This is a genomic window from Neobacillus dielmonensis (assembly GCF_000612665.1).
In the GTDB taxonomy this organism is placed as follows: domain Bacteria; phylum Bacillota; class Bacilli; order Bacillales; family Cytobacillaceae; genus Neobacillus; species Neobacillus dielmonensis.
Genome location: NZ_HG942050.1, coordinates 1 through 40797, shown reverse-complemented (window position 1 = coordinate 40797; position 40797 = coordinate 1). Strand labels below are relative to the sequence as shown.

37 protein-coding genes are annotated in these 40797 nt (G+C 39.5%); 8 read left to right on the top strand and 29 right to left on the bottom strand.

The window, feature by feature from the left end; genetic code table 11:
• Positions 1–136: 136 nt before the first annotated feature.
• Together BN2425_RS08045 and BN2425_RS08040 are read right to left on the bottom strand one after the other, a co-directional pair.
• Positions 137–2431: a thiamine pyrophosphate-dependent enzyme gene (locus BN2425_RS08045; protein ID WP_042457384.1), complete on the bottom strand. Its 2295-nt coding sequence runs from the start codon at positions 2429–2431 to the stop codon at positions 137–139.
• Positions 2431–3444, bottom strand: a complete 1014-nt coding sequence (locus BN2425_RS08040; protein WP_042457381.1) for a 2-oxoacid:acceptor oxidoreductase family protein — start codon at positions 3442–3444, stop codon at positions 2431–2433. The genes BN2425_RS08045 and BN2425_RS08040 overlap by 1 nt, the downstream gene beginning before the upstream one ends.
• Before the next feature lie 339 nt (positions 3445–3783).
• On the opposite strand from BN2425_RS08040, the gene BN2425_RS08035 reads away from it, so the two are divergent.
• Positions 3784–5529 (top strand): B12-binding domain-containing radical SAM protein, encoded by a 1746-nt coding sequence (locus tag BN2425_RS08035; protein ID WP_042457378.1) that lies wholly within the window; start codon positions 3784–3786, stop codon positions 5527–5529.
• A 248-nt stretch (positions 5530–5777) separates the two neighbouring features.
• On the opposite strand, the gene BN2425_RS22710 is transcribed toward BN2425_RS08035, so the two are convergent.
• Complete coding sequence (locus BN2425_RS22710) at positions 5778–5939, bottom strand: hypothetical protein (protein WP_195891913.1); 162 nt, start codon at positions 5937–5939, stop codon at positions 5778–5780.
• Positions 5940–6113: 174 nt separating this feature from the next.
• Between BN2425_RS22710 and BN2425_RS08030 the strand changes: the two genes are divergently transcribed.
• Both BN2425_RS08030 and BN2425_RS08025 read left to right on the top strand, forming a co-directional pair.
• Positions 6114–6425: a DUF3905 domain-containing protein gene (locus tag BN2425_RS08030; RefSeq protein ID WP_042457401.1), complete on the top strand. Its 312-nt coding sequence runs from the start codon at positions 6114–6116 to the stop codon at positions 6423–6425.
• Between the two features lie 97 nt (positions 6426–6522).
• Positions 6523–6723: an alpha/beta-type small acid-soluble spore protein gene (locus tag BN2425_RS08025; protein WP_042457375.1), complete on the top strand. Its 201-nt coding sequence runs from the start codon at positions 6523–6525 to the stop codon at positions 6721–6723.
• 60 nt (positions 6724–6783) lie between these two features.
• Here BN2425_RS08025 and BN2425_RS08020 read toward each other — a convergent pair whose 3' ends face one another.
• The 3 genes from BN2425_RS08020 to BN2425_RS08010 form a co-directional block, all read right to left on the bottom strand.
• Positions 6784–7935 (bottom strand): anti-sigma factor domain-containing protein, encoded by a 1152-nt coding sequence (locus BN2425_RS08020; protein ID WP_052352809.1) that lies wholly within the window; start codon positions 7933–7935, stop codon positions 6784–6786.
• Positions 7932–8675 (bottom strand): RNA polymerase sigma factor SigI, encoded by a 744-nt coding sequence (sigI, locus tag BN2425_RS08015; protein WP_042457373.1) that lies wholly within the window; start codon positions 8673–8675, stop codon positions 7932–7934. The genes BN2425_RS08020 and sigI overlap by 4 nt, the downstream gene beginning before the upstream one ends.
• Positions 8676–9062: 387 nt before the next feature.
• Positions 9063–10643, bottom strand: coding sequence for a peptide chain release factor 3 (locus BN2425_RS08010; protein ID WP_042457370.1), 1581 nt, complete (start codon positions 10641–10643; stop codon positions 9063–9065).
• A gap of 177 nt (positions 10644–10820) precedes the next feature.
• Between BN2425_RS08010 and BN2425_RS08005 the strand changes: the two genes are divergently transcribed.
• Complete coding sequence (locus tag BN2425_RS08005; RefSeq protein ID WP_042457368.1) at positions 10821–11081, top strand: hypothetical protein; 261 nt, start codon at positions 10821–10823, stop codon at positions 11079–11081.
• Positions 11082–11216: 135 nt separating this feature from the next.
• Entirely contained in the window at positions 11217–12944 is a 1728-nt protein-coding gene (locus BN2425_RS08000; protein WP_042457365.1) for an AAA family ATPase, read from the top strand.
• A 127-nt stretch (positions 12945–13071) separates the two neighbouring features.
• Here the strand turns inward: BN2425_RS08000 and BN2425_RS07995 are convergent, their stop codons facing one another.
• The 4 genes from BN2425_RS07995 to BN2425_RS07980 form a co-directional block, all read right to left on the bottom strand.
• Positions 13072–13206 (bottom strand): YjcZ family sporulation protein, encoded by a 135-nt coding sequence (locus BN2425_RS07995; protein ID WP_074433024.1) that lies wholly within the window; start codon positions 13204–13206, stop codon positions 13072–13074.
• A gap of 30 nt (positions 13207–13236) precedes the next feature.
• Positions 13237–13332 (bottom strand): YjcZ family sporulation protein, encoded by a 96-nt coding sequence (locus BN2425_RS07990; protein ID WP_074433023.1) that lies wholly within the window; start codon positions 13330–13332, stop codon positions 13237–13239.
• Positions 13333–13587: 255 nt separating this feature from the next.
• Entirely contained in the window at positions 13588–14187 is a 600-nt protein-coding gene (locus BN2425_RS07985; protein WP_042457362.1) for a hypothetical protein, read from the bottom strand.
• The gene (locus tag BN2425_RS07980) at positions 14168–14605 is read right to left on the bottom strand and encodes a helix-turn-helix transcriptional regulator (RefSeq protein WP_042457359.1); all 438 of its coding nucleotides are present in this window, start codon (positions 14603–14605) and stop codon (positions 14168–14170) included. Before BN2425_RS07980 ends, BN2425_RS07985 begins: the two co-directional genes overlap by 20 nt.
• A gap of 142 nt (positions 14606–14747) precedes the next feature.
• Between BN2425_RS07980 and BN2425_RS07975 the strand changes: the two genes are divergently transcribed.
• Positions 14748–15530, top strand: coding sequence for an alpha/beta fold hydrolase (locus BN2425_RS07975; protein WP_042457356.1), 783 nt, complete (start codon positions 14748–14750; stop codon positions 15528–15530).
• Positions 15531–15592: 62 nt separating this feature from the next.
• Here BN2425_RS07975 and BN2425_RS07970 read toward each other — a convergent pair whose 3' ends face one another.
• The 9 genes from BN2425_RS07970 to BN2425_RS07930 all read right to left on the bottom strand — a co-directional run bounded on the left by BN2425_RS07970 (position 15593) and on the right by BN2425_RS07930 (position 28271).
• Positions 15593–16654, bottom strand: coding sequence for an alpha/beta fold hydrolase (locus tag BN2425_RS07970; protein ID WP_042457353.1), 1062 nt, complete (start codon positions 16652–16654; stop codon positions 15593–15595).
• 21 nt (positions 16655–16675) lie between these two features.
• On the bottom strand, positions 16676–17404 hold the full coding sequence (locus BN2425_RS07965; protein WP_052352808.1) for a hypothetical protein: 729 nt from the start codon (positions 17402–17404) through the stop codon (positions 16676–16678).
• A gap of 70 nt (positions 17405–17474) precedes the next feature.
• Positions 17475–19103 (bottom strand): long-chain-fatty-acid--CoA ligase, encoded by a 1629-nt coding sequence (locus tag BN2425_RS07960; RefSeq protein ID WP_052352807.1) that lies wholly within the window; start codon positions 19101–19103, stop codon positions 17475–17477.
• 339 nt (positions 19104–19442) lie between these two features.
• Positions 19443–22034, bottom strand: coding sequence for a bifunctional acetaldehyde-CoA/alcohol dehydrogenase (gene adhE, locus BN2425_RS07955; protein ID WP_042457350.1), 2592 nt, complete (start codon positions 22032–22034; stop codon positions 19443–19445).
• 237 nt (positions 22035–22271) lie between these two features.
• Positions 22272–25034 (bottom strand): phosphoenolpyruvate carboxylase, encoded by a 2763-nt coding sequence (ppc, locus tag BN2425_RS07950; protein WP_042457347.1) that lies wholly within the window; start codon positions 25032–25034, stop codon positions 22272–22274.
• A 172-nt stretch (positions 25035–25206) separates the two neighbouring features.
• Positions 25207–26331, bottom strand: coding sequence for a cadherin-like beta sandwich domain-containing protein (locus BN2425_RS07945; protein WP_042457346.1), 1125 nt, complete (start codon positions 26329–26331; stop codon positions 25207–25209).
• A 230-nt stretch (positions 26332–26561) separates the two neighbouring features.
• A complete protein-coding gene (locus BN2425_RS07940; protein ID WP_042457344.1) occupies positions 26562–27011 on the bottom strand; it encodes a CoxG family protein in 450 nt (149 codons plus the stop codon).
• Positions 27012–27173: 162 nt separating this feature from the next.
• A complete protein-coding gene (locus tag BN2425_RS07935) occupies positions 27174–27950 on the bottom strand; it encodes a nucleotidyltransferase domain-containing protein (protein ID WP_042457342.1) in 777 nt (258 codons plus the stop codon).
• Positions 27951–28076: 126 nt separating this feature from the next.
• Positions 28077–28271, bottom strand: coding sequence for an IDEAL domain-containing protein (locus BN2425_RS07930; protein ID WP_042457341.1), 195 nt, complete (start codon positions 28269–28271; stop codon positions 28077–28079).
• A gap of 209 nt (positions 28272–28480) precedes the next feature.
• Between BN2425_RS07930 and BN2425_RS07925 the strand changes: the two genes are divergently transcribed.
• Positions 28481–29320 carry an alpha/beta fold hydrolase gene (locus tag BN2425_RS07925; RefSeq protein WP_042457337.1) on the top strand — a complete coding sequence of 280 codons (840 nt, stop codon included), beginning with the start codon at positions 28481–28483 and terminating at the stop codon, positions 29318–29320.
• 61 nt (positions 29321–29381) lie between these two features.
• On the opposite strand, the gene BN2425_RS07920 is transcribed toward BN2425_RS07925, so the two are convergent.
• The 3 genes from BN2425_RS07920 to BN2425_RS07910 all read right to left on the bottom strand — a co-directional run bounded on the left by BN2425_RS07920 (position 29382) and on the right by BN2425_RS07910 (position 32195).
• Entirely contained in the window at positions 29382–29981 is a 600-nt protein-coding gene (locus BN2425_RS07920) for a response regulator transcription factor (RefSeq protein ID WP_042457335.1), read from the bottom strand.
• On the bottom strand, positions 29978–31117 hold the full coding sequence (locus tag BN2425_RS07915) for a sensor histidine kinase (RefSeq protein WP_042457332.1): 1140 nt from the start codon (positions 31115–31117) through the stop codon (positions 29978–29980). Before BN2425_RS07915 ends, BN2425_RS07920 begins: the two co-directional genes overlap by 4 nt.
• Before the next feature lie 67 nt (positions 31118–31184).
• Entirely contained in the window at positions 31185–32195 is a 1011-nt protein-coding gene (locus tag BN2425_RS07910; RefSeq protein ID WP_042457329.1) for a fatty acid desaturase, read from the bottom strand.
• Positions 32196–32451: 256 nt separating this feature from the next.
• Here BN2425_RS07910 and BN2425_RS07905 point away from each other — a divergent pair, with 256 nt between their 5' ends.
• Positions 32452–33231 carry an alpha/beta fold hydrolase gene (locus BN2425_RS07905; RefSeq protein WP_042457327.1) on the top strand — a complete coding sequence of 260 codons (780 nt, stop codon included), beginning with the start codon at positions 32452–32454 and terminating at the stop codon, positions 33229–33231.
• Between the two features lie 79 nt (positions 33232–33310).
• Here the strand turns inward: BN2425_RS07905 and BN2425_RS07900 are convergent, their stop codons facing one another.
• The 7 genes from BN2425_RS07900 to BN2425_RS07870 form a co-directional block, all read right to left on the bottom strand.
• Positions 33311–34381, bottom strand: a complete 1071-nt coding sequence (locus BN2425_RS07900; RefSeq protein WP_052352806.1) for an alpha/beta fold hydrolase — start codon at positions 34379–34381, stop codon at positions 33311–33313.
• A 21-nt stretch (positions 34382–34402) separates the two neighbouring features.
• Positions 34403–34969, bottom strand: coding sequence for a poly(R)-hydroxyalkanoic acid synthase subunit PhaR (locus tag BN2425_RS07895; protein WP_042457325.1), 567 nt, complete (start codon positions 34967–34969; stop codon positions 34403–34405).
• A 13-nt stretch (positions 34970–34982) separates the two neighbouring features.
• Positions 34983–35588, bottom strand: coding sequence for a hypothetical protein (locus BN2425_RS07890; RefSeq protein WP_042457322.1), 606 nt, complete (start codon positions 35586–35588; stop codon positions 34983–34985).
• A gap of 3 nt (positions 35589–35591) precedes the next feature.
• Entirely contained in the window at positions 35592–36047 is a 456-nt protein-coding gene (locus BN2425_RS07885; RefSeq protein WP_042457319.1) for a hypothetical protein, read from the bottom strand.
• 73 nt (positions 36048–36120) lie between these two features.
• Positions 36121–36900, bottom strand: a complete 780-nt coding sequence (locus BN2425_RS07880; protein ID WP_042457315.1) for an SDR family oxidoreductase — start codon at positions 36898–36900, stop codon at positions 36121–36123.
• A 19-nt stretch (positions 36901–36919) separates the two neighbouring features.
• Entirely contained in the window at positions 36920–38554 is a 1635-nt protein-coding gene (locus tag BN2425_RS07875) for a long-chain-fatty-acid--CoA ligase (RefSeq protein WP_052352805.1), read from the bottom strand.
• Between the two features lie 431 nt (positions 38555–38985).
• Positions 38986–40668: an ABC1 kinase family protein gene (locus BN2425_RS07870; RefSeq protein WP_042457312.1), complete on the bottom strand. Its 1683-nt coding sequence runs from the start codon at positions 40666–40668 to the stop codon at positions 38986–38988.
• Between the last annotated feature and the right edge of the window lie 129 nt (positions 40669–40797).

Here is a 40797-nt window from a genome sequence, read left to right as displayed (position 1 = left end):
CTGGAGCGCAAATCAACAGCCCCCATTAAAAGAGCAAAAAAAAGACTGTCGGCAAAACCGAATTTCTTCGGTTTTGTCGACAGTCTGAATGCAAAACTGTTAGCAGTTTTGCATTTTCTCATTTCACTGATTCTGTTTACAAATAAAGGTTTTCATGTTTAGCTTTCAGTCGCTGCCACCTTTTTTCTACTTCTGCTTCAAATTCAGTCAGTAATGGCCTGTTTTCCTCTTTCAGCAGGTGCTTTGTTTTGCCCATATATTTGAACCACTCGGTTACCGGAACACGCTTATTTTTCTCTTCAGGATTATAAGTAATTGTCGTGATTCCTTGCTCCACCTCGTATAACGGGAAGAAACAGGAGTTAACAGCTTGTTCCAGTATTTTGGTCCCATAGCGGTCATCGGACTTCCAGTTTAACGGACAAGTAATCAGAAGCTTTCCATATACGGGTCCCACATGCTGCGCATACCACTGGGCTTTTGCTCCCTTTTTCACCAAGTCCTGAGGAAACGCCTCTGAACCGGTAAATACATAAGGAATATTAGTGGCTGCCATGATTTGCACGGTATCCTTATGGTGGAACGCTTTCCCTTTTTGTGCTTTTCCAACTCCAGATGTACTGGTCATATGTCCAAGAGGAGTGGAATACGACATTTGGGAACCTGTATTCATGTAACCCTCATTATCATATTCCAGCATGATCAGCTTGTGACCGCGCAGGGCTGTTCCAATTGCTGATCCCATACCGATATCCATTCCACCGTCACCAGTAATCATAACAAAGGTCGCATCATCGGAAACTTGAATTTCCCCGCGGCGTTTTAATTCCATAAACGCCTCAACCGTACCGGATAATGTAGCAGCTCCATTTTGGAACAAATTATGCATCATCGTCTGTTTATGTGAGCTGTATGGATAAGCGGTTGTTGTCACATACGCACAGCCAGTTTGGAACAAGGTAACGATATCCCCTTCAATTCCCTTAAAGAACAATTCAAGGCCTGCAAAAATCCCGCACCCTGGGCAGGCTCCATGTCCAGATGCAAGCCGTTTTGGTTTTGTTGTTAACATTCTAAGCGGTGGAATTTTCACATGCAACTTATTCGTTTCTTCGTTCATTTTCACTTCAATTAAACCAGACTTATACACTTCCCCATGCTGAGGTGCAATGACCGGCTTTAGTATTTTTTCCGGGTTACCAGGAACGTGACCGAAATAATCAAATGGTTGATCGGCATATCCCTTTTCCATCGCATCAATGGCCATTTTGAAGAATTCCTCGGCATCACTTTGGTAAAAGTCCTTTCCGCCAAGTCCGAATACACGACTTAATACAATCGTCTTATTATCCTTATCATCTTGAAGGGCGGACTTAATTTCATGTGTTAAGTTCGGACCATGAGCACCGTAAGAATCAGCACGTTCCCCTACTAGTAATGCTTTTACATTTTTTAATGCCTTTCGAATTTCGGCAGCGGGAAACGGGCGGATGATGTTCGGGCTAATCACCCCTGCCTTTATTCCTGCGTTGCGAAGCTTATCGACCACATCTTTGGCGGATTCGGCCGCAGAGTTTAGCAAGAACAAGGCAACTTCTGCATCTTCCATCTTGTATAAATCCAGTACTGAATAATTTCTTCCGGATAAGGCAGTATATTCAGCTGCCACTTCTTTAAATACTTCACCAGCTTGGTATATCGCTTCGGATTGTTGGAAATGGTTATTAATCAAGTCTTCCCCATTCATATGAGCCCCAATTGTCACTGGTTTTTGCGGGTCTCTAATAAAGTTGTAATCGGTTGGACATTCGCCTACGAATTGTTGAACGACTTTCCGATCAGCAAAATAATTTACTCTTCGTTTTTGGTGGGAAGTCCAAAACCCATCATACGCCACGATAACCGGCAGGCGTACCTTTGCGTGTTCGGCAATCTTTAACGCCATTATATTCATATCATAAACTGCCTGAGGCGTTCTTGCAGTTAATATCACCCAACCTGTATTTAGCCCATAGTACAAGTCAGAATGGTCACCTCTAATATCAAGAGGTCCGCTAACTGCTCTGGTTACTAAGTTCATCACCATTGGGAAACGCGTCCCTGCTTGAACCGGCAGCTGTTCAATCATATATAGAAATCCATTGGCACTCGTCGCATTAAATACTCGAGCACCAGTCGCAGCTGCCCCATAGCAGATCCCGGCAGATCCATGTTCGCCATCAGCAGGGATCAACTTAATATCGTGTTCCCCGCGTGACTTCATTTGGTCCAAATATTGAGCAACTTCTGTGGATGGAGTTATTGGGAAATACCCCATAATGTGATAGTTAATTTGTGCAGCGGCCATAGCAGCCATTTCATTCCCTGATTCGAATGTGGAAATTTGTTCCGCAACAGCTGGTGATGTTAAGTCTTTCTCTAAAATTGCCATTATAAAGTCCCCCCTGTTACATAAGGAAAGTTTTGTTTCACACGATGAGCGTCAGCATAACCGATCATTTCACGCAAGTCACCAAGTGCATCTGTCGGACAGGCCTCTACACATTTTAAACAGCCCTTACAATATTGATAATCAATCCCTTTTAAAAACATTTGTTTCCTGCCGCGTTTATCTTCTCCCTCTTCCCAAACAAAACAGAAATCTGGACAAACATTATCACAGGCAGCACAGTTGATGCATGTTTCTAATTTCAGCTCTGGCAGGAACCCTTGACGTGATCCACTTAAATCTTTTAAAACACTATTTGCCTGCGCAGGAATGCTCCCTCCAAGCTCTTGAGTCATATATCCTAACATTGGGAGCGGACGTTTAAAGGCTTTACCTTCTGCATCATCCGGAACAACATAGGCTTTAAACTGAACCTCATTATAGCCGCGTTCAAAGGTCCTCAGGTTTGGTTCAACTAAATGAGGGTATTTTTTTTCGAATGTCTTAGTAATGACCTGTTTCATGGTTTCTGGGTCAAGGAAATCGCAAATCCGGAATAAGGCACCTAGCATGGCTGTGTTTACTTTTGTTTTTTCTTCCACTGCAATGCCTAACGCATCTACTATCGCCAATTTCCCATATTTAAGCTGCAAGTCGCCTTTAACATCATCAAAATCTCTTGTACTGTTCACTAACACAATTCCCTCAGCGTCAAGACCGCTGACAACATTCACTGTCTTATATAAAGCTTCATGGAATACTCCCACAACATGAGGCTGTTCAATTGGACTATGGTCGCGTATCTCAATATCCGGTTCACAGAATCGGATAAAACTTTTCACTGGTGTCCCCTTTTTTTCAGAACCATATGAAGAGAAATTCGCCCCATTTAATCCAAGACCCAATACGCCAGCTTCAGCTAGCATTTTTCCAGCTAGATTTGCACCTAAACCACCAATCGATTCCAAACGGATTTCAAAAAATCCCAACTCATTTTTCTTCGGCAAAATTGACATGGTGTCCCTCCCCCTATTCGTAACCCAATATACGAAAAAGAATTATATAATTGACTATCCAAAATCAATTGTAAGGTATATCCATGCCGTTATCTGTGACAAAAGTCAAACAACGGCAGAAAAATCTTATAACACTTTATTTTTTTTGCTAAAACTAATTATTTGACATGAGTTCAACAGTGCAAAAATTAATATAACAGAGCAACAGATTGTTGTATAACAGAAATATGTATAAACCTCTTTATTTAAAAACCATTGGGTGCATTCGCAAGTGCTATCTTTTTTAGAAGATATCAGCTATAATTATTCATTGTTTTAGAATGGAAAAGGGGCTTAAACATGAATGTTATTTGTACCACATTAAATGCTAAATACATCCACACCAACCTTGCAATTCGATATCTAAAGGCATATGCCGCTCCTGAATTTGATATTAAGATAAAAGAGTACACCATTAAAGATCCAATTCTGAATATTGTTTCAGACCTTTATCGGCAAAAGCCATCCGTCATTGGATTTAGTTGTTACATATGGAATATTGAGGAGACATTAAAGGTTATTGACCTGCTAAAAAAGGTTGATCCTTCTATTACGATTGTCCTTGGCGGGCCAGAGGTTTCTTATGACACAATGGAATGGATGGAAAAAAATCTGAATATCGATTTTATCATCATCGGTGAAGGGGAACAAACGTTTAAGCAATTACTTACTGAATTATCGTCATCAAAAAACTATCGAAATGTCTATGGGGCAGCATTTCGCGAGAATGACGAAATTGTAATAACTCCACAAAGGAATAAACTAGACCTGAAAACACTACCGTCCCCCTATCGGTTTTTAGAGGATATTCCCCATTTAAACAAACGGGTTACCTACATTGAAACGAGCCGCGGCTGTCCATTCAACTGCCAATTCTGCTTATCTTCCATTGAAGTCGGTGTCCGTTATTTTGACCGTGAGAAAATTAAAGAAGATATCCGATATTTAATGGCAAATGGCGCAAAAACGATTAAATTTGTTGACCGGACGTTCAACATTAGCCGAAGTTATGCATTGGAGATGTTTCGTTTTCTCATAGATGAACATCTTCCCGGTACCGTATTTCAATTTGAAATTACAGCAGATATTATGCGGCCAGAGGTTATTGAGTTTCTCAATCAGGAAGCGCCAAAGGGACTGTTTCGTTTTGAAATAGGCGTACAGTCAACGAATGATGATACAAATGAACTGGTCATGAGGAAACAGAACTTTGCCAAATTAACCAGAACCGTGACCATGGTAAAAGAAGGGCGGAAAATTGACCAGCACCTTGATTTGATTGCCGGGCTTCCAGAAGAGGATTATGCGTCTTTCCGGAAAACCTTTAATGATGTTTTTGAATTAAGACCGGAAGAATTGCAATTAGGTTTCTTAAAGATGCTGCGCGGTACGGGTGTTCGTCTGAGGGCGCATGAACATCAATATGTGTTTATGGACCATTCCCCGTATGAGGTATTAAGTAATAATGTGCTTTCTTTTGATGACATCATCAGGATTAAACAAGTCGAAGATGTATTAGAGAAATATTGGAATGACCATCGCATGGATACAGCTATCGAATACCTGGTGACTAAGGGTTTTACATCACCGTTCGATTTTTTCCAAGAATTTGGTTCTTATTGGGATGAGCAGGGATGGGCGAGAATTGGCCACCAACTGGAGGATTTATTCCGCCGCCTTTGGTCATTTCTTGAGGAGAAAAACCACCCAGAACTTGAGGTTATTTTGGGACTAATGAAATATGATTATTTTAAAAGCCATAAATACAAACCACGTAAACCATGGTGGAATGCCTCATATGATAAAACAAGCCGAAACAGCATTTACAAGGAAATTGTGGAACGGCCGGCAATATTGGGGGATGAATTCGTCCGTCTTGGACTAGAGGAAAAAGAATTATACAAACATACCATGGTTGAAGAGATTTCTTTTGATTTACAAACGTATTTATTGACAGGGCAGATTGTTAAACATCCTTCCTGTCTATTGGCCTACTTTGACCCAGCTAATACCAACACGAAAATTTTCTCTTTTTTAAAGAAGTAAGATTTGTTAAATTTGGCTGTTGATTTCCGCTCTACCCAAAGAGTTAAAAATCAACATTTTCGTTTAACAGAGCCAAGAACAATGGAAATCAACGGCTTTCAAGAGGGTGACTTTAGTCACCCTCTTTTTGTTTTCCTGAGTTTGTTCCCTACTTTAGTTTCTCGGAGAGGTACACCATTTACATCGCCATATTCAATACTAATTTCTTCAACAGGTATCCTTGGCGGGGTTTTCCGGCGGCCTTTCATCTAACTTCTTCCCTTTTTCCCTAACTTGGAATTGCGGTTTTGAAATCGGATGGCATTATCATCATTCGTGAACTCCGCTGAAAATTCACTCTCCTGAATATTTTTCTTTGGAGTTTTTGAGTATTTGTCCACGGCGTCATATTCAGCCTTTCTTTTTGCCATCTTGAAACCTCCCTGTAAGAATGTTTGATACAAGTATAGTGTGAAACAAAATGTTGTTTATCATTCGCTGGCTGATTTTACTAAAATAAATATCCAATGTTTCGTAAAATATATTAACAGAGGTGAGAATGGTTGAAAAAAGAACAAAAAGAGTCTACAACCGAGAAGCTCAGTATGGACGAAACGATGCCTCACCAAATCAATGCCCCCAGTTTCAAAGGGACAGGTATAAAAATGGAACAGCCCTTTGTTAATAAATATGGCGTCATAATTGGTGACAGCAAGTACTCATCTGAAAATTCACCTTTGGAAAATTGGTCAAAGGAGACTGACCCAGCCATAATGTCTGGTGATGAATGGGTGCATCCGACTAATGATATCGGTTGGAATACTTCGGAGAATCATGATCTCCTTGAAAGCAAAAGGAAACCGAAGGCTTATCCATTTATGCATCCGACCATTGATGTTAGTAGAGGCAGCGATTAGGAACTCTTATGAAAGAATCTCTGCCACTTATGAATTACGAGGAAATATTTTAGTATCTAACAGTGAAAAACCTCTCATACAATAAGGAGTGATAGACATGCCAAATAGGAACAAACTATTAGTACCTGGTGTAGAACAGTATTTGGAACAAGTGAAGTATGAAATTGCGCAGGAATTTGGCGTACAACTTGGATCCGATACCGTTTCACGTGCAAATGGTTCAGTAGGCGGAGAGATCACCAAAAGACTTGTTCAACAGGCCCAAGCAGATCTTTCTGGACAGTTTTCACAACAATAATATAGATGGCATAAAAAAGTCCGGCAAAGCCGGACTTTTTCATTTTATTTAGAACTCGTATTAATGATTCTTTGCACTATTGCCAGAATTCTGCTTTTTGAGTTGTCCTGGAGGAATCTTGCCGCTCCCAGTTTGAACCTGATGTCCACCGCGGTTGTCATTTTTTTTTTCATTAACTGCCGTATTTGGTTCGTGGGAACTGTATGCTTCTGCTTGTTTTTTTGCCTGACCGGCTGGAACTTGATGTCCGTTACCACTGTCATTTTTTTTCCCATTAACTGCAGCACTTGGTTCTTGAGACCTGCTTGTTTCTGGTTGTTTTTTTACCTGCCCTGGTGGGACCTTGCCACTTCCAGTTTGGCCCTTGTCTCTTTTTATATCACTTTGGTTTCCGTTAAGTGCAGCACTTGGTTCTTGAGAAAGGTTTGTTTCTGCTTGTTTTTTCACCTGTCCAGGTGCCTTTGACTCTTTTTTTGCCTGATTAGGAGTAGAATTTGTGCTTTGCTGAATGTTCATTTGGGTATTGCCTTGTTTTATTTTCTTCCCTTTACTGTTATGCGATAATTGGTATTTTCCTGTAGTCAGTCCGAGTTCATGGGCTTTTGCAAGATCCTCTTCCGTACCTGATACTACTGTTAAATCTAACTGTTGTTTATTTACTGTCGACTCAATCTCTTGCAAATTGTCTTCTAGCTTATGTTCTAAATTCTGTTCCGATTGGTCAGGAAGCACAGTGGAGATTACAATTTGTTTTTTATTGTCTAAGTAACCTTCGGCTTTTATCTCTTCTATAATTTGCTTAGTTACTGCTGAAACATCTTTCTTTTTCCAGTGTTCCAGATGTGAAACAACCTTTTTGCCTTCTTTGTTATAACCAGTTATTTCGACAACTTGCATTTTTTTATTAACTCCTAGTTCAATACTAGGATTCACGTCAATCGACATATAGGCATAAGCCTTGTTATTCTGGTACACAGGCAAGGCTGAACCGATGAATATAAATAGAGCAGCAGCTGTTATTAGTATAGGTCTCGTAAATTTGGTCCTTGTTAATAAAGATAACTTGGTCGTTTTTGTTTCAGAGGGAAAAAAGGCAATTTCCTCCCCTATTTCATAAGGCTGATTCTGTTTCCTTGCCCTCAAAAATTCACCTTCCGGGGTTAACAGCGTAAGAAATGCGTCATCAATTTGCATCACAATGCCTTTTTTCATGGTTCCAGCACCCCTTTAATATACTCCTTCATATAGACAAAATCCCCCGATAATATAAGGGCAATAGCAATAATATACTTCCGGTTCCGTTCTATCGTTTTTCTGCTAACATCCACTAATTTTTCTAATTGTTTAATCGGGAGTCGTTTTTTTTCCAGCAGTATCCTTTTTAACTCTTGGTTTTCCACTAATAATTTCGCTGTCTCTATAGCATTTTTCCTTGCATCCGCATGCTTCGGCGCATTCTCCACCAAATCGCTAAAGTTTACATCGAAAGAAGCGAGGAGTAACTGAAAGCGGAGAATCTCCTCTTTCCTTAACCGTTCATCATTCTTTTTATTATAATCATCCAAGGAAAGCTCATTGACAATAACACTTCCAGGTGATTCTTCCTCTGATGAAGGACTAGTTATATCAATACTAATATGCTGATTTTTTGATTGTTTTCGTATATAATCGATAACTCTCCGTTTAATGATGACCTCTGAAAAACTTAATAGCGATTTCCCGCGTTCCGGAGAATATTTTTCAATTGCTTCATTAAACGCAATCAAGCCTATGCTAAATTCATCATCCGTTTCATAGATGTATCGTCTACATACAGAAGAAACTGTTTTTGCTATAAAAGGTTTGTAGGATTCAATTAATTCATTCAGTAAGGACTGGTCGCCCTGTTGAATTAAGGAGACGGTTTCCTCTAGATTCTTTTTCTTCTTGGTCAAAAACAATAAACCTAGCATTTGCTCACCTCTATTCGACCAATTATACCATACGTTAGTTGCTTTGGTCTTTACAGAGGTGAAGCTGAAAGGATATCCAATATTAGCCAATCTTTCCGCTTATTGTTCAATTATTAACTTTTATATTTCCTTGCCTGCTTGAGAAGGTTCTCCTTGTAGTTTTTCCTCTTTATTAGTCTTCTCCCCCGGATATAAGTAATTGACATTTTCACTAAAAGGTTACGAAGTTTGCATTTTGGTTATGGGGGTTAAAAAAATATTTCAAATAAAAAAGCGCTAATCATATTAAAATATTGATTAGCGCAATACAAATCAGGTAACAAAGAGTGGCGGGAAATTCCCACCCCCATATAAAGGGTGGCGGCAATCTCCCGCCACTCTTATAGGTTACTCATGCTGATCCATAGGATTATAAAGTTTCACATTGGGATTTTTCTCTTGGAACCAACGGAGAGCAAAGTCATTTTCAAACAAAAATACGTAATTCTCATAACGATCTTTTACCAATAAGCTCCGTGAGCTTGATAAATTTTCGTCCACTTGGTTATTTTCAATCCATCGAGCAATTTTGGAACCTAATCGCTCCATTAAGACCTCTGCATTATATTCAGTTTTCATCCGGTGTTCAAACACTTCAAATTGAAGCTGCCCAACGGCCCCTAATAAATATTCATCCGTTTTTACCGTTTTGAACAGTTGGATCGCTCCCTCCTGAACAAGCTGGTGAAGTCCTTTATAAAATGACTTTTGTTTCATGACATTTTTTGCTGAGACTCGGACATATAGCTCTGGAGTAAATTGGGGCAGCCTTTCAAATTGAAATTCGTTTTTACCAACTGTCAGGGTGTCTCCAATTTGGTAAGTTCCAGTATCGTACAGACCAATGATATCACCGCTGACCGCCTCTTCTACCGTATTCCGTTCTTCTGCCATAAAAGAAGTGGATTGAGATAATTTTAATTGTTTACCTAACCGTGGTAGATTAACACTCATTCCCCGTTCAAATTTACCTGAACAAACCCGCACAAACGCAATTCGGTCACGGTGAGCTGGGTTCATATTGGCTTGAATTTTAAATACAAACCCTGAAAATTGATCAGAAAGCGGATCAATTTCGCCGATTGATGAGTTCCTTGGTTTAGGCGGTGGAGCAAATTGTAAATATGTCTCAAGGAATGTTTGTACTCCAAAGTTTGTCAACGCGCTCCCAAAGAAAACAGGTGTCAAGGAACCATCAGCTACCTTTTCTGCAGAAAACTCATTTCCTGCTTCATTAAGCAGCATAATTTCATCAAGTGTTTGGTCATAGAGCCCTGAGGATTTTATCGGATGGTCCCCCTCTATTTCCCCGTCCTCGTTTAATGGAATAAAGCGCTCATCTTCCTCCACCCTGAATTGTTCAACACGGTGGTAATATCGGTCATAAATTCCCAGAAACTCTTTACCCATTCCAATCGGCCAATTCATTGGGTACGATTCAATACCTAGAACTTCCTCCAATTCAGCCAAGAGTTCAAGCGGGGTTTTCCCCTGCCGATCAAGCTTATTCATAAAGGTAAAGATTGGAATTCCTCTCATACGGCATACTTTGAACAATTTTAGAGTTTGTTCCTCAATCCCCTTGGCCGAATCGATAATCATAACGGCGCTATCTACGGCCATTAAAGTCCGATACGTATCTTCACTAAAATCCTGGTGTCCAGGAGTATCTAAAATATTGACACGGAATCCATCATAATCAAATTGCATCACGCTGGAAGTAACAGAAATACCCCGTTGCTTTTCAATTTCCATCCAGTCACTTGTTGCAAATTTCCCTGTTTTTTTTGCTTTTACTGTTCCAGCATCCCGAATGGCACCACCAAACAATAATAGCTTTTCGGTTAAGGTTGTCTTCCCTGCATCCGGGTGGGATATAATCGCAAAAGTTCGACGGGATAATACTTCTTGTTTAAAATCGGTACCCATCTTGTCTTCCTTTCTAATCACTTGTTATCTTTTTATCCATAAAATCAATCATATCTCTCAATCCATAACTTTGCAATATTTCTCTTGTCCCAAAGCGATTATTTCTTTTAACTAAGAATGATAAAGACTATAATAACAGTAGGATCTATGCATTGTAATAACAATTTAGGAGGCAATATGGTCATTACACAAATTGACAAACCCACCATCGAATTATTGCAAAAGGCAATTCAAATTGTCCTCGAGCAAAATCATATTCCTTACAGAAATATTGGTGTTGCAGAAGAAGAAAATCAGCTGTTATTTTTGTATGAAGGAAAAGATCATAAGGTTCATGTATTTAAATGGAGTAAAGCATCCAGTATTGGAGTAAACATTGGTACACTGGCTCAAAGTGTAATAACACCCATTCTTCCGCATCTTCGATTACTGTCTTAAAAACGCTTACCAGGTAAGTGTTTTTTTGTGTTAAAGAATGAAAGTGTCCTTAAAGACTGCCACTGATTACCATATCCATTTTATTGGAAGTGCCTTTATAATAGAATAGTACTCTGTTTTAAGGAGGCTCCATAGATGAATAAAAGTAAAAAAACTGTTATTAAATTAATTCCACTGATTACAGTGTTTATATTTTTAATTTCAGGTTTAACGTGGTATATAAACACAACAATAAATAGTATAAAAATGATCCCTTTCTCCAGCGTTGAAAAAATTATTAAACAGCAGGAAGGCAAAACAGTTTCGATAACTGAACAACAGGATGGCCGAGTGTATCTAAAAGCAGGTGATACACAATATCGTTCCCAAGTGCCTCCTAACAGTCAAGTGATTGATAAATTAATAGAAAAGTACAACATTGATTACACTTATTCTACAAGCACTCGTTACGGTAAATGGGTTATGGGCGGCTTTATTTTATTGCTCGCGATTGTAGGATACTTTCTACAAAAATCCAAAGGTGGTTTTGGTCTTCGTACCATGAAAAATAGTGTCAGTCAGGCTCGTCCGCTCCCATTGATTAATCTAAAGGATGTAGGCGGACTGGGGGAAGAAATGAAGCAAGAAATTTTGCAAACATTAACCATCATCAAAGAGCCGGAACGGGCACGAAAATTGGGTATTACCCCCCCAAAAGGCATCTTACTATATGGTCCTCCAGGAACCGGAAAAACTTTACTTGCCCAAGCGATGGCCAAGGAATTGAATGCAACCTTTTTTACAGCCAGTGGTTCCGCTTTTAATGAATTATTTATCGGCGTAGGTGCAAGTCGTGTCCGCTCATTATTTAAAGCAGCTAGAAAAGAGCGCCCCGCTGTCATATTTATTGACGAAGTAGATGCCTTAGCTGGAAAACGAAAGCCACATGGTGGTGAAGAAGCCGAAAAGACCTTAACAGAACTTCTTGTACAGCTTGATGGTGGAACTTCAAATGAAGGAATCCTATTTATTGCTGCCACCAACAGAAAAGACATGCTCGACGATGCCTTTTTGCGTCCAGGACGCATTGATTTTACCTTTCATGTACCACTCCCAGACACAAAAGGAAGACAGGAAATTATCGATATCCATGCAAAAGGCAAATCTATGGCTCCAGATGCACTTGCAGCACTAGATCAACTAGCTGAAAGCACTTCTGGCCTTTCCGGAGCAGACCTTTATTCTTTATTTGAAACAGCCAGCAGACGTGCAGTTTTAAATAGACATGATGCGTTACAAAAGGAAGACTTGGATTTTGCACTCGATCGCACCATACTAGGTAGTTCATCCCGTTCTCTAACAGATCAAGAGACTAGGCGTCGGGTAGCCATCCATGAAGCTGGGCATGCCCTTGTTGCATCATTGACAAAACAAGACTCAGTTCGAAAAGCAACCATTATCCCACGTGGTGAAGCCCTTGGCTATGTGGCTCCAAACCAAAAGGAGCTGCAATTATCAACAACCAGTGATTTATTGGACCGGGTAGCCATGATTTTGGCTGGTGGGGCAGCGGAACGATTTGTTCTCGGCGAACATAGCATTGGTGTCAGCGGTGATGTACAACAGGCAAAACAAATTATTGAACACATGGTTGAAATAGGGATGCTTGAAGATGGATTTTCATTAACTTTTAAGAAGCTTGATAGAGAAGAAAAAATGCAGGAACTATTTCAAAAAGCACTATACCGAGCTGAAAATTTAATCAGCACCCATCAGCAGGCCTATCAGAAGTTGGTTGACATTTTGTTAAAAAAAGAAACGATTGAAGGCTCCGAAGTGGAAAAAATTGTCCGCGGTACAGAAATTATACCGCTTACAAACTAAAAAAAGATAAATATGTGCAAAGGGGCCGGACCCCCAAATTAACTACTTAGGACTACTTATTCAGTGTTCCAGGTATTTTTGAAGGTCAGGCCCCATATAGGAATTTTTATTAAGCATCATTTATTAATTAATAGTAGCATGCTGCTCCTACAATGATTAAGAGGATAAATAGGACGACAATTAGTACAAAGCCGCCATATCCATAACCAAAGCCGCAGCCGCCGCCAAAGCCGTATCCACCAAATCCGCCATATCCAAACATATCATTACCTCCTTTTATATTTTTAAAATATTAATAAACCCAAGCTGCCCCAACGATAATCAGTAAAATAAACAGAACTACAATTAGGGCAAATCCTGCGCCATATCCGCCTGCTGCTCCAGACATTTACCATACCTCCTTTTCCGAATTCACTATATCCTATTCACCTATATGCTAATGTGCAATAGACATATATCCCTATTCAATGCTTTTCTTATAGTGACTAAGCCCAATCTAATGATAAATGGGGTTTATAAAATTAAAAATTAACAGCAATAAAAAAACCACATCCTCTTCCTGGAAAGAGTTGTGGTTTTTATCGTTTATTACAATCCATTACATTATACAATGATGTTCATACTCCTAAGATGCATAATAAGTTTATTTTGTTTTTACAAGTTCCTTAACACCGTTTCTGCCACGTTCCACCATACTAATATGCAAATCTCTGGCAACCTTGACGTATTCTTTCCTCACTTGTTTCCATGCGTTCCTGCGCTGACGGGAAAATTCAAGATTAGATGCAACCGTTTTCTCAAAGGTTTCTTCCACCTGGTCCGCAATCTGAAATACAGATTTAATTGGTGTGAGAGCAATTTTTTCTAATTGGCCAGAAACCTCGGTAATCTGTTTTTTGAGTGCTTCTCGGCTGTTTGCTTGCGTTGCCTCACCTAGGCTATCTTCTTTGCCTCGATTGATACGCTGCAAAACTTCATCGACTACTTCTTTGTTGGTTTTTCTAGTCTGTTGATACAGACCTGCGATGGTCTTTCTGTATTGCTTGTTGAATTTGGCAACTTCCCTAATTACATTAAGATAGGCCTCTTCCCTGTTTTCACGAATTTTCTCAGCACGATCGCGAGAAAGCTCGTATTGATCCCAGAATGTGTTTACAAACCTACTTGTGGTTATAGCCTCTTCCACTGCAGGATTTGTTCTTTCCTCAGCAGCTGTGGCCGTATCAGTTTTCTTCTGTGCCATGGTCAATCCTCCCCTTACTTTTATTTACTTTCTCTATTGAATCCTTCTTTTGAAATGAAGGGATATAGAGCTCAATGAAACTGGTATACATGTTAAAAAATTGATTTAACAACGATTGGTAGGATTCTAGTTGATTTGCATACCCTTTTAAGTATTTCATTCCAGCTTTTGTAATAACGTACTTTCTTTTTGCCGGCCCAGTGCCAGTAGTATCCCATTCCGATGAAACCAGCTCGTCTTTTTCTAACTTTCTTAACATTCTGTACAAGTTTCCCTGATCAAGGGTTTTAAAGCCAAATGTCTCTAGTTTTTGGCTAAGTTCATAACCATGAAGAGAAACTCTGCTAAGAAGTAATAAAATAAATGGTAGGACAATATTTTTTGAAGGAGTAACAATTTGATTATCTTCGTTTACCATATTCTTATCACCTCACCTATATGTAGTTTACACCTATGAGTAATTTATTGTCAATTATTTTAATAAATATTACAATTGAAGTTAAATATTTACAATTTTTTACTTTGGTTATAAACTAATTAAAATGAAAAGGTGGTGTAAAATGATAGAAGCGAAAATTAGTAGTACGAGGATTCCTTATTTGCATTTTGGAAAAGGAGTACCATTAGTGTTAATCCATGGTTTGGGTGAAGTAAAAGAGGGCTGGATGCATCAATTTGAATTAGCTGAAGGCTATGAACTTATTATTCCAGATTTACGTGGACACGGAGATTGTAACAAAACACAAGGAATCACTATTAATAACTTTGCTACTGACATTATCCAATTATTGAAGGAACTTAATATTGAAAGCGCCCACATTCTAGGCTTGTCAATGGGTGGAGCCGTTGCACAAGAAATTTACCGCCAGTCACCCTCTATTTGCAGTTCTCTAATATTAGTTAGCACATTTCATTACTTCCCCAAAAAATTCAAAAAGTTTCTGTTTGAAAATAGGAAAGCCAAATTTGAGGCTGTAACCGCTTCAGGCAATCAGACGGAGTATTTAGCAAAAATGGCCCTTTTCTCTTGGAATTGTGATACACTCGCAAATTTCAAACAATTGTTTAAGCCAAAACACCAGATTTTTCTGGACTCACTAGAATCGTGCCTTGAAGTTAACAATTTAACTTTGCTAAGAAAAATACAAATCCCCACCTTAATTATTGGTGGTCAATATGATTCTGTTCTACCCGTGTGGATACAGGCATGCATGCATAAACAAATCCCAAATTCTAAATTTGTCATTATTCGGAATACCGGTCATCTTGCCAAACTGGAGGCAAAGGAACATTTCAATCATTTATTACGGTCATTTTTGGATCAGCAGGCATCTGTAGGATAATCGGGAAGCACCGGAAAAGCGGGCTAGCTTCCGGTGCTTTTCAACTGATTGATCAATTAGTGCTAAGATTGGGAACGAGTACAAAGCCATTGATCGGCAAATTGAGCAAATTTACCTGTTAGAGCCAATGAAACATGGCCTCCGTCAAATACTTCATAGGTTTTATCCGAACTGCCAACCATGTCCAACACAGGCAAACTTTGTTGCTCCAAAACAAGTGTATCGCGCGAGCAAGAGAAAACAAACAGTGGACATTGAATTTTCGAAAGATTAACCTGTCTACCACCAATGACTAATTCGCCCTTTAATAGCTTATTTTCTTTATACAAATCATGAAACATTTGCTTGAATGCCGCACCGGCAAAAGATGCCGTATCCTTCGTCCACTTATCCATCCGCCGCCACTTTTCAACATACTCCTGATCATGCGAACGAGTAACCAAGTTTATCATAGGACTACTATATACCGGGGACAGCATGCGGAACATTAAGTACATAAACTCAGATGGTAAGGTTCCATAGGCATCTGAAAAACGGTTAAAGTCTACTTCTCCGCTTTGAAGACCTTCTAACCACTTATCAGGGACGATTCCGATACTGAAATCAATCGGTACCGCTGCCAAAATTAAGTTTTTGATTGGAAGGTCAGTAATAGATGCCAGAATAGCAGAAATAGTACCACCAAGGCAATAGCCCAGTAAAGAGATGCCCTCCTGCCCTGAATGACGAATTGCCCTTTTTATAGCAGCTTCTAAATAATCTAGGATATACCTATCCAGAGTCAAATCACTATCTTCTAATCCAGGGGAGCCCCAATCAAAAAGGTAGACATCATAGCCTTGCTCAGTCAATCCCCCTACCACACTGCTGCCTGGTCCAACATCTAATATATAGGATTTATTTAAAAGGGAGTAAACCATAAAAACAGGAATTGCATATTTCTTGTCCTTAGCAGGATGATACCATAAGGTTGATTTATTTTTTTTCCAGATGCTCTGTCTGGGAGTTGATATAATATCCGGTTTAGGCCCGGTCATAATTTTAAAAACTTGATTCCACCTCGTTGCTTCCTTCTCTAAATCAAGTCCTGGAATAAATGGTGCCCCATTTGCTTTAACAGTCATTCTTATTCATCCCTCTTTCTATTAACCTTTGGAAGGGCTGGCAGCTGCTAAAACCAGCTCTTCGTCCATTTTGATACCTTGTTCTTGCTCACCATTAATCGATTCTTTTAGGGTGCCTAGTTCCAATCTTATATGAGAAAGTTGGGCAGTCTCCTCTTTCAACTCCCTTAGGTCACTTTGTATCTGGGAAAGTTCCTTGTTGTTTTTCAAGTTTTTCAAATCAGTTTTGATTCCCTTTAGACTGTCAATTTCCTTCCGTAATTCTTGAAGATGAACTTGAACAATTTTGATATCTACAAGCCCAGCTTTAAGTTCCTGAAGTTCTTTTTTCACTTTTTCCGTTTCAGCCATTTGGCTGGCTGCCTGTTGAAACTCGGTTTTCATTTGTTGGATAATACTTACTACTTCTCTCAACATTTCCACGTTTTCTTGATTTAAGCGACCTAGGCTATCCTGAATATTCCAAATTTGCTCCTCTAGAAGATCTATTTTTTCTTCTGTTTGAATCGATAGTTTTGCCGCATTCGCTACATCCTTCTTCGTTGGAATATTGAGGAAGCTAGCCATAAGTTCTTGATTCTTTCTCAATAACTCCATATACCGCGAATGAGCATCCAAACCTGTCTTCATTAACCGTACAGTTTCACGGTTATCTGTCATCATATAAAGTAATCCATTCATTTGCTTTTCCCATATTCCGGCCAATCGTTTATAGCCTTCGAACGGATCGTAGTGTTTTTCATCTGTCAAAATAATCTCCCCTTGCTATCTGATTTGTCATCCTAAATTTATACATAAACTATGGCAATTCTGTTACCAATCAATGGACCTTTTCTTCTTCTTTTCTCATCATCCTTCTTAGAAGTTTTCCTACTGAGGATTTAGGAAGTTCATCCAGTATTTCTATTTCCTTTGGAACCTTATAGGCTGCGAGATTGGTTTTGGCAAATTCAATTAGCTCATCCTGTGTAACGGTCATACCTGGTCTCAATTTAATGAACGCCTTAACAGTCTCGCCCCGATAGGAGTCTGGAACTCCAATAACAATCGCTTCCTCCACAGCTTCATGCTGGTACAGTACCTCCTCGACTTCACGAGGGTACACATTGTAACCACTCGCGATAATAATATCTTTCTTACGGTCTAAGATATAAAAGTAGCCATCTTCGTCCATTTTTGCGATATCTCCTGTAAACAGCCATCCATCCTTTAGCACTGATTCTGTATCTCCTGGACGCTTCCAATAACCTTTCATGACTTGCGGTCCCCTGAGGATCAGCTCACCTGCTTCCCCCACTGGCACGTCTTCATAACCATCTGGGGTTTCTTTGACAATTCTTGCTTCGGTACCTGGCAAAGGTATCCCCACACTCCCCAATTTTCTCGGAAGGAACGGTGGTGTAGAAATGGCCGAGGGTGCTGTTTCAGAAAGTCCATAACCATCGGACAACCGAACTCCCGCTCTTCTTTCAAATAGTTTCACCTGCTCAACCGGGAGCGGAGCGCCACCACTGTTTAAAAAGAATATCTCGCTAATCTGGCTATCCTCTAATTGGGGATGACTGTTAAGAGCAAAAATCATTGTTGGAACAGCAGTCAACTGAAAAGGTTTCTCCCGTTTTATTAGCTCCAATAGTTCATTTACTTCAAAACGCGGAAGAATGAGCTGGTTACAGCCAATTCGTATGGCTGATAGTGCGTTGCAGGAAAGACCATAAACATGAAACATCGGCAGCACACTGATTATTTTAAAGTTTTCCGGCTTTTGATCGACGGCATTATAAGTAAAATCGCATACCTGAATAATATTAGCTAGGAGATTATAATGCGTCAGCATCACTCCTTTAGATACTCCTGTTGTCCCGCCTGTATATTGTAGGAGTGCCACATCTTCAGCAAAATTGATATCCGTTTCAGGTAACACGTTATCATGTGTTAAAAAATCCTCGAAGTACAAGTCACCGTCACTTAGTGGGAGTTTTCTTTCGCCGAACCCAACGACAATGATTCTTTTTAACCTAGTTTTTGGCTGTACCTGTTTGACTCTTGGATAAAGGGCCTCAAAAACGACCATGTACTCTGCTTCAGAATCATTGAGCACATATTCTATTTCCCGCTCCACATACATCGGATTGACTTGTACCGCAATACCCCCTAAACGGAAGGCAGCAAATAGGCTGAAAATATAATGAGGGCAGTTTGGCAGCATAATGGCCAGGCGATCTCCCTTTTGAAATCCAACTCGATAAAAAGAGGCAGCGAGCATTTCAGATATCATTTTCGTTTCTTTATAGCTCCAGGACCTTCCAAAAAAGGTAAGCGCGGGGTAATCTCCGTGTATATTTGCCGCTTGCCTTAAAAGGTCGAATAATGATTCGTATTCAATCGATACATGCTCGCTAATTCTAGGATCGTAAAACTTAAGCCATGGTTTTTGCTGGTACACCATACTCTTCCCCTCCTAAATTTTCTACAGCCTCGAGAAAACAGATACCTTCTATATTAAACTTGGAAGATGCTGTAACAACTTAAATTATTGTTTCAAAAGAAGAATTTGTAAACGAGCGGATTTCGACAACTCCAGTCATTTTTCATCTTTTCCCAACTTTTAAAAGCGAAGAATCGACAAATCGCAACAAAAATCAACACCGTTAGATGTTTTTCACAAAGGTCTATCCTTGTTGTTCACAAAATATTCGATATCCTGTGTCTATTAAAATCGCACTAATAATTATATTTATATATTCTTTATGGTAGAAATCAAATTCTATCCTCCAGCTGTTTAGTTCTATTCAAAAGCCTGACGGATGAGGTCCTCTAATTCACTTACTAACGGCATTTTTGGGTTGGCAATGGTATCCTGATCATGAAAAGCCCGTTCTGCAAGTTCTCTTACTTTGGTTTCAAACTCCTGTTGAAATACACCGGCTTGGCGAATACTTGCAGGCATATCTAACTCTTTTGCCAGTTTAGATACAGCATCAATTAAACTATCTACACCCTCTTCAACTGTCTGAGCAGGTAGACCCAGCATCCTGGCAATATCCGCATACCGTTCATTGGCAATAAAAGATTCATATTTAGGGAATGTCATAAACTTGTTCGGCTTTTTCGCATTATACCGTATGACATGCGGCAGCATAATCGCATTTGCGCGTCCATGTGGTATATGAAATTCGGCACCTAGAACGTGGGCTAAGCTATGATTAATTCCAAGGAAGGAATTGGCGAAGGCCATTCCGGCTATGGCTGAGGCATTATGCATCTTTTCGCGTGCCAATTCATCCGTACCGTCGTGAAATGCACGTGGCAAATAGTTAAAAACTAATTGAATTGCTTTTAAAGCAAGACCGTCTGTATAATCATTAGCAAGTACCGAGACATATGCTTCAATCGCATGAGTTAACACATCCATTCCAGTATCTGCCGTAACCGTTTTTGGAACAGTCATTACAAATTGCGGGTCAATAATCGCTATATCTGGTGTAAGTTGGCTGTCAGCAAGTGGATGCTTGTTATGTTCATCTGAAATAACCGAAAATGATGTGACTTCAGAGCCTGTACCTGAAGTGGTAGGAATGGCTAGCAATCTGGCCCTATTTCTCAGAGATGGAAATAACGCTACTCGCTTTGCTGGGTCAAAGAATTTTTGTGTTAAATTTTGAAATTCAGTCTCAGGATGCTCATAAAACAGCCACATCGCTTTTGCTGCATCGATAACAGATCCTCCACCCAGCGCTATAATCAAGTCGGGCTGAAACTTATTCATTTTCTTGGCTCCTGCCATTACAGTTTCTTTACAAGGCTCTGGTTCTACCTCTGAAAAGATTTCAATTCTGATTTCTGCTGAGTTCTTTTTTAAATAATATAAGACTTTGTCAACAAAACCGTATTTTAAGCTGCTTTCACTCGTAACAATAAAAGCACTGGAAACTCCCGGGATCGCTGCAAGAGTCTGAACGGAGTCTTTTTCAAAGAAAATTTGTGATGGAACCTTAAACCATTGTGTCATCGTTCTTCTTTTTGCTACTTTTTTTATATTAATCAAATTTGCAGCTCCTACGTTTTGTGACACAGAGTTACCTCCATATGTTCCACATCCTATCGTTAAGGATGGCAGAGATGTATTATAAATATCACCGATTGCGCCATGGGTGGATGGAGTATTGACGATAATACGTCCAGCCTTCATACGAATGGAAAATGCATCAATTTTCTCTTGATCGGACGTATGGATGGCAGCCGAGTGACCTAGCCCACCATACTCAAGTGTTTGCTCGGCTATCATAAGCCCGTTAGCAAAACTATCAACCTTGTAACAAGCTAATATTGGACTTAATTTTTCGCAAGATAACGGATAGGATGGACCAACGCCAGCTAACTCCGCAATCAAAATTTTGGTATGAACAGGTACATTGAATCCCGCCATTTTCGCAATTTGGTAAGCAGATAGACCGACAATCATCGGATTAAGTGCATGATGCTTAGGATCAATAGCAATCCTTTCGACCAGTTGTTTTTCTTGTTCGTTAAGAAAATAACAATGATTATCGATTAGCTCCTGCCTTACATCATAATAAATATCCTCATCAATAATTAGTGCTTGCTCTGAGGCGCAGATCATTCCATTATCGAATGTTTTAGATAGTATCAAATCATTAACAGCACGTTTGATTTTGGCTGTTTTTTCGATGTAACAAGGCACATTGCCTGCTCCCACACCAAGGGCAGGCTTACCTGAACTGTAAGCAGCCTTCACCAAATTTGGCCCCCCAGTTGCTAAAATTAGGGATACCTTGGGATGCTTCATTAATAGTTGAAATGCTTCATGAGACGGTTCTTCAATCCATTGGATGCAATACTCGGGGGCACCAGCTTTCATTGCCGCCTCCCGAAGCAGCTCTGCAGCCGCAGTACAGCATTTTTGTGCATAACGTGGAAACGCAAAGATAATCGGGTTGCGTGTTTTTAATGATATGAGAGATTTAAAAATAACTGTCGATGTTGGGTTGGTTATAGGAATAACACCAGCAATTACTCCAACAGGTTCTGCCATTTCAATATAACCCTCATTTTCATTTTCATTAATCACTCCGACCGTTTTCATTTTTCTAAGATTGTTATAAATACATTCTGTTGCAAACATATTTTTAAAGACCTTATCTTCATATACTCCTCTTTTAGTTTCCTCGACTGCCAGCTTTGCCAAATCCTTATGATTCTCCAATGCTTTTAGGGCTACCTGCCTTACAATTTCATCTACCATTTGCTGGTTATAACAGCGAAACTCCTCTAATGCCTTTGAACTATTAGTGGCAAGAACATCAATCATTTCCGATAAATGCTGGTTATCAAAAACTGTTTTTACCTTTACAGCCACTTTTCATTCCTCCTCGTTTTCCTTGTTCAGAAATGCACAAACAAATTTCTAATCGTTTCTGTATAGAACTATAACACGACCTTTATGGGTATTTTGTCGAATCACGCGGAAAAATGAATGAATAGCCATTCATTATACGATAGTTCATAAAACTTTCATAATTATGATTCACTACCTCTAATGACAGGAAAATGAAAACGCCATAAACTCACTTTTATGAGTTTATGGCGTTTTGTATCAGCCCGTATTTCGTAATCCTGCGGAAATGCCGCTAATGGTTAACAATACTTCGGTTAGAATAGCCTCATCCAACTCTTCTTGGTCTCTAAGTTGTTTAATTAACTCAACCTGTAAAAAGTTCAACGGGTCAACATATGGATTTCTTCTATAAACAGAATCCTTGATATTAGGGGTATGGTCCAATAATTCTGTATCACCCGTTATTTTTAACAAAATGGCTTTTGTCCGATTATACTCTTCAAAAATATTTGTAAAAATCCGGTCGGCAATCTCTTTGTCCTCCACAAGGGTTACATATTCCTTAGCGGTGTTAATATCCGCCTTCATAAGAGCCATTTGCAGATTATCGATCGTGGCCTGGAAAAATGGCCACTTTTCATACATTTGCTGGAGCAATTTAAGATTTTGCCCACTTTTGATTGCAAAGCTTTCTAATCCAGTTCCCGCCGCATACCAGCCTGGCAGAAGTTGACGGCTTTGTGTCCAGGCAAAAACCCATGGAATGGCTCGCAAATCCTCAAAACGATCCCGATTTTTTCGACTCATCGGTCTGGAACCGATATTTAATTCCCCTAGTTCCTTTAGTGGTGTTGCCTGATTAAAATAGGTAAGGAAATCTGGATCATGGAAAACAAGCGATTGATATTTTGCCAATGCTGCCCCTGATATTTGCTCCACAGCCTCTTCCCATTCATGTTCTCTTAACTGCTTAGATTCACCTTCATTGGAAACATGGGCTGCAGATAAAATCAGCGTGGAGGTAGCTTGTTCTAAACTGCGGTAGGCAATATCCTCGAGTAAATACCGGGCAGATAAAACCTCACCTTGTTCAGTGATTTTTACTCCATCACCAATCGTTTCAACCGGCTGGGATAAGATGCTTTTATTCAATGGTCCGCCGCCGCGTCCGAAAGAACCGCCCCGTCCATGGAAAAATTTCAAACCAATTCCATATTTCTTAGCCATATCATGAATTTCAATTTGTGCCTTATACAGCTTCCAGTTGGCGGTTAATGTTCCTCCGTCCTTGCTTCCATCTGAATAACCTAGCATTATTTCCTGCTGGTCTCCCATCATGCTTAAATGCTGGCGATAGACAGGCATGTTAAACAAGGTTTCCATGATTTTTGGTCCAGAAGTCAAATCATCGATGGTTTCTAAAAGTGGAGCAACATTTAAGTGACTTTCTAAACTTCCATCAGCATGAAGCCGATATAACCCAGCCTCCTTCGCCAAAACCAGAACCTCAAGCAAATCGCTAGGTGATTTCGTCATGCTTACCAGATAGACAGAAATCGAACGTTTTCCAAATTCCTCATGGGCTTTTTTGATAGTTTGAAAGACTTTAATCATTTCCTGTGTTTCACGGGAATAGTCTTCATGCAATAAAAGCAATGGTCTCGGGTCTGACAGAATATTTACCAGAGTTTCACACTTTTTGTTTTCCTTCAGAGAAGCATAATGGTCAGTCACACCAACTTTTTTGAGGATTTCAGTTATGGCTGCCTCATGTTCACCACTGTGGTTTCGAATATCGAGTGTTGCTAAATGGAAGCCAAACAATTGAACCTGCCTGATTAATTTCTGGATAATTTTCAATTCATGCGCAGACGGATGATGGTTTTTCAAGCTTCGTTTGATCATATAAAGGTCTTCTAATAATTCCTCTGATGATTGATAGCCTCTATCGTTTTTCCCCACTTGCCGAATCCGTTCAATAATAACGGCAAACGCCCGTCGGTACACTTCAGCTTGATTTGGCCATTTCCTGTCAGGAGTTACATATAGGTCTTCCTTTTCCGAAAGATATGTTATTAGTTCTTCACTAACCCCGACTCTGGTGGTCGAATGACTGTATCTTTTCATTAATTCAACTAATACTTGTTTATATTTTTTAAGAACAAGCCTCCGCTGCCGTTCTAGAGTCTCCCACGTAACTTCATGAGTGACATTCGGATTTCCATCACGATCCCCGCCAATCCAAGAACCAAACCGGAGAAAGTTAGGCACAGACCAAGAAGAATCTGGATAACTTTTCTCTAGACATTCAGCTACCTCCTGATGAATTTCCGGGAGGACGTCAAACAGGGTTTCGTCAAAATAATACAACCCATTTCTTACTTCATCCAAAACCGTAGGTTTATTCTGGCGCAGCTCATCTGTTTGCCATAAAATAGCAACTTCATTAAACAACGCATCCTCTTGTTTTTTCCTTTCTCTACTTGAAAGCAATGGATGATCAAGATTTTTCAAAATATCTGCAATACGTTTTTGTATTTCCAGAATTGACCGTTTTGTTGCTTCTGTAGGATGCGCTGTGATCACTAATTCAAGCGATAAGGTATTCAGTACATTTTGGATTGTTTCTTTAGAGAGATGGTTTTCCTTCAAGGATAGAATAGCGCTCTCAATTGAACCTGGCTGAACGATGGTATCAGCTTGAAGGTGATATTGTCTGCGCCTTCTTATTCGATGATTTTGTTCGGCAGCATTAATTAAATGAAAATACATGGAGAACGCCCGAATGACTTGCTCCCGTAATGGTGGAGTGAGTGTTATAATTTCTTCTCTTAAGGCAGAGTATATTTCTTTATCAAAGTGGGTTCTAAGTGACTTGCACATTAGCCTGATTTTTTCCACCTTTTCAAATAACTCAGTACCGCCATGATTAATCAATATTTCCCCTAGCATTTTTCCTAATAACTTCACATCTTTACGCAATGGAAGACTGCTGTCATTTGTTGCCGCTATTGCTGCCATTCTTTCACCTTCCCCTTTGTCCAAAAAATTCTATAAATTTTTAAATATTAATATATCATAATTAAAGGGCAATGTTAAAAAAAATTGCTTATTATTCTGAAAAAAGTTTTATCCTTTTGATATTGACAACCAAAAAAACCCGTAGATACGGGTTTTTTGAAAATTCAGCCTGTTAATTTTTATCAAATACAAGTACATAGGTTTTCCGGTCATCATCACTGTAATTTACAACAATCGAAATCACAGTCTTTTTATTTTCGTTAAGCTGAATGGTCTGGCTTGTACCGCCTTCGATCACGATGGATGAACTGTTATGGGCAGCAATCGGGTTGATGGTAACAGTATTTATTTCATGGGAAACACTGATATGATAGGTATATTCGTCAGCAGAAAACTCACTGTCCCACGTGCCTACAGAAACAGATAAACTTGACAATTTAGCATAACTTACCTTTTCTGTGTCAGTTACTTGTGTACTAGACTTTACTAAAGTGCTGTCCGCTGGAACGAAACTATTTCTTGCAGCGTTACTCGAAGCCATTACCATGCTAGTGCTTGGCGCAGCATTATCAGCAGATGATTTCCCCAAACTGGCTGCAGCCCTTGTTACCGTTATCGTATAGTTTTTTTGTGCGCCATTTTCTGCTACAACATTAATAACAATAATACTATCACCTACTGGCAGGTCGACTAACTCCCCGCCTTCCTGGACTGATTTCCCATTTACCTTCACTGTCGCTCTAGAATCAACCGCTGTCGGCTTAATCGTTATAGTAGATTGGTCATTTGCGACTTGGACAGAATATTCCGTTGTAGAAGATGTTAGATTGGGTGACAGTTTGCCGCTAGAAAGAGCAATATTTTGAAGCTGATTGTTGCTGCTTTTTTCCCGTGTTACAATGAGCTGATAGGTAACAACCGGATGAATGCTGTCACTAATTGTTATGGTAAAAAGATTTTCCCCCGTTTCCAGCTGGTAATCTAAATTTGTTCCGGTAATAACAGGTTTTCCATTAATCGTGATTGTGGCATTCGGGCTTGTGCTTTCAACAAGCAGCTGGATTGAACTAACTTGATTTTCAACGATAGCAGAATATTTAGTCTCACTTGGAGAGAATGGCTTATCCAGCTCAATTCCTACTATTTGGAGCTTTGACAGAGCATTAGCTGATTGGCTCTCTTCGGGTACTGTGACACTTTCTGCATGTACCGGCGTGATGGTTGAAAGAGGTCCCATGCCGAGCAGTGTCACCGTTAGAAGAATTTTCACTCCTTTTTTATCTATATTAGCAATCATGATCCTTGCCTCCCGCTTACTATTTATGGATAGTGATTTTACTATACCCTATCAGCCAAAGCTTAACTTTTTCTTAATTTTTTGGGGAGTATATTAAGACAAAGGCTCTGTTAAACGCGACTGGTTCGGAAATCAACAGCCAAATTTAACCGAGCCAAAACAATAAAACGAAGATGGTTCATCAGGAGTCAGATTCGACACCTGTTGAGCCATCCTCGTTTAGTCAAACGTTATTTACTAATTAATTCAACCAGTTTGGAAGAAATGGCATTTGCCATTTCTTCCACTGCTTCCGGCAAAACCGACTCTAGTTTGGAATTTACAGCTGAGCTTAACTTTCCATTAACATTAACTTCTAAATATCCAGTTAGTTTTGTTTTTTTGTGATTTATAGCTTTAGCCTCAAAATAGCCTTCTCCGGAATATTTATCTTTTTGGCCCTTTAACGTAAAACAAACTTTGGTAGGTTCCAGCCACTCTATTATATCAATCAATAAACTTATTTTCTTTTTTATAATTCCAATATCGCTTTTAAATTCCCATGTTGATGTTCGTTCTGTTAATTTTTCGTGTGATACATAATTTGGTACCAGTGGGGCCCAATTATCCATATCCTTGACGAATTCCCAAATGACATTTATAGGTACGTTAATCTCAACTTGATGTATCCCGCTTGGCATAGCTTCCCTCTCTCCCTCTAGATGTAAAAAAGGATGACTCTAATAAGGGGTCAGCCTCTTCCTTACAGGTATATGTTAAAGCATGCCATTATAGAAGATATTCATCTGTGAAATTATAGGAGTGTAACTCCAACCGTAAAAGTGTTTCATCCCAAATAGAAACTACGACCATATTTCTTGAAGTACATTCCTAAACAATTTATTGAGTTCCGGGGTATAGTCATATGGTCTTGTCGCCTTGTCCATAGTTTCGATGTTTTTCTCTAATTCGCTAATAGCGGTAGGAATAAATTCAGATATAGTGGGTATTTCGAGCTTATTCATTGTTTTGTACCCATCACTTTTCTTTTTAAGCAATAATTGGATTTCCTTCTTCACCTGCTCATGTTCAATGAGATGTTCCACTAACTTCTGAAAGCTTTGTGGAGGAGCAGATTGGTAAGTGGCTGCCCATTTCCCTGCCATAATGGGACGAAGAACATTTAAGTAGGTTTTGAGTTTCACCAGTTCCGATTGGCCCACCTTTTGAAAATTGCTTATGGCCATACTTAGATAGTGGTGTATGGAGGTACAAGGTGAAAACAGCTTCGGCTGCAAGTCCTTCATTTTAACTACTAAATATGATTCCAGGTATACATTTGTAGAGTTCAGCCATTCCATAATAGAGGGATTGGATTTATTAAACAATCTTAATGCCTTACGCAATTCCCAACCACTGAGGTCAAGAGAATCATGAATTTTTTGTTCGATTACCCCTCTTTTTTTCTCCTCTATTGATAAATACCAATCCGGCTGATGCACATAAATAAACCTTACATCGTAATCACTATCCCTTGAAGGATAACCCCATGCTCTGCTCCCGGATTCAACCGCATAGCATATTTTTACATCATACTGTTCCTCTAGTTTGTATAATTCCTTTATAATCACATCACGCATGCATCATCTCTCCTATTCGATAGCATGTCCAGTAATGATGAAAATCTTCCTTTTCCCTTACAGGCCAAGAAGCCCTGTCCTTTCCGGACAGGGCTTCTTTGTAGTTTCATTCATTATGGAAGTGAGTTAACAAATTTTCTTTAATTCTTCTGTTAGTTTGAGAAATAATTCTTTATTTCCCTCTTGTAACGTTTGGTCGATTTCCTTGCGGATTTTCTCTCTTTTGAATTCAAGCAGGACATTTTTAAGAAACATCTCGGCTACAAATGAATCAGTGCCTTCATCCGAATGTTGTGGTGAATTAAGTAATTTCTTATCCATGGAAATCAACTCCTTGAGCTTTTTACCATTATACAGTTTATTTTCTAAAAATTCAAACACTTTATTTCAAAAAAAGAGAATATTAAAAGATAATCTTAAAAATTGTTTATATTTCCGTTTTACTCATATAAATTTACGTGCGTATGCTGAGATTTTCGGGGAACATTAAAAACATCTGCTAATTATTTCATTTTTAGGAGGAAGGATTGATGGAAGACGACGTATTATCTGGTCATAAGACTATTAATAATATCGAGGTTTATTATGAATTCTACCCAAATTCGGCCACTGACCAAACCTTCGTTTTATTGCATGGTTTTCTTTCTTCCACATTTACGTACCGACACTTAATCTCATTATTAAGAAGGGAGTATCAGGTATTGTCAGTTGACCTTCCCCCTTTTGGAAAAAGTGCGAAGTGTAACCGGTATGTGTATTCATACAAAAATTTAGCTAACACAGTGATTCAGCTAATTGAATCGTTTGGATTGAAAAAAATTACATTTATTGGTCATTCAATGGGAGGACAAATCGTCCTTAATATCCTGCATTTGCGTCAAGAACTGGCTGATAAAGCAATCCTGCTTTGCAGCTCGGCGTACTTAAAACGGGCCAAGCTGCCTCTTGTTCTAACAAGCTATCTGCCATTCTTTCATCGGTTTGTAAAGTACTGGTTCGCCAGGACGGGAGTGAAAAAGAATCTGCAAGGAGCCCTTTATAACCACTCCCTTATCGACGAAGAAATGATAAATGGCTATCTCCAACCTTTCCTTCAGGATGAAATTTTTGTGGCTCTAACCAGGATGATTCGTGATCGTGAAGGGGATTTACCTCCAGAAGTTCTTAAACAAATAAAAACCCCTTGCCTGCTAATTTGGGGGGACCATGATAAATCTATGCCGCTTGAGGTGGGAGAGAAACTGAACAAAGACTTGGTTAATTCCGAACTCATTGTGATAAAAGAAACTGGACATGCATTACCCGAAGAACGTCCCATGGAGGTTTATCAATATATAAAAAGTTTTATTAGCCCAGTAAAACTTTGTTAAATTCAAAAGAAAGACGGAGCAGCATATCCAGGTTTTTGTCTGCTCCGTCTCGGTTCAACCACTACTTAAACCAGCCTTTTTCTTTTGAATGTGTTATTGCTTCAATTCTATTCTTTACTTCTAATTTATCAAGGATAATGGATATATAATTACGAACAGTACCAGCTTTTATTTTTAGCTCGTCAGCAATTTCCTTGGTGTTTTTTCCATCAGCTACAAGTTCTAAAACTTCTTTTTCACGATCGGTAAGGGGATTTTCCTCTGCATAAACATCATCCATTAATTCAGGCGCATACATTCTCCTCCCCGCCATAACGCTCCTGATCGCGGAAGCCAACTCTTCACTTGGACTGTCCTTTAGCAAATAGCCACTTACGCCGGCCTTTACCGCCCGCTGAAAATAACCAGACCTAGCAAATGTTGTTAAAATAATCACTTTACAGCCATCTTCCTTCAGTTCTTCCGCAGCCTCAAGTCCGCTTTTGCCAGGCATCTCAATATCCATAATGCATACATCTGGATGATATTTTTTCACTAAAGCAACAGCTTGTTCCCCGTTTTCCGCCTTCCCGACAACTTCCATATCATCTTCCAAATTAAGCAATGACCCGAAAGCTCCTAACAGCATTTTCTGATCCTCCGCAATTACGATTCTAATCATCCTGTAACCTCCTGATTATGGAGGGGCTTTAAAACTTTCGGAACTTTGATAATAAGAGCAGTTCCTTTAGATGTGTTCACATCTAAACTGCCATTAATAAATTCCAGCCGTTCCTTCATTCCAATCAATCCATGCCCCTCTGCCAACTGCTTTTCAGACCCCTTAAAACGGCCATTATCCCGGATGATAAGCTCTATCCTCTCCTCGGACTGTTCAATGGAAATCAAACAACTACTTGCTCCGCTGTGCTTTACCACATTATTAACTGCCTCTTTTAAACACATGCTTAAGATATTTTCGGCAAACAATGAAACATTCGACAAAGTCAAGTCTCCTTTTATTTCCAAATTAATTTGGGCTGCGTTTAAAAGTTCCTTTATGCGGTGAATCTCTTCTTTAACCCGGATTCCGCGCATGGAAGATACCATTTTTCTGACCTCACTTAATGCTGACCGGGCAGTTTGTTGAACCTCTTTTAATTCATTTTTTGCCTGTTCAGGATCCTTTGTGATTAACTTTCTAGCTAAATCAGATTTTAAACCAATCATAGAAAGTTTCTGGCCGAGTGTATCATGTAGGTCGCGGGCAATTCGCTGTCTCTCTTCTAACTTTACCAATTCAGCTATGCGCTTATTGGCATCCTCCAGCTTTTCCTCTAGTTGGTCTCTTTCCTTCCTATTATGGATGGAAAATGGAAGTAAGATGACGCTAATCCAAACAATAATAACAAATGGCAACTGCTGCAAAAACAACTTTTCCTGCATCACAATACTATAATTAATTGAAACTGAGGTACTGAGCAAGTGAATAAAATATAAGGTTAAAAAAGGAATCCTGTCTTTAATATTCCCAAGAAAGTAAGCAAGGAAAAAAGCAAAATACACGTAACTGAATAAACTGGTTGCCGTAATCGATATTGCAATCAGGATTAACGTCCAAACGTATACTAGCCATCCTTTTGAAATAAACGCGATTCGATAAAGGATAAAGAATGATAAAGTTAATAAGAGTCCCACAACAATTTGGGTCGTTGTAGGAGCTTGAAAAATAAAGTAAAAAGGCAGTATACAAAGAATCGTCCAAATATAAGGCGCTATCCCATTGCTTTTCTGAAATGTCATATACTTTTTAATCATGAACGGCTCCTTTTGGATCATCTATTCCTTTTTCTCTACCTTATCAAAAAGATAAGTAAATTTCCCTTTAAACACTCTTTATTTTACCTAAAAATTTTGCTTCCTTAAACCCAATAAACCGTTTGTTATGCTCGTCCCAAAGATGAAACTTTATCGAGGACAAACTTGTTGTCAATGTAATCGTTGGGACATTTTGTAAGTCTGGAGTCTGGTTATGAACTTCTTCAAGCTTATAATTCGGCACTCTTGGACTTAAATGATGAACATGATGGTAACCAATATTCCCGGTCATCCATTGAAGCAATTTTGGCAGCTTATAATACGAGCTTCCTTCTACAGCTGCACGTACATATTCCCACTGAGGATCTCCCTCAAAATAGGAATCTTCAAATGTATGCTGGATGTAAAACAACCAAATTCCTGCTGAACCAGCAATTAAGAAGATTGGAAACTCTACCAAAAGGAAGGATTCCCATCCGATCAACCAACAAAGAATGCCTGCCATTCCAACAATCCCAACATTTGTAAGATACGTATTAAAACGCTCTTTCATCCGTGCACCCTTACGGTTAAAGCGGTTTTTTATGACAAAAACATAGATCGGTCCTAACACAAACATAACAAATGGGTTTCTATAGAGACGATACTGTATTTTTTTCCAAATTGGTGCAGATATATATTCCTCGACTGTCAGCATCCATATATCCCCGGTCCCCCGTTTATCCAGATTACTGCTTGTCGCATGGTGAACAGAATGATCATGTTGCCACTGACTGTAAGGAAACAAGGTTAAGATGCCCGTGATGGTCCCAAGAATTTTATTGGCCGTGCGATTTTTAAAAAATGAGTGATGACAGCAGTCATGAAAAATGATAAATGTCCGTACTAAAAAACCAGCTGCTGCGACTGCGAATACTAATGTCAGAGCATAAGAAAATGGCAAACTCATGTAACTTAGTGCCCATAACAGAAAAAAAGGCAGGAGGGTATTGATGATTTGCCAAATGCTCTCTCTTGTATTTGACTTTTCATATGGAGCCACCTGTTTTCGCAACGATTTAACAGTTTCTTTGCTCATTTTTGATTCTCCTTCATTATTAGATATCCAAATTATAATGAAAAAGAATTACAAGCGGCAGTCATACATGTCATGTTCAAAACATGATAGATGTCATGTCCAAGAAGTACCCATGTAGGACCGTATATGTAAAGTACATCTATACGTAATATTTTATCACCATGAATTATATAATAAATTAATCGTACGTTTAAACGTTTGCACTGGAGAATTTTAGGGAAAAAAGTTAGATAAAAATACATTGGGAGGAATGAAGTTGAATAAAGTATCAATAAACTGTGCTGAAATTCCTTATATCCGACTTGGTTCAGGAGAGCCTCTGGTGTTTATTCATGGACTAGGAGAAGTAAAGGAAGGCTGGGTCAAACAATTTGAATTAGCCGATGAGTATGACTTAATTATCCCTGATTTAAGGGGACATGGAGAGTATGATCAGCCGGGGGAAATATCGATTAAGAACTTTGCTCACGATGTCATTGGTCTTCTAAATGAGCTTGGAATTGAAAGCGCTCATATTTGTGGATTATCTATGGGTGGCATGGTTGCACAAGAAATTTACAGGCATGCCCCTGAGAAGTGCAGGTCCCTTATGCTCGTCAGCACCTTCCACTATGCCCCCAAAAATCTTGGAAAATTATTTGTCCGATACCGCAGAGCCCGTGCAGAAAATAAACCTGCAGAGATTATTAAAGAAACTGCTGCAAAGGTATGCCTCTATTCATGGTCACCTGAAAATATTGAAAGCTTTTATCAATACTATCAGCCAAATCAACAATACTTTTTCAAGGCAATGGAAGCTTGTTTAAAGGTCAATAACCTACGTCTGTTATCAAAAATAAAAGTCCCTACACTTATCATTGGCGGCCAATATGATTCCGTCATTCCAGTGTGGGTGCAATTGATGATGCATAAACAAATTCGCCACTCGGAGTTTGTCATTTTCAGAAAAACTGGCCACGTTGCCAAATTGGAAGCTGCTGAAGCTTTTAATGATGTATTGCGCAGCTTTTTAAATAAACATCGATCTGCAAGTTAACGGAGGAAGGGGTAGGCCTTTCCTCTCCCTTCCCCTCAAGAAATATATATAACTTTGTACACAAATTTATGACACAAACCTAACTTATTTGGTTAGACCGACTTTGAGCCCATTGGTCCACTATTTTGGCAAATAATCCGGATAAAGCTAATCCGACGTGTCCGGTTTCCACAACAATATAAGTTTTATCTTCACTTGAGACCAAGTCCATGATTGGCTTGCTTTGCTCTTCTAAAATCAAGTTATCTCTCGACCCCGAAATAACGTATAAATTGGCTTTAATATTCCTTAAGTCTGCCCGCTTATTTCCAATAACAAGCTCCCCTTTGGCGAGCTTGTTCTCTTTAAACAAGTCGGCTGCCAGTTGCCTGTAGGCTTCTCCTGCAAAGGGAGCCTGGTCTAATGTCCATTTGTTCATTCGACGCCATTTATCCACGTACTTTGAATCATGGGCACGATTTAACAGCATCGTATAGTTGGTGAAATAAATCGGTGCCCCAATGGCCCTAAACATTCCTTCCACATATTGCGGCGGAATGTTTCCATATACATCAATAAAATGATCAATGTTGAAGTCACCATTCCGCAGGCCTTCTGCCCATTTGTCGGGACCGGTAAAGGCCGTAAAGTCGATTGGTACGGTAGCTACAATTAAATTCTTGATAGGTTCTTCTGCTATAGAGGCGTAAATGGACGCAATCGTTCCTCCCAAGCAATAGCCAACCAATGTAATCTCCTTTGCCCCGGAATGACGTATGGCGCGCTTAACAGCGGTTCTCAAGTATTTTTCAATATACGTATCGAGACCGATGTTTTTGTCCTCATAACCTGGAGAACCCCAATCTAACAAGTAGACTTCATACCCCATATTTGTCAACCCCTCAATCACACTTGCCTTAGGGGCAACGTCTAGTATGTAGGGTTTGTTAAACAAGGAATAGACAAAGAATAATGGTATTTCATATTTTCTTTGTTTAGCAGGATAGTGCCAAAGAACTGACTTATTTTTCCGCCACACTTCCACTCTTGGCGTATGCCCCATTTTGGGTTCGGGCTCCGTAAGAATTTTAAACACATTTCTCCAGCGAGATGCTTCTTTTTGATAATCAAAATTCGGTATTAAATTTTTTTTTGGTATCTCAACAGCCATTTCCTGCCCTCCTGTTTATGCTTACTTGGATGAACCTGCCCCGGACAGTTCGGGAGCTTTCATATCCTTTTCCATAAGGCTTCTTAATGATTCTAGTTCCTCTTTAACTCCGGCCAGCTTCATTATTTCGAATTTCATTTCCTGAAGTTCTTCGTACACATTTCTTGAATCAGTCAGTTCTTTCTTGGTTTTTACCAGCTCAGTCTTAAGCTGTTTGGTGAGTTTAATAATTTCCTTAGACACTTCTACTACACTTTCAATTTCTTTGGCTTGGGCTTTCACAGAATCCTGCAGGTCCCAAACTTGTTCCTCGAGTGCCTCAATTTTCTCCTCTGCCTGAATGGTCAGGTTTGCTACATTGGTTACATCACTTTTTGTTGGCAAGTTGAGAACACCCGCAAGTGCCTCTTGATTCTTTTTCATCGTTTCCAAATAGCGGGAGTGGATTTCCGTTCCTACATTGGCCATTTTGACAAATTCATTGTTATTGGTCCAAAGATAAATAAAATCATTAATTTGCTTTTCCCACAATAAACTATATTTATGGAATGCTTCAAACGGATCATAGGTTTTGTTATTATCCGGCATTTTTTTCACCTCGTTATGATTTTGACGGCTCCGTCGGGTTCTTCATGTATTTCTGAAAAGGAAAGATCGCTGCTTTTACTTGTTTCGATACCAAATCAACAAATAGCTTTTGATTTTCATATAAGATATTGGTCGTTTTCTTCACGCTTTCGATATATTTTTCGCGTGCGTTTTTTCTGAACTCTAGATATTTCTCCACTGTTTGCAAATAAGTGTCCAAGGCTTGCCCGCAATCAAGAGATTTAACTGGGGCCAATAAAATTGAGGTTGTTTTCTCCTGAATTTCATCGGCTGCTTTGTTGATTTGCTCATATGACCTTACTGGAAAAAAGTGCTGCAATGTTGTAGTTGTAACAAGCAGTTCTTCACGGGCTGCTTTTTCCCACTCCTTCAATTCTTTACTGAATTGCTCGGTGAGAGTGTTGACATTTTCCCGGTTTTGTTTGGCCTTCTCCACAAAGCTTCTAACCGATTTCAAAAACAGTTCATCACGCTTATTAAAGCGGGACGCCCATGCGTCCAATTCGTCAAAACCTAATTTCCAAATAAGGTCAAGACTGGAAAGCTGGGTCTCTTCAGGGACAGTTTCTACCACTTCTTGTTCATTTTTCTCTGACATGGTTCATTCTCCTTTATAATCAATTTGGAATAACCGCTTTAAGTTTTTTAAATCTGCCTCTAATGACGGGATGTTGTTTTGCTTCAGTTCTTGAATCTCCGTTTTCAGGACAGACCTTAACTCTTCGAAAGAGTGCCGCACCAATTTTAGCTGGTTCATTGCCTGGTTATGTTGTGTATTCGTTGAATACATGACATCATCAAGGGAATCTATCTGTTCAACCATCCTGACCATTCGGTTAGAAATTGCGGCCAATTCATCTTTAGTGGGAATATCAAGACAATTCAACCATTTCGTGGTCAATTTTTTGTATATTCCTAATTGGATAAGATGCTGTTCCATGGCCCTTCCGAAGGCAATGGTAAATGCCCGGCAATTTGTAAATTCATATATTTTTTTATTGATTTCCGCCTGTAATTCCTCGTAAGGTGTATTAACATCATGTTGCATGGCTTCCATTCAAACCTTTCTCTCAGACTGACTTCGTGTACCAGTCTATAACAATCAATGTCGGTGATTTTACCTCCAACAATTATTGAACTCCTGCGGTAGTTCCGCCATCCACTGCCAGTACCTGTCCGAAAACATAATCTGACGCAGCAGATGCCAAAAATAGTGCAGGTCCTTTCATATCACTGTCAGAACCAAATCTACCTGCGGGCGTCCTTTCAAGAATTTTTTGTCCGGAAAATCCCAAAATTACTTTGGTCATCTTGGTTGGGAAGAAACCTGGTGCAATGGCATTAACATGAACATTATATGGAGCCAGTTTAACAGCCAAATCTTTTGTCAGGGTAATAACGGCCCCTTTGCTGACTGAATATCCAATTGCGTCCATTACCAGTGGATCTTGGCCGCCAATACCGGCAATGGAAGCAATGTTGATGATTTTTCCTGATCGTTGTTCCTTCATTATTTTTCCAACAGCTTGTGAAAACAGGAATACTCCTTTTAGATTAATGTCCATAACTTTGTCCCATTTATCTTCGGGCATTTCAAGTGCTGGCGCTCCCCAGCTAGTACCGCTGTTGTTTACTAAAATATCAATCTGGCCAAATTCCTTCATTGTTGCATCGACCACATACTGGATGTCCTCTTGGTTGGAAACGTCACATTTTAGAGCCAATGATTTTGCACCTTTTTGTTTTAGGGTTTCACTTATTTCCTGGCAGGCCTCTACGTTCCTTGAACAAACGACGACATTAGCGCCTGCATCTGCATATATTTCAGCAATTTGCTGACCTAAACCACGGCCGCCGCCCGTGACAATCGCTGTTTTTCCTTTTAAACTGAATAAACCTTCAACGCTCACCTGTCATTCCTCCAATCTATCAAACTTTTACTTTTAATTTTTCTTGATCGCGCAACACTCTTCTTAGAAGTTTCCCCACAGACGACTTAGGGAGTTCAGGAAGTATCTCAACTTCTTTTGGTGCTTTATAGGGTGCCAGGTTTGCCTTACCAAATTGCTTAATTTCCTCTTCTGAAATCGAATAACCCGGTTTTAACTTTACGTATGCTTTTACAGTTTCGCCGCGGTATGGATCAGGAACTCCAACTACCAAGGCTTCCTCCACCGCTTCAAGCTGGTAAAGGACTTCCTCTATTTCGCTTGGATACACATTATAACCGCTCGCAATAATCATATCTTTCTGGCGATCGACTATGTAAAAGTAGCCTTCTTCGTCCATTCGGGCTATATCACCTGTAAACAGCCATCCATCCTTTATCACCTCAGCGGTCTCCTCTGGACGGTTCCAATACCCTTTCATCACTTGAGGGCCTCTTACAACTAATTCTCCAGCTTCCCCCAATGGAGCATCTACATAGCCATCATTTGTCTGATGGACAATCCTTACCTCGGTACTTTGGACTGGGATGCCAATGCTGCCGTACTTTCTAGGTACAAAAGGAGGATTGAAGATGACTGTTGGAGATGCTTCGGAAAGACCGTAGCCATCCAAAAGCTTGGCACCTGTCCTTTTTTCAAATACTTTTGCTGCTTCAACTGGGAGTGGTGCACCGCCGCAGCTTATGTAATAAAATTGGTCAAACCCGCATTCTTCAAGTCCCGGCATGCTGTTTAATGCAAAGAACATCGTTGGGACACCTGAAAATTGGAATGGCTTCTCCCGTTTGACTATCTCCATAATCTCCTTCGGATCAAAGCGAGGCAGAATAATCTGATTTGCCCCTTCCCGTATTCCACACAGCGCCGTACTAGATAGTCCGTATACATGAAAAAATGGAAGAACGGTAATCATCTTAAAGTCATCCGGCTTGTTGTCACATGCTTTATAGGCAAAGTCGCACACCTGGTTAAAGTTAGCCAGCAAATTCTTATGGGTGAGCATAACCCCTTTTGACAGTCCGGTTGTACCCCCGGTATATTGCAGAATGGCAACATCTTCTTCCGGATCAATGGATATTTCAGGGATTCCTTCGCCTGTTTGTAGGAACTCTTCATAATAAACATCCTGGTCATCAAGCTGCAGCCTTTCTCCCCCCATATGTACAACAATAATCTTTTTTAAGGAAGTGGCTGCTTGAATTTTCTTCACCTTTGGGTAGAGCGAATCAAGGACTACCATGTATTCGGCTCCTGAGTCATTCAATACATGTTCAATTTCCCTTTCGACATACATCGGGTTAACTTGGACTGCGATTCCCCCCAGTCGAAAAACCCCAAACAGTGTGAATATATAATGTGGGGAATTGGGGAGCATGACTGCCAACCTGCCACCCTTAGCCATTCCTGCATGATGCAGGGCAGCGGCCATTTGGTCTGTTAATACTTTACTGTCATTGAAACTCCAGACTTTCCCATAGAATGTAAATGCAGGTTTTTGGTTATAACGTTCTGCTGCACTCTCTAAAAATTCATATAGGGATTCGTGTTCGATTGAAACATTTTCATCAATCCTTGGGTCATACACTTTCAGCCACGGCTTTTGTTGATAAACCATTAGTCACTGGAGCCTCCTTTGGAATTTGCTATTAACATTCCAGTTAACGGTGCATATTCTTGGGGGTTCGACAAAATAATTAGAATATTAATATAATTTTAATTATTGTAGTAAAAACTTGATTTGTAAACCTATCATTATCGACAAAATTCTTCAAATTCCGTTCATTTTAGAAATCGTTTAATAATCAAATAAACTTTATTGCATAACAACGCCCTTTCAAATGAAAACGCCTTCAGAAATTATTTTAAAAAAGCACGAAAATTGTCGGAAACTTTTCAACATCTATTCATTGTGGGTCTAAGAAACAGCATTTAATGTAAACGCTTTCAATTTTAGATGAATAAATTAATATTTTCCTATAAAAAATCCAGTCGACACTGACTGGACAATTATTGCTACTTTTTACAAAAGTTTAAATTTGGATTTGTTTAAAATCTGCCCGATCGAATAATGGCGAGCAGCAGCCATAGAAACAAATCAGTTACAATGACTAAACCTATTTCAACAACCGGGAAATCCCTAAACAGTTCGTTGGACTGACCCGATAATGACGTTCCGATGATAACCCCTACCATGAGGATGCAAAAAGAAAGCAAAACGATACTAAATGATATTCGATTACTAATTCGGTTTAATTTTTTTACAAATGATTCAAGTTCGGGGGTGGTAAGATCTATTTTCATTTTTCCATTTTTCATAATGGTAGTGATATCTTTTAAGGTTTGGGGAAAATCGTTTATAAACTCCCCATATTCATTTACTTGAGTCCAGACTCTTTCTGCAACATTTTTAGGACTTAACCGCTCAAGGATTAATTGCTTCCCAAAAGGCTCCGCAATCTTAATGATACTAAGTTCAGGGTCGAGTTTCTCCACTACCCCTTCAATCGTTAACAGCGTTTTTCCCATCAATGTTAAGTCTGTTGGCAGTTTGATTTGATGCCGAAAAGCCACCGAGAATAATTCATTTACAGCCCCACCTACACTCATATCACTAAAAGGAACATTGCTATATTTCTCTCTTAGGTGGTCGACATCTATTCTTAATTGGGAGAGGTTCACACTTTCTGGTACCAAGCCCATTTTGGTAATCGCCCTTATGACATCATTTGTATTTTGATTCATCATGGCAATAACAAATGAAGCTACATGGTCCCGCATTTCCGGGCTGATCCGCCCGACAATTCCAAAGTCCATAAAAGCAATTTTTTCTCCTGGCAGGGCAAGAATATTCCCTGGATGGGGATCTCCATGGAAAAAGCCTTCGATTAATATTTGCTGAAGGATAGAGTTTACCACAGTTTCAGCTAGGTTCTTTGGATTATAACCCGCTTGCTGAAGCATTTCTTCATGAGTCAATTTAATTCCCTCAATAAACTCCATCGTCAAAACCTTTGAAGTAGTGTATTCCCAATAAACTTTTGGAATTAATACTTTAGCGTCATTTTTACATTGAGCAGCAATTTTTTCGGAATTTTGCGCTTCATTTTCATAATCAAGTTCTTGTTTCAGTGATTGGGCTAGTTGATTAACAATATCACGCATCTGATACCTTCTTGCCCACTCTAGGCGATTTTCCGCTAATCTTGCTAAATCCTGGAGAATTTCTAAGTCTGTCCCAATTACTAGATCAATATTAGGACGTTGTATTTTAACAGCTACACGTTCGCCTGTCAGCAAAACTGCATCATGGACTTGTCCAATTGAGGCAGCCGCAATAGGGATTTCATTAAATGATGCAAAACAATTTTCCAGGGAATCTGCAAATTCCGTCTCAACAATTTTTTTTACCTCCGCAAACGGAAAGGCAGAAACCTGGTCCTGAAGTTTCACCAATTCCTCAATAATTTCTTTAGGAATAATGTCGGGGCGGGTGCTGGCTATTTGGCCAATTTTAATAAATGTCGGTCCAAGGTCCTCTAAAAACAATCGAATCCGTTCACCAGTCGATTTACTGCTAATTGTTTTATTGCCTTCTAAGAATATCCTTTTAGGAACTGCTAGCAGATCAAGTAGACCCAATTCCTTCATTACATAGCCAAAACCATGGCGTGTAAAGGCATAGACAATATCCCTTGATCTTCCTAAATGACGAATTCTTTTCTTAATCATAGTCATCTGCCTCATTTTTTGGAGATTTTTTCTTATTGAACATCTCATGGTTTACCTAAGATTTCAAGTAGATTGGTCATCGTTTTCAAAACTTTCAAATCTTCATAGATAATCGAGTAGGAGGGGGTG

Bases quoted from the DNA above. Each gene is read 5' to 3' on its own strand.
- BN2425_RS07875 (WP_052352805.1), bottom strand. From the start codon at position 38,554: ATGGTTTATCAACAAAAGCCGTGGCTGAAAGTGTATGACCCAAGGATT.
- BN2425_RS08030 (WP_042457401.1), top strand. From the start codon at position 6,114: ATGGACGAAACGATGCCTCACCAAATCAATGCCCCCAGTTTCAAAGGG.
- BN2425_RS08005 (WP_042457368.1), top strand. From the start codon at position 10,821: ATGGTCATTACACAAATTGACAAACCCACCATCGAATTATTGCAAAAG.
- BN2425_RS08000 (WP_042457365.1), top strand. From the start codon at position 11,217: ATGAATAAAAGTAAAAAAACTGTTATTAAATTAATTCCACTGATTACA.
- BN2425_RS08025 (WP_042457375.1), top strand. From the start codon at position 6,523: ATGCCAAATAGGAACAAACTATTAGTACCTGGTGTAGAACAGTATTTG.
- BN2425_RS07885 (WP_042457319.1), bottom strand. From the start codon at position 36,047: ATGGAAGCCATGCAACATGATGTTAATACACCTTACGAGGAATTACAG.
- BN2425_RS07960 (WP_052352807.1), bottom strand. From the start codon at position 19,103: ATGGTGTACCAGCAAAAACCATGGCTTAAGTTTTACGATCCTAGAATT.
- BN2425_RS08035 (WP_042457378.1), top strand. From the start codon at position 3,784: ATGAATGTTATTTGTACCACATTAAATGCTAAATACATCCACACCAAC.
- BN2425_RS07975 (WP_042457356.1), top strand. From the start codon at position 14,748: ATGATAGAAGCGAAAATTAGTAGTACGAGGATTCCTTATTTGCATTTT.
- BN2425_RS07895 (WP_042457325.1), bottom strand. From the start codon at position 34,969: ATGCCGGATAATAACAAAACCTATGATCCGTTTGAAGCATTCCATAAA.
- BN2425_RS07985 (WP_042457362.1), bottom strand. From the start codon at position 14,187: ATGGCACAGAAGAAAACTGATACGGCCACAGCTGCTGAGGAAAGAACA.
- BN2425_RS07920 (WP_042457335.1), bottom strand. From the start codon at position 29,981: ATGATTAGAATCGTAATTGCGGAGGATCAGAAAATGCTGTTAGGAGCT.
- BN2425_RS07915 (WP_042457332.1), bottom strand. From the start codon at position 31,117: ATGATTAAAAAGTATATGACATTTCAGAAAAGCAATGGGATAGCGCCT.
- BN2425_RS07980 (WP_042457359.1), bottom strand. From the start codon at position 14,605: ATGGTAAACGAAGATAATCAAATTGTTACTCCTTCAAAAAATATTGTC.
- BN2425_RS08045 (WP_042457384.1), bottom strand. From the start codon at position 2,431: ATGGCAATTTTAGAGAAAGACTTAACATCACCAGCTGTTGCGGAACAA.
- BN2425_RS07870 (WP_042457312.1), bottom strand. From the start codon at position 40,668: ATGATTAAGAAAAGAATTCGTCATTTAGGAAGATCAAGGGATATTGTC.
- BN2425_RS07925 (WP_042457337.1), top strand. From the start codon at position 28,481: ATGGAAGACGACGTATTATCTGGTCATAAGACTATTAATAATATCGAG.
- BN2425_RS07970 (WP_042457353.1), bottom strand. From the start codon at position 16,654: ATGACTGTTAAAGCAAATGGGGCACCATTTATTCCAGGACTTGATTTA.
- ppc (WP_042457347.1), bottom strand. From the start codon at position 25,034: ATGGCAGCAATAGCGGCAACAAATGACAGCAGTCTTCCATTGCGTAAA.
- BN2425_RS07900 (WP_052352806.1), bottom strand. From the start codon at position 34,381: ATGGCTGTTGAGATACCAAAAAAAAATTTAATACCGAATTTTGATTAT.
- BN2425_RS07995 (WP_074433024.1), bottom strand. From the start codon at position 13,206: ATGTTTGGATATGGCGGATTTGGTGGATACGGCTTTGGCGGCGGCTGC.
- BN2425_RS07940 (WP_042457344.1), bottom strand. From the start codon at position 27,011: ATGCCAAGCGGGATACATCAAGTTGAGATTAACGTACCTATAAATGTC.
- BN2425_RS07910 (WP_042457329.1), bottom strand. From the start codon at position 32,195: ATGAGCAAAGAAACTGTTAAATCGTTGCGAAAACAGGTGGCTCCATAT.
- BN2425_RS07930 (WP_042457341.1), bottom strand. From the start codon at position 28,271: ATGGATAAGAAATTACTTAATTCACCACAACATTCGGATGAAGGCACT.
- BN2425_RS07935 (WP_042457342.1), bottom strand. From the start codon at position 27,950: ATGCGTGATGTGATTATAAAGGAATTATACAAACTAGAGGAACAGTAT.
- sigI (WP_042457373.1), bottom strand. From the start codon at position 8,675: ATGCTAGGTTTATTGTTTTTGACCAAGAAGAAAAAGAATCTAGAGGAA.
- BN2425_RS08020 (WP_052352809.1), bottom strand. From the start codon at position 7,935: ATGAAAAAAGGCATTGTGATGCAAATTGATGACGCATTTCTTACGCTG.
- BN2425_RS07945 (WP_042457346.1), bottom strand. From the start codon at position 26,331: ATGATTGCTAATATAGATAAAAAAGGAGTGAAAATTCTTCTAACGGTG.
- BN2425_RS07990 (WP_074433023.1), bottom strand. From the start codon at position 13,332: ATGTCTGGAGCAGCAGGCGGATATGGCGCAGGATTTGCCCTAATTGTA.
- BN2425_RS07890 (WP_042457322.1), bottom strand. From the start codon at position 35,588: ATGTCAGAGAAAAATGAACAAGAAGTGGTAGAAACTGTCCCTGAAGAG.
- BN2425_RS22710 (WP_195891913.1), bottom strand. From the start codon at position 5,939: ATGGCAAAAAGAAAGGCTGAATATGACGCCGTGGACAAATACTCAAAA.
- BN2425_RS08010 (WP_042457370.1), bottom strand. From the start codon at position 10,643: ATGGGTACCGATTTTAAACAAGAAGTATTATCCCGTCGAACTTTTGCG.
- BN2425_RS08040 (WP_042457381.1), bottom strand. From the start codon at position 3,444: ATGTCAATTTTGCCGAAGAAAAATGAGTTGGGATTTTTTGAAATCCGT.